Raw genomic sequence first — 57671 nt, 5'->3', positions numbered from 1 at the left:
CACGATCTACACCTCGGGTTCGACCGGCAAGCCCAAGGGCGTCGTCACCGAGTACGCAGGCCTGACCAACATGCTCGTCAACCACCAGCGCCGGATCTTCGAGCCGGTGCTGGCCGAGCACGGGCACCGGACGTTCCGGATCGCGCACACCGTGTCGTTCGCCTTCGACATGTCGTGGGAGGAGCTGCTCTGGCTCGCCGACGGCCACGAGGTGCACATCTGCGACGAGGAGCTGCGCCGCGACGCGACGGGGCTGGTCGAGTACTGCCTCGCGCACGAGATCGACGTCATCAACGTGACGCCGACCTACGCGCAGCAACTGCTGGCCGAAGGGCTGCTGGGCGCCGAGCACAAGCCGGCACTGGTGCTGCTGGGCGGCGAGGCCGTCACGCCGACGCTGTGGCAGCGGCTCGCGGACACCCCGGGCACGATCGGCTACAACCTCTACGGGCCCACGGAGTACACGATCAACACGCTGGGCGTCGGCACGTTCGACTGCGTCGACCCGGTGGTCGGCGTGGCGATCGACAACACCGACGTCTACGTCCTCGACCCGTGGCTGCGGCACGTGCCGGACGGCGTCGCAGGTGAGCTCTACGTGTCGGGCGTGGGCATCGCGCGTGGCTACCTCGGGCAGCCGGGGCAGTCCGCCGAACGGTTCGTGGCGTGCCCGTGGGTGCCCGGCGAGCGGATGTACCGGACCGGTGACCTGGTGATCCGGCGCCCGGACGGCAACCTGCTCTACCTGGGCCGCACTGACAAGCAGGTCAAGATCCGCGGTCACCGCGTCGAGCTGGGCGAGGTCGAGGCGCGGTTCGCGGCACATCCGGGCGTCCGCTTCGTCGCGGCCGTCGCGCAGGCCGACCCGCAGGTCGACGGCGCGTACCGGCTCGCGGCGTACCTGGTGCTGGCCGACGGCAGCGACATCCCGTCGATCGCGGCGGAGGTCGGAGCCGGCCTGCCGGACTACCTGCGGCCGTCGCACTACGCGGCGGTGGACGCGATCCCGCTCACCGTCAACGGCAAGGCGGACACGGCGGCCTTGCCCGAGGCCCGTCCGCTCGGCACCCTGATGACCAAGACCGAGGACCGGGAACTGACCGAGACCGAGACGCTCGTCCGCGAGATGTTCGCGGAGGCGCTCGACCTCGACGAGGACGAGGTGGGCATGGCGAGCGGCTTCACCGACCTGGGCGGGCACTCGATGCTCGCGGTGCGGCTCATCGGACTGCTCCGCCGCGAGTTCGGTCCCGTCGTCACGATCCGCGACCTGCTGTCCCTTTCCACTCCCGAAGCGATTGCGCGGCACGTTGACGAACACTGAAGTCCACACCGGCAAGGAGATCCTGAGGATCGCCTTGCGCCGCAACCGCGGCGCCATGACGTCCGGGACCCTGCTGATGGGGTCCTACCAGGCCGCCGAGACCGCCGTGCCGATCCTGCTCGGCGTGATCGTCGAGTACGCGCTGCGCGGAGGGCAGGTCAGCTCGCTCGGGCTGGCGCTGCTCGCGCTCGGTCTCGTCATGGCCACGGTGTCGTACTCGTGGCGGTTCGGCATGCGGATCCTGCAGAAGGCGAACACGACCGAGGCGCACCGGTGGCGGGTCGAGGTCGCGGACCGCGGCCTGCAGCCGGTGGCGCGCGAGGTCGACCTGAAGTCCGGCGAGGTGCTCACCATCGCCACCGAGGACGCCGACCAGACCGCGGACATCATCGAGGTGGTGCCGCTGCTGATCAGCTCGCTGGTGTCGGTGGTCATCACGGGTGTCGTGCTGGTGGTGATCAGCGTGCCCCTGGGGGTGCTGGTGTTCGCCGGCACGGCGGCGATCCTGAGCGTGCTCAGCGTGATGTCGCGGCGGATCGGCAGCAACACCCAGGTGCAGCAGGCGAAGGTGGCACGGGCCGGGGCGAAGGTGTCCGACCTGATCGCCGGTTTGCGGCCGCTGCACGGGTTCGGCGGCAGCTACGCCGCCTTCCAGGCCTACCGCCGGGTGAGCACCGAGGCGAAGCATCAGTCGATCGTCGTGGCGCGGGTCAACGGCGTCTACGCCGGGCTGGCGCTCGCGCTGAACTCGCTGCTGGCGGCGGCGGTGACGCTGTGGGCGGGCCTGCTGACGTTCCGGGGCGAGATCTCCATCGGCCAGCTGGTGATGGTGGTCGGGCTGGCGCAGTTCCTGATCGAGCCGCTGAAGCTGTTCTCGGAGATGCCGAAGTACGTGATGATCGCGCGGGCCTCCGCCGAACGGATGGCGCTGGTCCTGGCCGCCCCCGCGCGGATGACCCCCGGTGTCGAGGAGGTCATCTCGGAGGCTGGGCTCGAGGTCTCCGGCGTCACGCACGGAACGTTGCGGGAGCTGACGTTCTCGGTGCAGCCAGGTGAGTTCGTGGCGATCGCCGCGTACCAGCCGCAGGCCGCGGCCGAACTGGCCGCCCTGCTGTCCGTCGAGGTGCCCCCGGCTTCGTACTCGGGTGTGGTCCGGGTGGGCAAGCAGGAGGTCGCGGCTCTGACGATCGAGAGCGTGCGCACCCACCTGCTGGTCAACCCGTCGCACCACGAGGTGTTCGCGGGAACGTTGCGGGAGAACGTCGATCCGTCCGGCACCAGCACGCTGGTCCAGGAGGCGGTGTCCGCCGCGATGCTGACCGACGTCGTGGCCCTGCACTCCGACGGCCTCGACTACGCCGTGCGCGACCGGGGCGCGAACCTGTCCGGCGGGCAGCGGCAGCGGCTGTCGCTCGCGCGGGCGTTGGCCGCGAACCCGGAGATCCTGGTGCTGCACGACCCGACCACGGCCGTCGACGCGGTCACCGAACAACTCATCGCCCGCAACCTGACCGAGTTGCGCCGCGGCCGGACGACGATCGTGATCACCAGCAGCCCGGCGTTGCTCGACGTGGCCGACCGGGTGATCGTGCTGGACGGCGGCACGGTCGCGTCCGAGGGCACGCACCGCGAACTGCTCGGTCGCGACTCCTCCTACCAGCTGGCGGTGGCCCGATGACCAGGTTCGAGTGGCGCGGAGGCCCGGCCTCGCTGCGGTTCGAGAGCGTGCTGGACCCGGTCGAGCTGACGCACGAGAAGGACGACCTGTGGTCCGCCGAGGTCGAGATGCCGGCCCGGCTGCGGGTGACCTACCACTTCTTCTCGGACGGCGAGGAGCACGCCGACCCGTCGAATCCGGCCGGTGCGGGCCTGAACCGGTCGATCTTCACCACGCCGGACCTGGAGCCGCAGCCGCACTGGCCGGTCGCCGGCCCGGACGAGGTGCTGGACGTACCGGCGCTCCGCATCCGGTGGAACGGTTCGCTGGGACGCAAGACAGTGCGCGTGCACCAAGGCGGCAAGCCGGTCGTGCTGCTGCTCGACGGCGACGACTGGATGTACGCGCACCCCGCTGTCGCGGCGTTCGAGTCGGCGGTGAAGAACGGCGAGATGCCGCCCGCCACGCTGGTCTTCCTCCCCACGCCTCGTGATCGCGACGCCGAGTACAGCTCTCCCGAGCTGTGGCAGGCGATCCGGGACGAGCTGCTGCCGTTGCTCGCCTCGAACGGCGTGACCGTGGACCTGTCGCGGTTCGTGGTGGCCGGGCAGAGCCTCGGCGGGCTCAGCGCGTTCCAGGCGGCACTGGACCTCCCCGCGCTGGTGTCGAAGGTGGCATGCCAGTCGGGGTCGTTCTGGTACGCCCGCGACCTGCCCCGGTCCGGTCTGTCACTGGACGGCCCGGCGGGCGGTGACACGGCGGAAAGGCTGCGGTCCCGGCCTGATCTCTCCGGTCTGCGCGTCGCGTTCGACGTCGGCGAGCACGAGCCGAGGATGCACCGGCACTGCTCGGTCGTGGAGGAGCTCGCGGCGCAAGCGGGTGCGGCGGTGCGGGTGAACCGCTCCCCCGCTGGCCACGACCGCGTGGGGTGGCGGCATGCGCTGGTGCGTGACGTCGCCTGGTTGCTCGGTTAGGTCTCGCCACCAGATCGTCCGGCGATCACTGAGCCGGACGCCGTCGGGGTCGAGCTGTTCACCGACGGCGTCGTCGCCAGAGCAGTGGCCGCGGGAGCTTCTGGTTCCCCGGTCATGAGTCACGAGATGCCGTGGGGCACGCACCGGCAGGGCGGCTTCACGGATCCGTTCGGCCACAAGTGGTCCGTGGACGACAGGTCACCCCTGGGCTGACTGGAGCGGCCACACCTCGACGACTCCGTGCGCGACCGCGCACGGAGTCCCCGCCACCATGCGCACAGCCTCCTCCACCGAGTCGGCCTCGATGATCGCGAACCCCGCGATCGGCAGGCCGGACCTGAGGAACGCCCCTGCCTTCGTGGTCGTGCCGGTGTTGCCGGGGTTGCGGACCTGCACGGGCTCCCCTGCGACGCCCACCTCCGCTCCCTGCGCGCGCAGGCGTGCATCGTGCGCGTGTGCCTCGTCCCGCACGGCCGCTGCCGTTCGGTCGTAGTCGGCACGCTCTCCGTAGCCGATCGTCACGAACTTCATCGCGGAACCTCCTCCATTCGTACCCTTCACCGGTACCGACTCCCGAGCCGCCCGGAACTCATCGGTGCGTTCATCGACTGTTCACCTCACGGTTGCGACCACTCACCCCGGCACGGCGTCGAAGTGACGAAAGATCTGTTCTCCGGCAGGGCTTTTCGTAGAGGTGGACAGTGAAGAGAACGCTCGGCATCGGTCTTGCGGTCGTCCTGCTCGTGGGTGTCGTGACGGCCGTCGTCCTGGGGCAGGGCTCCGGCGAACAGGCCCGGCTCCAGACCGTCCGCGGTGTGATCGGCTCGGAGAAGCTCGCCTTCTTCGCCGACCAGCGCGTCAAGGACGTGTTCGCGAAGCACGGCCTGGTGGTCGAGGTGGATCCGGCCGGGTCGCGGCAGATCGCGACGGCCACGGACCTGAACTCGTACGACTTCGCGTTCCCGTCCTCGGCGCCCGCCGCCGAGAAGATCCAGCGCGACCGCAAGGCCGCGCGGACGTACGCGCCGTTCTCGTCGCCGATGGTCATCGCCACGTTCGACCCGGTCGTCGGCCTGCTGACGAAGGCCGGTGTGGTGAAGTCCGGGCCGGGCTACCAGACGTTCGACGTGCAGGCGTACCTCGAGCTCGCGGCCAAGGGCACGCGCTGGGACCAGCTGCCGGGCAACACGGCCTATCCCGCGCGCAAGAACCTGCTCGTCACGACGACCGATCCGCGTGACTCGAACTCGGCGGCGATGTACCTGGCGATCACGTCGTTCGTCGCCAACAGCGGGGTGGTGTCGTCGCAGGACGCCGAGGCCAAGGTGCTGCCCGCGGTGTCGAAGCTGTTCCTGGACCAGGGATACACGCAGAGCAGCACCGAGGGCCCGTTCGAGGACTACCTGTCCGCGGGCATGGGCAAGACGCCGCTGGTGCTGGCGTACGAGGCGCAGTTCGTGGACCGGGTGGTGCGGGGCGACTCGTCGGTCCGGCCGGACATGAAGCTGCTCTACCCGGCGCCGACGGTGCTGTCCAAGCACACGCTCGTGCCGTTGCGCGAGGCCGGCGACCGGGTCGGGCAGCTGCTGCAGAGCGATGCCGAACTGGGCAGGCTCGCCGCGACGTTCGGCTTCCGCACAGCGGATCCCAGGCACTTCAACGACGTCGTCGAGGAGAAGGACCTGACCGTGCCGCAGACGATCGTGGACGTGGTCGAACCGCCCGCGCACGAGACCCTGGAGCGGATGCTCGAGGCGATCGCGAAGCAGTACTGACATGACCGATTTCGTTCTGACGCCACCGGATCCCGTCGAACCCGTACCGGTCGGCCGCGCGGCCGGGCTCATCCCCGTCGCCGACAGGACCGAGCTGTCGTCACGGGCCGAGGCCTTCGTGTCGGCCCTGGGCGCCGTCGACCCGCAGTCACCGGACTTCAGCCGGATCGCCGACGAGGCACTGGTGCTCGGCGAGGCGGAGATGCGGCTGGCGGCGCAGATCGCGGGCCGGCTGCTCGACCGCACGCTCGCGTCCGTCTCGTCGCCGCACGGCGCCCAGGTCTCGACCAGCCTGACCGAGCTGCGGCGCTCCGTCCGCGAGCTCGATCCGCAGGACCTGAGCAAGCTGACCGGCCGCAAGATCCTCGGCTTCCTCCCCGGCGGCAACTCGGCCCGCGGCCTGCTGGCACGGCTGCGCGCGGCCGACGAGCCGCTCAACCGCATCGTGCTGAGGCTGCGGTCCGGTCAGGACGCGCTGAAGCGCGACAACGCCGCGATCAAAGGCGAGCGGCAACGGTTGTGGGACCTGATGACCCAGCTGTCGCAGGACGCCGCCCTGGCCGCCGAGATGGACGAGGCGGTGCAGCGCCAGGTGGCCGTCCTCGACTTCGCCGAACCCGCACGCGCCCAGGCGTTGCGCGCCGACGTGCTCTTCGGCCTGCGGCAACGGCATCAGGACCTGCTGACCCAGCTCGCCGTGTGCGCGCAGGGGTACATGGCACTGGACGTGGTGCGCCGCAACAACGACGAGCTGGTCAAGGGCATCGAACGGGCCGTGAGCACGACCGTCACCGCGTTGCGGATCGGCGTGGCGGTCGCGGCGGCGCTGGCCGGGCAGCGCGAGGTGATCGACCAGGTCGACGCGGTGCGCGGCCTGACCGACTCGATCCTGCGCTCGAACGCGACGCTGATGTCCTTGCAGGGCGAGGAGATCCAGCGCATCGCCTCGACCCCCGCCGTCGGCGTCGAGGCGGTGCGGACCTCGTTCGACCAGATCTACGCGGCGATCGACGCGATCGACACGTTCAGGGCCCGCGCCGCCGACTCCATGTCCAGCACGGTCTCCGCGCTGGACACCGAGATCCGGCGCGCCCACGACCGCCTGACCCGCGTGCGGGAGACCGGGGACCAGCCGTGACCGGTCAGCTCGCCGCCGCACCAGTACAGGCACGACTCCGTCCGCCAGCCCCACTCCCGAGCCATCAGCGCGACTCCCAGGAGCCAGCATGATCCGCCGTCTCATCCCCGCGGCCGCCGTCGTGGCGCTGCTGGCGGGATGTTCCGACTCGACAGATCCGGCCAGACCGGTCGGCGACGCCGCCCCCGGCACCCTCCGCGTCCTCGCGGGCAGCGAACTGGCCGACCTCCAGCCGATCCTCGACGAGGCCGCCAAGGCCACCGGCATCAGCGTGAAGTTCAGCTTCACCGGCACTGTCGAGGGTGCCGAGAAGGTCGCGAGCGGTGCGGCCGAGCAGGGCTTCGACGCGGTCTGGTTCTCCTCCAACCGCTACCTCGAACTCGTGCCCGAGGCCCAGAAGCGGCTCAGCACGCCGGCCAAGGTGATGTCGTCACCCGTCGTGCTCGGCCTGCCCGCCGCGAAGGTGCGGGAACTGGGCTGGGACACGAAACGCGTCGGCTGGGCGGAGATCGCCGAGGCCGCGGGCGCGCAGAAGTTCACCTACGGCATGACCGACCCGTCCGCCTCCAACTCCGGGTTCTCCGCGCTGGTCGGTGTCGCGGCCGCGTTGTCCGGGTCGGGTTCGGCACTCGACGCGGCACGGATCGACGCGGTCGCGCCGCAGCTCAAGCAGTTCTTCTCGGCTCAGAAGCTGTCGGCGGGCTCGTCCGGCTGGCTGTCGGAGGCCTACCAGCGGCGCGCGCAGGATCCCGGCGCCAGGGTGGACGGTCTGATCAACTACGAGTCGGTGCTGCTGTCGATGCCCCAGCCGCTGACGCTGGTCTACCCGAGCGACGGCGTGGTGACGGCCGACTACCCGCTCACGCTGCTCACGTCGGCGTCGTCGGAAGCCCGTGAGGCGCACCGGAAGCTGTCCGACCACCTCAGGAGCGCGGACGTCCAGCGCAAGATCATGGAGACCACGCACCGCCGGCCCGCCGTGCCGCAGGTGCAGCTGGACGGCAAGTTCGCCACGAAGGACCTCGTGGAACTGCCGTTCCCCGGCAGCCAGTCCGCTGTGGACGGTCTCATCACCACGTACTTCGACCAGCTGCGCCGCCCGTCCCGCACGCTCTACGTGCTCGACACGTCCGGCTCGATGCAGGGCGACCGGATCGACGGCCTGCGCCAGGCCCTCACCGGGCTGACCGGTGCCGACGAGTCGCTCGCCGGCAGGTTCAGCCGGTTCCACGGCCGCGAGCAGGTGACGTTGCTGCCGTTCAGCAGCAGCGCGCAACCCGCCTTGAAGTACGAGGTGCCGCAGAACGACCCGCGCCCGGTCCTCGACCAGATCCGTGCCACCGCCACGAACCTCGACGCGTCCGGCGGCACGGCGATCTACAGCAGCCTGCGCGGCGGTTACGACGTGCTGCGCCAGCAGATCGACGCCGACCCGAACCGCTTCACGTCGATCGTGCTGATGACCGACGGCGAGAACACCGGCAGCGAGGGCATCACCGACTTCCAGCTGTTCCACCTGAGCCTGCCGCCGGACCTCAAGAGCATCCCGATCTTCCCCGTGCTGTTCGGCGAGAGCGCCGCGGCCGAGATGGAGCAGGTGGCGAAGATGAGCGGCGGCAAGGTGTTCGACGCCCGCAGCCGCTCGCTCTCGGCCGCCTTCAAGGAGATCCGTGGCTATCAGTAGGTACCTGGCCTCCTGGAAGAACCTGGCAGGCTGTGTGGGCGGGCTGATCGGCCTCGCCCTGCACTTCGCCGGACTCGCCGGGTCGTACTGGGTCGTCGTCGTGATCGGCCTCTACGGCGTGGGTGCCCTGGCCGCGCCGCCCGAGCGGATCACCCTGGTGACCGATCCGGAGGAGGAAGCGGGCGCGCTGCGATCCGAGTTGGACGCGCTGGCGCAACGGGTCCGGGGCCTGCGAGTGCCGGACGAGGTAGCGCCGAAGATCGCGGAGATCGCCGAGGTCCTGCGCGGCATGCTCGACCGCCCCCGCGCACTGCGCGCCGACCCGGACGCCCTGCACGCCGTCACCCGGCTCGTCGGCACCGACCTGCCGCTGTCCGTGCAGACCTACCTGAACCTGCCGTGGTGGTACGCAGCCGCACGTGGTTCGGGCACGGAACTGGTGCGGCAGCTGGACTTGCTGCACGCCGACTCGAGGAGGACCGCGGAACGGTTCCACGCGGCCGACGCGCAACGGCAGGCCGACCACACCCGCTACCTCGAGGACCGCGGATAGCTCAGCGATCCGCGTCAGGCGGGATGGCCGGCGTCTTCACACCCCCACCGGCGGGAGCCGGGGTCGCGGCGGGTGCCTCGCTCAGTTCGGCGACGGCCCTGCCGGCGAGCAGGGTGAGCCCGACGACGACCTCGGCCGCTCCGAGCAGGAGCAGCAACGTGGCCGCGGACACCAGGTGGTCGGTCAGCACGCCGCCGAGCAGCACGGCGACCGGGTAGGGACCCTGGCCGAGCAGCCGTCGCGCGCCGAACACGGTCGCCTGCCTCTCCGGCGGGACGCGCTCCTGCCAGATCGCGGTGAGCGGCGCGTTGGTCACCTGCACGGCGATGTTGCGCGCGCAGCCGGACACCGCCCACGCCCACGGCAGCGCGGTCGCCACCAGCGCGACCCTGCCCACCAGACCACCGGCGAGCACCCCGCCGCCGATGAGGAACCGCCGGGGCACCCGGCCTGCGAGCAGGACGACCGCGGACGCACCGAGCAGGAGTCCCGCGGAGCTCGCGATGTTGTAGAGCGCGAGGTTCCACTCCGGGTCGTCCGCGGAGGTGAGCACGAACGCCGTCAGCACGGCCGCGCCCATGCCGTTGAAGAAGTTGTTCCAGGCGAAGGAGAGCTGCAGCCGCCTGAACCTGCGGTCGCGCAGGATGTACCGCACCCCCTCGGCCGCCCCGGCGAACGGGCGCAGCGGCCGTTTCGGTCCGGCCGGGGTGGAGTCCCAGCGGGCCGCCAGTGCCAGGCACGCGGCGACCGTGAAGCTCACGGCGTCGAACAGGAACACGAGCGACGGGCTCGCGAAGCTGTACACGGCGGCGCCGAGCACCGGACCGGCGAACGTCGGCAGGTTCTCGACGAACGACACCATCCCGTTCACCTTGGTGAGGTCCGCCTCGCCGCGCAGTTGCCGCACCGAGGCGGCCAGGCTCACCGAGAGGGCAGCGTCGACGAGGCCGGACAGCGCCACCACCGCGATGATGGCACCGATCACGCCGGGCGTGAGCGACGTGGCGAGCGCCGCGAGCACCAGTGCGCAGCAGGCGAGCGCCACGTCGCAGGTGATGATCACCGCGCGCCGCGGGAAGTGGTCCGCGACCGCCCCCGCCAGCGGCGCGAGGTAGATGCTCGTGACGAACTTCGCGGCGAGCACGAGGGCGAGCGCGGCGGCCTGTCCGGTCGCCGCGTACACCGCCATGCTCAGCGCGAAGGTGGCGGCGCCGGACCCGGTGAGGGACACCACCTGGCCGCCCCACAGCAACGCGAACGCGCGACGACCCATCAGTCGAGCACCGCTCGTCGCAACAGGTGGTGCGCGGAGGACACGAACGTCCGCACACGGTGAACCATGCCCCCCAGCATGAACACAACGTTAGCAAGCACGCGCGCGGAGACGACTCCTAACACCTGCCCCATCGACTGCATCGGTCCGGCGTCCGTGCTTCGAACCCAACCCCCCGCCGCATCACGGCGAGATAACCGAACGGTAACGGCAAGACATACCGACCGAGTACTCGGTCGGTCCTTCTGGTCTGCTCGACGGCATGGACATCGAGAAGGCGATCGCCCGGCTGGACCTGCCGCGGAAGGTCCGGCTGCTCACCGGTTCCGCGCTGTTCGCGCTGCACGCGGAGCCGGAGATCGGCCTGGCGTCGCTGAAGCTGTCCGACGGCCCGACGGGGGTCCGCGGCGCCGAGCTCAGGGGCGGCACGATCGCGTGCGTGCTGCCGAACGCGACTTTGCTCGCCCAGCACTGGGACGTGGCACTGGCGCGCGAGGTCGGTGAGGTGCTCGCGGACGAGGCGGCGGCACAACAGGTCCACGTCGTGCTCGGCCCGACGATCAACCTGCACCGCACGGCGCTCGGCGGCCGGCTCTTCGAGGCCTACAGCGAGGACCCGCTGCTCACCGGCGTCATCGCGGCCGCCTACGTGCGCGGCCTGCAAGGCAAGGGCATCGCGGCGACGCCGAAGCACTACGTGGCCAACGAGTCCGAGACCGAGCGGCGCACGGCGAGCATGGTGCTGGACGAGAAGGCGTTGCGCGAGGTCTACCTCCTGCCGTTCGAGATCGTGGTCGAGGACTCCGCGCCGTGGGCGGTCATGGCGGCCTACAACAACGTCAACGGCATCCCCGCGACCGAGCACACCGAGCTCGTCGAGGGAGTGCTGAAGGGCGAGTGGGGGTTCGACGGACTGGTCATGTCGGACTGGTTCGCCACGAAGTCCACCGCGGCGAGCGCCAACGGCGGTCTCGACCTGGTCATGCCCGGCCCTGGCGGTCCGTGGGAGGACGAACTGGTCGCGGCCGTGCGGGCGGGCGAGGTCGCGGAGCCGGTCGTCGACGACCACCTGACCCGGCTGCTGCTCCTGGCGTCGCGGACCGGGGCGTTCGGCGAGCAGCGCTCGTGGCCCCAGGACCTGCCCGCACCGGACAGCGCGGTGCGCCGGGAGCAGCTGCGCAGGTTCGCGGCAGGTGGCATGACCGTGCTGAAGAACTCCGGCGTGCTGCCGTTGCCGGAGTCCAGTGTCGCACTGATCGGGCGCCACGCGACCGACACCGTCGCGCAGGGCGGTGGTTCCGCCGGTGTCCGGCCACCGCACGTCATCAGCATCGCGGACGGCCTGACCTCGCGGCTCGGCTCCTCGGTGTCCGTTGTGGACGGTGTGGATGTCCGGGTCCGGTACGCCGCTCCCAGCGCCGGGGTGCTGAAGGACATCCGCGCCACGACGTACGACGCCGACGGCCAGGTGCTGGCCACCCGCGAGATGGAGATCGCCGAACTCGCGGCCTATGGCGGCTGGGCGCAGGGCGCCGCGTCGATCGAGGTGTCCGGCGAGGTCGTGCTGGACGAGCCGGCGCGGCTGCTGGTCGGCGTGCGCGGCTTCGGCGACTGGACGATCGACATTGGCGGACGGCAGCACGCCACACTTCTGGCCTGGGCGAACGGCATCGTCGAGGAAGCACTGCTCAAGCCGCCGCACTGGACGGCCGAGGTGCTGCTGTCGCCGGGTGACCGGATCACGGCGCGCGTCCGCGAGGCCAGTGCGCTGGTCGGCCTGATCACCCAGCCGGTCCCCCGCGCTCCCGCCGACGCGATCGGTGCCGCGGTACGGGCCGCACGGGAGGCGGACGTCGCGGTCGTGGTCGTCGGGCTCACCGAGGAGCAGGAGACCGAGGGCTTCGACAAGACCACGCTCGCGTTGCCCGGCGAGCAGGACGCGCTGGTCGCAGCAGTAGCGGCGGCCGCGAAACAAACGGTCGTCGTGGTGAACGCCGCCACGCCGGTGCTCATGCCGTGGCTCGCACAGGTCGACGCCGTGCTGTGGGCCGGACTGCCGGGCCAGGAGGCCGGTGACGCCGTGGCAGCCGCGTTGCTCGGCGACATCGAACCGGCGGGGCGCTTGGTCACGACGTTCCCCCGCTCCGACGCCGACGCCCTGCCGTTGATCCCGTCCGACGGCGAGCTGGTGTACTCCGAAGGCACCGCGATCGGTTACCGGGGCGCATCCGAGCCGTTGTTCTGGTTCGGCCACGGTCTCGGCTACACGACCTGGGAGTACGGGGACGCGCGTACGTCCACTGTGGACGGCGTGCTCGCCTCGGTCTCGGTCGGGCTCACCAACACCGGCGAACGCGCCGGCCGTGAGGTCGTGCAGGTCTACCTCCGCCCGCGAGACGAGACGGTCCGTCTCGTCGGTTTCGCGGTGGCGGACGTCGAGGCAGGGCAGACCGTGCGGGTGGAGGTGCCGTGCGACGCGCGGGCCCAACGGGTCTGGGCGGACGGCTGGCACCCGCTGACCGGCGGTGAGGCGCTGATCGCCCGCGGGCTCGGCGACGTCCGCGTTACCCTGCCCGCTGATCAGGAGTGAGGTGACGCCGTGTCGGTCCCGCCCCGGTACCGGGCCAAGTCGCGGGTGGACGTCTCCGGCGAGGAGTCCAGGGCCAAGGCCGTGGCCGTCGCGACCGAACTGTTCGCGCTGACGGGCTTCAAGGGGACGTCGGTCGCGGCCGTGGCGGCGAGGTCCGGGCTGTCGCAGTCCGGCCTGCTGCACCACTTCCCGAGCAAGGCGGCGCTGCTGACGGCCGTGCTGGAGGAACGCGACCGGCAGGACGGCGATTTCCTGACCGGCGGCGGGGGTCCGCCGCTGGGCTGGGCGGCGTTCGACGCGCTGACCGCCCTGGTGGCGCGCAACTCGGCGCGTCCGCACTTGGTCGGCCTGTTCGTGCGGCTGGCCGCCGAGGCGACCGAACCCGGCCATCCCGCGCACACGTGGGTGCGACGGCATTACAGCGGACTGCGGCGATGGCTGACCGATGCCGTGCGCACCGGTCAGGAACGAGGGGAGATCGCGGCAGCGGCTCCGGTCGACTCGGTGGTGCGCACGACGATCGCCGTGATCGACGGGTTGCAGCAGCAGTGGCTGCTCCAACCGGACGAGGTGTCGATGACGGCGGAGTTCGAGGAGTTCACCCGAACCCTGCGAGCCCGCTGGGCGGGCTGAAGGTCGACCGCAAGGTGGTGGCCCGGTTTCAGTCTGGGGGACCCGTACCGGGCCACCGGTCTTGCGGTAGTTGGCCGACGTGCGCGGTGACTTTTCACACGCCGGCCGGGTTCTGGGGGAACCGGACCCGGCAACTGCGCCGACCCCCACTCCCGGGAGTTCGGGCCCGGCGGCGCAGGTACCGGATCTGGACACAAAGATGACAGGGGGCGTGCACAGATTTCGCCCAGGCCGTGCACAGACCGTCAGGAAGTGCGCGAGGATGGCTGTGCACCCCAAGACCTGGATCATCGAGGAGCGATCGACCTGTGGAGTTCCTGCTGCTCGGCTCGCTGGCGGTACGGCGGGCGGGCACGGTGCTGGAGCTGGGCGGCCCCCGGCAGCGCGCGGTGCTCACCATGCTGCTGCTGCACGCCAACGAGGCCGTCAGCGTCGCACAGCTGACGGACGCGGTCTGGGATTCCCCGCCGGTGTCGCCCGAGTCGAACCTCCGCACCTACGTCGCCGGGTTGCGCAAGGTCCTCGGTGACCGGCTGAAGACCAAGGCCGGCCACGGCTACCAGCTCGTGGTCGAGCCCGGCGAACTGGACCTCGACTCGTTCGACCGGCTGGTGCACGAAGGGGAGGACGCGCTCGCGGACGGCGACACGGAGGCCGCGGCTGGCCTGTTCGGCCAGGCGCTGGCCAGGTGGCACGGCATCCCGACCGCCGAGCTGAACGCGGGCCCGTTGCTTCGCGCGGAGTTCACCCGGATCCAGGAACGCCGGCTCACGGCCGTCGAGCGGTTCGCCAAGGCGTCGCTGGAACTGGGCCGGTTCGACGACGTGATCGACCGGTTGCGGCGGGAGACGGCACTGCACCCGCTGCGCGAGGAGCTCTGGGCGCTGCTGATGCTGGCCCTGGACCGCTCCGGCCGCCGCAACGAGGCACTCGAGGCCTACGCGACGGCCCGCAGGCACATGATCGAGCAGGTCGGCGTCGAGCCCGGAGCGCGGTTGCGCCAGTTGCAGCAGGTGGTCCTCGAAAGCCGGGTGCCCTCTCCCGCGGCCTTGAGCGCGCACCGCCAGCTGCCGATGGACATCGCGGAGTTCACCGGGCGCGAGTCCGAGCTGCGGCGGCTGTGCGAGCCGGGACCGCAGACCACCGTCGTGATCTCCGCGATCGAGGGCATGGCCGGTGTCGGCAAGACGAAACTGGCTGTGCGCGCGGCCCACCGGCTCGTTCAGCATTACCCGGACGTGCAACTGTGGGCCGACTTGCACGGCTTCGACGCCGACGAGCTGCCCGCCGACCCGTCCGCCGTGCTGGAGAGCTTCCTGCGGCTGCTGGGCGTGCCCGGCGGGCAGATCCCGGAGTCGCTGGAGGAACGGGCGGCGCTCTACCGCGACCGGCTGACGGGCAAGCGCACGCTGGTGCTGCTCGACAACGCCGCCGGTGAGGACCAGGTGCGGCCGTTGCTGCCCGGCGGTTCCAGCTGCATGGTCCTGATCACCAGCCGTCGCACGCTGCTGCGGCTGGACGGCGCGCAGTCGGTCCTCCTCGACGTCTTCACGTCCGGCGAGGCACTCGCGCTGCTCTCCCGGATCGCCGGCGAGGACCGGGTGAGGGCCGATCACGAGGCCGCGGAACGGATCGCGGAGCTGTGCGGGCACCTGCCGATCGCCGTCGCGCTCGCCGCGAAACGCCTGGCCCGCCGTCCACAGTGGACGATACAGGACCTGGTGGACCGGCTCGAACGGGGAGGAGGCCTCGGCACCAGGGGCGTGTTCGACCTCTCGTACCAGGCGTTGCCGGAGAACCAGAGGCGCCTGTTTCGCCTCCTCGGACTCCACCCGGGAGAAGACGTCACCGCCGACTCGGCCGCCGCACTCGCCGGGCTGACCGCGTACGAGGCGGGCGACCTGCTGGAGACGCTGCTCGACGAACACCTGCTGCAACAGCACACTCCCGGCCGCTACAGCCTGCACGACCTGTTGCGCGCATACGCCGTCGAACAGGTCATGGCCGCCGACCCGCCGCCCGCCCGTGCGCTGGCGCGGCGCCGGGTGCTCGACTGGTACGTGCACACGTCCTGGCACAGCGCGCAGCAGCTCAACCCGCAGCGCAAGCTGGAGATCGGCCCGCCTGACCCGGCTGTGCACCCGCGCACGTTCGCGGACCGCGACGAGGCCCTGCTGTGGTGCGACACCGAACGCGCGAACCTCGTCGCCGCGATCCGCGACGCCGCCCAGCACGAACTGCCCGAGCAGTGCTGGAGCCTCGCTCAATGCCTGTGGGACTTCTTCAACCTGCGCAAGCACTGGGCGGACTGGATCGACACGCACGGCGTGGCGCTGGCCGCCGCACGGTCGGTCGGCGACCGCGACGCCGAGGGCCGGATGCTGATCACGCTGGGCATCGCGCTGCGCGAGGTCCGGCGGCACGACGAGTCCATCGACTGCAACCAGCAGGCGCTCGCGATCTTCCGCGCGACCGGCGACAGGTCTCGGCAGGTGCCGACGCTCAACAACATCGGCATCGTGCACATGGTGCAGGGCCGCACCGAGGACGCGCTGGCGTGCTACGAGCAGTGCGCCGAGATCGCCCGGGAGCTGGGCGACCTGCACACGGAAGCCGTGACGCTGAACAACATCGCGCTGCTGCACGCCGACGCGGGCCGGTTCGACGTCGCGCTGGCGCGGTACCTGCGGGCGCTGGAGATCCGCGCGGACATCAAGGACCCGTACAGCGAGGCCATCCTGCTCAACAACATCGGCGAGGTGTACCGGGGGCTGCTCGACTTCACCGAAGCCGTGTCGTACGTCGAACGGGCGCTGGAGACGTTCCGGGCGATCGGTGACCTCTACGGGCAGGCCGAGTCGCTGGACAACCTCGGGCTGGCGCTGGACGGCCTCGGTGATCGCCGTGGCGCGGAGAAGTGCTGGCTGGAGTCCGTGACCCTGTTCGAGGAACTGGGCGAGCCCAAGGCCGACGAGGTCCGTTCACGTCTGTGACCGGCCGATCAAGCAAAGTGCGATCCGTGCCGTATCGCGTTTCTCCAGCCTGTTCCGAACAGCCCTCGGGCGAGTTCGCCACAACTGCAGACGTGAGGACACGGCATGAAGGATCTCTCATTCGACCCTGACGACCTGGAGCTCGGCGACCTCGCGGTCACCTCCCTGCGCGACTCGGTCGCGTTGCCGGAGTCCGGTGCGTCCGGTGGCGCGTCGTCGTGCTCGTGCGGCAGCTCGTCGTGCAGCAGCTGTACCCAGCCTCCCGTCCAGAACGCATGAGCGATCGCGTGCAGGGAGAAACAGCGCCATACGCACTCGTGCGCCTGGCGGCCCTGCCGCACCCGGACGGCGCTGCGGCGGCAGCGCCGTTCCGGCGGGCGGTGGAGGCCCTGGCGGCGGTGGAAGCCTCGCTGGTGTCGCTGGCCGGCCCGGTGTCGGACCTGTTGCACGACAGCGCCGGCACGCACCCCGGCTCCTACCACCGCACCGTCGTGCTGCCGTTGCGCCGCGACGTCCACAACGGACGGTCGCCCCGCCCTTCGCTGCGCGCCGAGGCCGACTCGCTGGTGCCGCGCTTCCCGCAGCTCGGCGAGTGGCTGGCCGCGACGGACCAGCGGACCGCGCTGACCGAGGAGGTCGAGCGGCTGCTGCCGGACGCGCTCGCCGCCGAACGCGAGGTGCTCGCGACGTTGTGCGGCAACGAGTCCCTGCGGAAGGCGGCCGTCTTCAGCGGCCGAGACCTGTGGCAGGGGCTCGCGCGGGCGGGCACCGGTGACAAGCGTTCCCGCAAGGCCGAACCGGCGGTGCTGCGCTACGCCCTGCGCGCGACGTCGAAGACCAGTCCCCTGTCCTGGTACGCGTCGGTCGGCTGGGCCACCTGGTCCCCCGACACGCCCACGCCCGACTGGGGCACACCGGTCGCCGTCACACGGGTCAACCAGGTGCTGCTGTCGCGGTTGACCGCGGCCCTGCTCGCCGACCGCGCGCACCTCCTCGACCACCCGCACCGCCTCGCCCCCGACGTGCACCTCGACGGCGGCCGGCTGAAGTTCCGCCGTGACGTTCCCGCTCGGGGCCCGTTGCGGGCGTACGTCGGCATCCAGGAGGACGTGGAACTGGCGTCGAGCGCGCCGCTGCAGTTCCTCATCGGCCTCACCGGCGCAAACCCCAAGGGCATCAGCCCCTCCGAACTCGCCAGCGCGCTCGCCACCCGGCTGCCCGACGGCGAGTCCGACCGCGCGCAGCACTACGTGGCGTTGCTGCTCGACATCAAGCTCCTCGTGCCGGTGCTGCCGATGGACCCGCAGGATCCCGCCGCCTGTCCCGCGCTGGCCTCGTGGCTGCGCGACACCAGGCGTCCCGAACTCGCCGACCGAATCGTGTCGATCTACCGCGACACCCTGGCGTTCGCCGAGATCGGCGCCGCGCAACGGCCTGCCGCGCTCGCCGCACTGTTCGCGGCCTGGGAGGAACTGGGTTCGGTCGCCGGGGTCGACCTGAGCGGCGTGACGCCGTTGAGCGAGGACGTCGTGCTTCCCCAGTCGAATCGGCTCGGCCGTGCGCACGGCTACGACGGCGTGCGGTCGCTGGCCGGCCTGACTCCGCTGCTGATGCTGTTCGACCGGCACCTCGCGATCCGGCGGCACTCGCGCGACCTGTTCGTCACGAACTTCGGCCGCGGCGGATCTGCCCGCCTCGCCGAGTGCGCACCGCTGATGCACGAGGCCATGTCCGGTGCGCCGACCGGTGGTCTCGGAGCGAGCCGCGCGCAGGTCGCCGATCTGGTGCGGGACGGCGTGATCACCGACGAGGTCGTCACCGCCGCCGCGGACCTGCTGCCCTCGTGGATGAAGACCAGGCCGGTCTCGTACTCGTTCTTCGCCCAGCCGTCGCCGGACGGCCTGGTGGTCAACCACGTCTACGACGGGTTCGGCCGTTTCCCGGGCCGGTTCCTCGACCTGCTGCCGCCCGAGGCCTACGCGACCGTCCGGGCCACTTTGGACGGTGTGTTCCCGCGCGGGTTCGCCGAGTACCGGCCGGTGCAGGGCTTCAACCCGAACCTGCACCCGCTGCTCGGGCGCGCCGAGATCGGCGAGGACCCGCACTGGGCCGACCACACACCGGACGCGCTGGACATCTTCCACGACCAGGAGAACGACGAGCTGCGGCTGCGGCGCCGGGACAACGGCGCGGTGCTGGACGTGCTGTACCTCGGTTACCTCATGCCGATCTCGCTGCCCGACCGCGTCGCCGCCCTGCACGCCGACCTGTCGTGCGGTGCGGCCGACCTCTCGCCGTTGCAGCCCGTCGAGGTTCGCGGTGACGTGCGGGTCGCTGATCGGCTGCGCTACCGCGATGTCGTGCTCGGCCGGCGTTACTGGGACTTCCCCTCCGCCGCCTTGGAAGAGGCGTTCTCGTCCGTCGCCGGTGCGACCGCGCTGCGCGCCCGGTACGGCATGCCCGCGCAGCTGTTCGCGGGCATGGGCGGCGTCATCACCTCCCGCGAGGACTTCGAGGCGCGGGTGAACGGCCCGAAACCGCAGTACGCCGACCTCACCAACGCACTGCACCTGCGCTGCCTGCCGCGCCTGACCCCCCGCTACGGCGACCACGTCCGGCTGACCGAGGCACTCCCGGTGCCGTCCGGGCAGGTGCTGGAGGTCGTCGCGGAGACCTACCGGAGGGCTGGATGACCGACGTCGTCTGCTACTACCACGACCCGATCAAGGCACCGCTGCTGCGCGACGGCGTCCTGCCCGCTCTCGCCGCCACCGAAGCCGCCTTCTCCGACGTCACGGGCCACGTGGAACGCCACTGGCTGCACGGCCCGCACGTGCGGGTCGTGCTGTTCGGCCCGTCCTCGCCGACGGCGGCTTCGCTGCTGGCGACCCTGCTGCGCTCCTACCTGGCCGCTCATCCGTCCACTGTGGAACTGTCCGAGGCCTCCCTGCTCGCCCACGCCGAGTCCGCGGCCGTCGCCGAACTGCTCCTGCCGCCGTTCACCCCGTTCCACCCCAACAACTCCGTGCGCATCGAGCCGACCGACGACACGCGTCTGCGTTCACTCCTGTCAGAGGCGCACATCGCCGTGCGCGCCGAAGGCCTCCGGCTGGGCGTTCCGGCCTTGCGCCACTCCCTCTCCGTGCCTCGCGCGACCCTGGCGCTGACCGCGATGGCCGTCCACGCCAGCCGTTACCCAGGCGGCCTGCGGTACGGCTACCACTCGTTCGTCTCACACGTCGAGGACTTCCTGCTGGCGAACGACCCCGATGGCACCATCCGGTCCAAACTGGACTCGATCTGGACCGCGAACGCCTCCGCCGCGTGCGCTTTGGTCGAACAGGTGGCGCTGGGCCACCCGACCACCCACCTGGAAGCGGCCTGGCAGACCTGGACCATCGCCCTGCGCCTGACCGCCCAGGAACGCTACGACGCGGGCCTGCTCACCGCGGATCCCAACCCCCGCCACGGCGAACGCGCCTACGAGATCGGCGACGAGGACGCGATCCGGCGTTACAACTACGGCGAGCGGACGAAGTTCAGCGACTACCACACGGCGATGTGGACCGTGGACCTCTCCGACCCGGCGATCGCGCGCGCGATGGCCGTCTACCGCGTCGGCACCAACGTCCTCTACCAGCTGCTGGCGATCTGCGACGTCACCCCGATGGAGCGCTACGCCGCGGCCCACCTCCTCGCCAACGCCGCACAGCAGGTCCTGGGCACCACCTGGGCCGAGCAGTTCGCCGCACTGCCGAAGGCCGGGTGAAGCGCGTGCTCGTGCGACTGCGCCCGGTCGTCCAGGCCACGCAGACCGCCGACGGCCTGCACCTGCGCGGCTGGGCCTCGAGCTGCACGCTCTCCGGCGGCTCCGGCCTGTGGAAGGTGTGGCAGCGCCTGGCCCCGCAGTTGGAGACGGGACTTCCGCGTGCCTCCCTGGAGGTACCGGAAGGCACTGCTCCGGCCGTGCGGGCCGCGGTCACGCTGATCCTGGAACAGTTGTGGGAGCACGACATGCTGGTCGAGATGCCTTCGTGGGGTCCGGACGCGCCTGCTGCGGAGGTGGCGGCCTGGCTCGAGTCGGCGGCCGCGGAACCGGTGGAGGCCTGGCGCCGGCTTCGCGAGGCCGTGGTGGTCGTGGCGGGCCACGGGGTGCTGGAGGACGTGGCCGTCCGGGCGGCGGAGGCGGTGGGGCTGGCGGTTCAGCGGTCGAAGGCCGGTGACCGCGAACTCGTCGTGTCCGCGGGAGATCTCGTTGTCGTGGCGGGTTGTGGGACCGATGTCGGCTACGTGCTGCCACCGACCGCAGAGGGTTTTTTTTCGGTCAACACTGAAGTCACTATGCGTACCGCCGCACGGCTCGGTGTGACGGGCGAACCGCCCGAGGTCCTGGCCGCACTCATCGGATCCGCCGCCGTGCACCGCCTCGTCTGCGCTCTCGCCGGGCTGCCGGACCCGGCCTCGGAACTCGCCACGGGCACCTACCCGATGGCACTGGTAGCCCACGCCGATCCCCTCAGCGCCACCTACCACCCACTCCTGCAAGGCGCTCCCCCGTCAGACCCGTGGCGAGCCTTCGAAGCCCTCACCGACCACGAACTCGGGCCGGTCGACACCCCGGTGTTCGGCCCCCTCCCCCAGGTCCCGGCGAACCTCGCCACCTCGGGAGACGCACTGGGCATCGGCACCACGGCCGACAGCGCCCGCCTCAACGCCGCCCTCAACGCCCTCAAGTCCGACGGCGTGATCGGCATCGACGAGACCCACGCTCGAGGCGCCGCCCTCCGCCTGGCCGCACGCCACCACCGGGGCGAACCGGCCGACGCCCACGAGTGGACCAGCGACCCGACCGCACACAGGTGGTGGAAGGCGTTGACCGCGAGGTTCGGCATTCCCGCCGTGGTCAGGACCGAACGCCTCGCACCCGGCGTCCACAAGGCGGAGATCAGCAACGGTCAGCGCGTTCTCGCGTGGGCGGTCGAAGCGACGGCCGCGGACGCGGTGGCCTTCGCAGCCCTCGCCGCCACCGGGTACGCCCAGGCGGGCCGCACCGGCACCGCCCACCTCAACGGCGCCGCCCCGCTCACGCCCGCCGACCACCCCGACTGGGTCACCCGGCAATGGCACTGGCCCGCCGACGTGCGGGACCGCGAAGAACGGCTCCAGCAAGCGATCGCGATGCTGCCCGGCGTCAGGATCCGGCCGCTCCGGCTGGACCCGGAACTCCGTGCCGCCGGCCTCAGGGCGTACCGATGACCCGCATGGACGGCGGCCTCACCCTCATCGGCCCGACCGCCGGTGTCTGCGTCGACTGCGCGGAGACCGCGCGGCTCGCAACGGCCAAAGCGCCCCGCGACGTGCGGCTCAAAGGTCTGGTCGCACCGGCGTTCCAGCCCTTGGTGACCGCACTCGAAAACCAGCGCCACGACACCGTGATCGCCATCCGCACCGACCTGGGACTGGTGTCCACCCACCGGATCACGCCTGGGAACTGCTGTTCCCCGGCACCCGCGGCCAACGAGGAGACCAAGACCCCCAACGGCGAACTCCGCACCCCGGACAGGAGCGCCGGGCTGAAGGACGCCGTGGTCGACTTCCGGCACGGCCCGGTCACCGCACTGTTCCGCACGGGAGACCTGCCGCTCGCCACGGTCACCGCCGAACTCGACTCCCACACCGCCGGCTACGGCCGCACCACGTCGTTCGAAGAGGCCGAACGCGTGGCCCTCTTCGAAGCGGTCGAACGCCGCAACGGCATGCGGCCACGCCACCCGGACCCGAGGGAAGCCTCGTTCGCCGAACTGGGACCGGACCAGGCGCTCGACCCGCAACGCCTGGGCCTCAACGACTTCGGCAACACCTACCACCCGGACCTGAAGATGCGCTGGGCGGAAGGCTGGTCGTACACCCGGCGCGGGCCGGTCCGGGTACCGGAACAGGTCGCGTACTGGGCCGCGCACACACCGGCGGAGCAGCGGTTCGTCCACGAGACGTCCAACGGCTGCGGGCTCGGCAACAGCCTGACCGAAGCGGTGCTGCACGGCCTGTTCGAGGTGGCCGAACGCGACGCGTTCCTGATGGCCTGGTACGCCCAGACGTCGCTGACCAGGATCACACTCCCACCGGACCCGTTGCTGCACCACCTCGCCGACCGGCTCGAGGAACTCGGCTACGAGCTGCTGTTCCTCAACGCCACCAACGACCTGGGCATCCCGGCCGTGCTGACCCTGGCCAGGACCACCGGGGAGGGCCTGCCCCAGGCGTTCTTCGCCGCCGGCGCCGGCCCGGACCCGGTGAAGGCCCTGCGGTCGGCCGCCGTCGAGGTGGCCGTGGACGTCGAGGCGTTCGCCGATCGCGCGAGGGCGAATCCGGAGAACTACCGCAGAGAACGCCTGCTGCGCCTTCTCCACGATCCGACACTGGTCCGGAGCATGGACGACCACGTCGCCGTCAACACCCTGCCGGAGGCGAGGGAGCGGTACGCGAACCTGGTCAGCGACGACCCGCCCGAAACCCTCCACGATCAGCGAAACCACACCGACCTGCGTGATCTGCTCGACCGCTACACGGAGGACCTCCGCGGCCAAGGCCTGGAGCTGATCGCGGTCGACCAGTCGGACCCGCACACCACGAACACCCTCGGGCTGCACTGCGCCAAGGTCGTCGTGCCGGGCACGCTGCCCATGACGTTCGGCCACCTGCACCGCCGGACGACAGGCCTGCCCCGCCTCGGCAGCACTGCCGGCCATCCCCACCCGTTCCCCTGAACCACCGTTGGAGCAGCTGTGACCTGGACCGGCCTGCACTGCAGGGTGAACTGGAACCGAGCGGACCTCGACGCCTTCATCGCCGACGCCCTGGCCCCCGTGATGGCCGGCCAGGAGTGGTACTTCCTGCGCTACTGGGAGACCGGCCCACACCTCCGCGTCAGGATCAAGAACGCGCAGAACGCCGACAAACTCGAGGTACAACTGCGGGAACTCATCGCGGCGCAGGACTTCGAGCAGCAGCAGGGAGAACCGGACTGGCTCCCGCACGGTGACGTCCGTGAGGCCGAGTACGTCCCGGAGACCGAACGGTACGGGGGCGCGCGAGCACTGCCGATCGCCGAAGAAGTCTTCTGCCACAGCACAGGCGTGGCGGTCGCCGTGCTCAAGGCGACCCGCACGGACAGCGCCCGCCTCACCGCCGCCATCGACCTCACGATCGCCACGGCGAAAGCGCTCGAGCTGAACCTGCCCCAGGCCGCGAGCTGGTTGCGCAGCCTCGGTTCCGGCTGGCGCAACGTCCGGGAACAGGCGCCCGTGCCCACCATCGGCTCCCAGCACGCCGCGAACCAGCTCCTGGCCAAGCGAGGCCGTGACCTGGCCGCGCGCTGGCACCGCGAGCCGCGAGGCGCGGTGGCCCACTGGCGGACCACGATCAACGAGGCCAAGCAACAGCTCGACGTCTGGCTGCCGTACGTCTGGGCGTCACAGCTGCACATGCTGCTCAACCGCATGGGCATCACCCCCAACGAAGAGCGCATGATCTGCTGGACCACCGCGGCCGCCGCCATGTCCCCCGACGGCCTGACGGACTTCCACGACGACGGCGAGACCGCACCGGACCGCCGCTACCTGGAGGCGAGCAAGTTCCTCCCGGGCTTCCACGACCAGCTCCCCCGCAAGAACGCGGCTCCCCGCCAGTCGTGGCCGTCCACCACCTCACTGCCCTCCACAGTGGACACCGACACGCTCAGAGCCCGCAGGACCAGCCGCGACCTCACCGGCGACCTGAACGCCGAACAGCTCGGCACCCTGCTGTGGAACGCCATGTCGCCGAAGGACGGCAGGTGGCCGTACCCGAGCGCCGGAGCCCAGTACTGCGCCAGGATCAGGCTCATCGCGCTGGACGTCGACGGCCTGGCCCGCGGCCGGTACGAGGTCAACGAGGTCGAGCGCGCCCTGACGTGGTTCGGCGAGGCGCCGTCGATCGACGACCTGGAAGCGACCTCGATGTGGTTCGGCCCCGGCACCACCGAACTGGCTGGAACCCCAGCCGTGCTGGCCCTCTACATCAGACTCGGCGCACTGCGACAGACGTACGGCCTGCGAGCGCTCAGGTTCGCGTTCACCGAGGCCGGGCACCTCGCCCAGAACCTCACCGTCACGGCGGCGAACCTGGGCATCCGCACGGGGCTGGTCGGCGGGTTCTACGACGACATCGCCCACGACGTCATCGGTCTCGACGGCGTGAACGACGCTCTCGTCTACTTCCTGCCGCTGGCCTCAAATCTCGACTGAGTCCAGCAGGACGTCCACCGCCGGCTCGATCGCCGCCGCCGCCCGCGCGTCCCGGAACCGGCGCTCGATGCCGAGATCGCGGCGGAAGGCCGCGTCCCCGCACACCTTCATCGCCAGGTCCGTCACCGCGACGGCGGCCTCGGTCGCGGTGACCGCCAGCAGCCGGACGCGGTCGGCGGACCGTTCCGGATGCCACGTCACCGCGGACAGCGTGTCGTTGTACAGCACCCGGAGCGCGTCGGTGCGCAGCCGCATCCGGGCCAGGTCGGACCGGGTGCGCGGATCACCGCCGCCGAGGTGCCCGACGGCCGCCGCCAGCGAGCCCTCCATCAGCCCCAGCGACACCGCGGCCCCCAGCACCATGAACCACGGGAACGCCAGCTCCTCCGACCACAGCCGGTTCGACGCGGGCACTCGCACGGGATCCGCCTCCACACAGGTGGCGACGGTGCCTCGCAGGCCCATCCCGGCGTGATCGGCCGGGACCAGCAGCCCCGGTGCCTCCGCGGGGACGAGCCACAACGCCGTGCCGCACGACCAGACGTAGCTGTCCGCCTCGCCGGCCGCGATCACCCAGCTCTTGCACGCCCGCACCTGCACGACATCGCCGTGCGTCGACATCTCGCCGGACGGACCGAAAGCCGCCAGCGTCGACAGGTGCCGGCCCGCCGCGATCTCGGTCCGCAACCAGTGCGGGCCCGAGCGGTCGAGCACGGCGGCCGCGGAGTAGTGCGAGCGCAGCACGGAAGCCGTTGCGCCGCAGACCTTGGCGACCTCCTCGACCACCCTGCCGGCCGACCGGGCGTCCTGGCCTCCCCCGCCGGCCGTGCGGGAGATCGTCATGCCCAGCAGGCCCCGCGCGCCCAGGGCGTTCACGGCGGCGCGCGGGAACCTGGAGTGCTGGTCGACGTCCGCGGCGTTCGGTGCCACCACGGTCTGCACGATGCGGAGCAGGTCCGCCCGGTACGTCACGTCGGCGGGTAGAGCGAGTAGGAGGGGAAGTTGCCGTACGGCCGTTCGTCGGGCGGGCCCTCGGTGACGGCGTGGACCAGCAGCGAGCCGCCGACGAACGCGCCGCGCCAGGAGGCGCCGCGACCGCCGAACACCTCGTCCCGGTCACCCCTCGACCGGGGCTTGTTGATGCCGACCTTGAACGCCTGCACGTCCTCGCTCAGCCGCCGCGCGGTGGCCTCGTCGTCGCAGGCCAGAGACGCGACCAGCGCGCCGTTCGAGGCGTTCATCGCGGCCAGCAGCTCGGCCTCGGTGTCGACCAGGACGATCGTGTCGACCGGCCCGAACGGCTCGGCGTGGTGCAGCACCGACGAGCGCGGCGGGTCGAGGATCGCGACCGGCGCCAGGTACGCGGCGGTCTGCTGGCCCGGCAGGAACCGGCCGGAGTCCGCCGTTCCCCGGTACAGCGGCACCCCGCCGGCCCGGATCGCCTCGTCCACGACGTCGCCGAGCTCCTTGGCCTTCGCGTCGTTGATCAACGGTCCGAAGTCGAGCTCCGGCGGCTCGTCATCGGGTGCGGCGACGGCGAGCGGGTGCCCGAACCTCACGTCCCGCACCGCGGGCAGGTAGACGTTGAGGAACTCGTCGAACAGCGACCGCTGCACGACGTACCGCGGGTAGGCGGTGCAGCGCTGCTTGCCGTAGTCGAACGCCTTGCGGATCTGCGTGCCGAGCATCTCCCAGGAGTCGGTCTCCCACACACCCCAGCAGTTCAGGCCCTCCTGCTCCAGCACGTGCCGCCGGTTGGAGTCGACCAGGCGCGTCGCGATGGAGCTGCCGACGTCGCGACCGCCCACAAAGGACACGCAGCCCAGGAATGACGACCCGGCCAGCACCGGCGCGAGCTCGCTCCCGCTGCCGGACACGAGCGTCAGCGGCAGCCCCGACCGGACGGCCAGCGCGGTCGCCAGCGTCAGGCAGCTGACACCGCCGTCCGTCGGTGCCTTGGCGATGACGGCGTTGCCCGCCAGCACCTGCACCAGCATCGCGTGCATCAGCACGCTCATCGGGTAGTTCCACGAGGCGATGTTGCTGACCGGGCCGTTCAGCGGCGAACGGCCGGCCAGCATCGAGTCGATCTCCTCGACGTACCAGCGCACGCCCTCGATGCAGCGGTCGACGTCGGCCGTGGCGAGCCGCCACGGCTTGCCTATCTCCCACACCAGCAACAACGACAGCAGGTCGCGGTGCTCGGTGAGTGCGTCCAACGCCTCCGACACCCGCGCCTTGCGGTCCGCCAGGGACACGTTGCGCCACTCGATGTGCTGGTCGACGGCCGCGACGACCGCCCGTCCCGCGACGTCGAAGTCGAGGAACGGCGGGCCCGCGATGGTGGAACCGTCGACCGGACTGGTGGCGGGCACCGGTTCGCCGGAACGACTCCACTCGCCGCCGAAGTGGTTGAGCAGCCGATCGTCCTGGAAGGCCTCGGGTGCAACGGACACGCATCGCGCGTACACGTCGTTCCACGAGGTTCCTGGCTTGAGGATCAACGACATCGGAGCGCCCTCCCGGATGCTTGATCAGCGGTTTTGCACGTGCTGCCAGCCGAAACGGCCCTTGATGCACAGGTTTCCGTGCGTGACCGTGCTTTCGTGCGGCGACGTGACCTTCACGATCTCGTTGTCCTGCACGTGCAGGGTGAGGTTGCACCCGACCCCGCAGAACGTGCAGATGGTCGTGGTCTGCGTCTGGGCCTCTTCGTCCCAGGTGCCGTCCTCGCGCTTGTCGTGCTCGCGCTTGAAGCTCAGCGCACCCGTCGGGCAGACCTCGATGCAGTTCCCGCAGTAGACGCAAGCGCTTTCGGGTAGCGGGGTGGAGAACTCCGTGGAGATCCGCGAGTCGAAGCCGCGGCCGGCCACCGAGATCGCGAAGGTGTTCTGCCACTGGTCGCCGCACGCGTCGACGCACTTGTAACACAGGATGCACTTGCCCAGGTCGCGGACGTACAGCGGATTGTCCACTTTGATCGGTTGCCGCACGGTGGCGGCGGTCTGGCCGTCGGGTTCGTCGTGCTCACCCGCCCGGCGGTCGTCCCGGTCGTCCGACGGCGGTGCCGGCGGGCCGAAGCGGGAGGGGTCGGCACCGCACGCGGACATCCACTCGTCCACGTGCGGCGTGGTGGAGAGGTCCGACGCGGACCCGAGAAGTTCCAGCACCAGCTTGCGGCTGTGCTTCGTGCGCTCGGACTCCGTGTGCACGACCATGCCCGGCTCGACCTTGCGCGAGCACGACGGCACGAGCGTGCGGGCGCCCTCGACCTCGACCATGCAGACGCGGCAAGCGTTTGCCGGCTTCAGGGTGTCGCCGTAGCAGAGCGTCGGGATCGACTTCCCCTTGGCGGTGCAGGCGTCCAGGATCGTGGCGCCTTCCGGCACGCGCACGGACTCGCCGTCCAGGGTCAGCTCGACCAGGCGCTTCGGCAGGCCGATCTCGACGATGGTCATGACCTGGCCTCCTCTTGCCCGAATGATTCAATACAGCCCAACCGGTCGAGGGCTGACTCGATGGCGTTCCAGGCTGTCTGGCCCAGACCGCAGATGGACGAGTCGCGCATGACCTGCCCGACCTCCCGCAACAACTGGAGATCCTCCGCGCTCGTGCTGAGCGGGCGTTTGCCCACCAGCCGGTGCATCGCCTCCTCCTGGCGCACGGTGCCGATCCGGCACGGCACGCACTGACCGCACGACTCGTCGCGGAAGAACGCGGCGATGCGCAACAGGAAGCTGCCCAGGTCGGCCGTGTCGTCGAGCACCAGCACGACTCCGGAGCCGAGCGTGGTGTTCGCCGCCCGCGCGTCCTCCATGGTGAGCGGCAGGTCGAGCTCGTCCGGGCGGACGAACCCGCCTGCCGCCCCGCCGAGCAGTACCGCTCGCAGCTCCCGGCCTGGCGGCACGCCACCCGCCAGGTCGAGGAGTTCCCCGAGCGTGGTGCCGAACGGCACCTCGTACACGCCCGGACGACTGACGTTGCCCGACAGGCAGAACAGCTTCGGGCCCGCCGAGCCGGAGGTGCCGATGCGGGTGTAGGCCTCGCACCCCTCCGTGAGGATCACCGGCACGTTGACCAGCGTCTCCACGTTGTTGACCACCGTCGGTTTGCCGAAGAGCCCCGACTCCACCGGGAACGGGGGCTTCGACCTCGGTTCACCGCGGAAGCCCTCGATGGAGTTGAAGATCGCCGTTTCCTCGCCGCAGATGTACGCGCCCGCGCCGCGGCGGATCTCGATGTCGAACGAGAAACCCTCGTGGCCCATGATGTTCTCGCCGAGGTAGTTGCGCTCGCGAGCCCTGGCGATGGCGTTGCGCAGCAGGTGCAGCGCCTGCGGGTACTCGCCGCGCAGGTAGAGGTAGCCGCGCGAGCAGCCGGCCGCGAACCCGGCGATCGTCATCGACTCGATCACCGCGTACGGGTCACCCTCCATCAGCAGGCGGTCCTTGAACGTGCCGGGCTCGCTCTCGTCCGCGTTGCACACCAGGTAATGCGGGCGCACGGGCTGGCGGGCGGTCGCGTCCCACTTGCGTCCCGTCGGGAACGCCGCACCGCCGCGGCCCATCAGCTTGGCGTCGGTGACCTCGCGGATCACCCCGGACGGCCCCAAGAGGAGTGCCGTCCGCAACGCCGCATAGCCGCCCGTCGCCCGGTAGTCGTCGAGCGACTCCGGGTCGACGACGCCGACCCGCTCGAGCAGCCGCAGGCCGGGGGAACCGGCCTGCGGTACCTCCGCACGCCCACCGTCCACGTGGGAGGGACCGGCGGCCGCCACCGCGAGCACCTCCTCGGCGGTGGTGGGCGCCAGGAGCTGCTCCGCCGCCACCTCCCCCGCCTCGAACGCGAGCGCGACCGGAGCCTTCTCGCACACCCCGAGACACGGGCTGCGCAACCAGCCGCTCTTCGCCCCCGCCGGACCGAGCTCGCCGGTCAGCCTGTCGCACAACGACTTCGCGCCGTTGACCTGGCAGGCCAGGTCGACGCAGACGTGCACGACCTTCGCCGGCCGTTCGGACAGCGAGAACAGCGAGTAGAAACTCGCCACCCCGTACGCCTCGGCCGGAGGAACGTGCAGGACGCGGCAGATGTGGTTCAGCGCGCCCTGGCTGATCCAGCCGACCCTGTCGTTGACCGCGTGCAAAGCGGGCAACAGCTGGTCCCGGCCCATGCCGGTGAACAGGTCCACGACGACGCGTTCGGCCTCGGACGGCTCGACGTCGAGCAGTTTGAGATCCACTCAGCCCACCTTCACCGGAAGCTTGTCGATGCGGATTGCCGCGGCCTTGTACTCGGCCGTTCCCGCGATCGGGCAGGTCGCCTCGATCGTGAGCACGTTGACGTCGATCTCGTCCGGGAAGTGGAACGTCATGAACACCAGGCCCGGCGTCAGTCCGTCGTCGATCCGCACCGGCGCCTGGATCTGCCCGCGCCGGCTGGTGATCTGCACTTCCTCGCCCGCGGCGACCCCGAGCGTCTCGGCGTCCTGCGGGCACAGGTCGAGCGTCTCGCCCATGCGCAGCGGCGACTCGAACCCGGCCGACTGCACACCGGTGTTGTAGGAGTCGAGCCGCCGCCCGGTGGTGAGCCGGAACGGGAACTCGTCGGTCAGCTCGTCGACGGGCGGGCTGTGCGGCACCGGCGAGAACGTCGCGGGCATGCCGCGCTTCACCGGGTCCTCCTCCCACAACCGGCCGTGCAGGAAGCTGGGTTCGAGGGAGTCCTCGTCCGGGCACGGCCACTGGATGCCGCCGAGCTCCTCGAGCCGGTCGTAGGTCATGCCGGTGTGGATCGGTGACAGGCTGCGCAGCTCGTCCCACACGTCCTGGCCGGTCTTGTGCTGCCAGTCCGCGCCGAGCCGCGTCGCGATCTCGCCCATGATCTCGATGTCGTCGCGCGCACCCTCGGGCGGAGTGAGTGCTTTCCTGACTCGCTGAACCCGGCGCTCGCTGTTCGTGAACGTGCCGTCGGTCTCGCACCAGGCCGCGGCGGCGGGCAGCACGACGTGCGCGAGCTGCGCGGTCTTGGTGAGGAAGATGTCCTGCACCACGACGTGGTCCAGGTTGGACAGTCGCTTGATCGTGTGCTCGCAGTCGGCCTCGGACTGCACGGGGTTCTCGCCGACGATGTACACGGTGGTCATGTCACCGCGTTCCATCGCCTCCAGCATCTGGGTGAGGTTCCAGCCCTTGGAGGCCTTGAAGTTCGAGCCCCACGCGTCGTTGAACTTCTTGGCGACGCCGGGATCGGTGATGTCCTGGAAGCCGGGCAGCCGGTCGGGGATGGCGCCCATGTCGCCGCCGCCCTGCACGTTGTTCTGCCCGCGCAACGGGTTCAGCCCGGCGCCGTACCGCCCGACCTGCCCGGTCAGCAGCGCCAGGTTGATGAGGCTCAGCACGTTGTTCGTGCCGTTGTGGTGCTCGGTGATGCCGAGCGTCCAGCTGAGCTGACCGCGATCCGCCTTGGCGTAGGCGTGCGCGAGTTCGCGGATGAGCGCGGCCGGCACCCCGGTCTCGAGTTCGGCGACCGGCAACGTCCACGGCTCGACGGCCTTCACGAACTCCTGGAAGCCCTCGGTGGCCCGCTCGACGAACGACATGTTGGTGAGGTTCGACGCGATGATCTCCCGCGCGATGGCGTGCGCCAGCGGGATGTCCGTGCCGACCTTGAGCCGCAACCACCCGTGCGCCCACTTGCCGGTGCTGGTCAGCCGCGGGTCGACCACGTACAGCCTCGCGCCCTTGTTGACCGCCTTCAGCACGTGCTGGAAGAAGATCGGGTGCGCGTCCCGTGCGTTCGACCCCCAGAGCACGATCAGGTCGGCGTCCTCGATCTCCTGGTAGGAGGAGGTTCCGCCACCGCTGCCGAACACCTTGGCCAGCCCGGCCACGCTCGGGGCGTGACAGGTGCGGTTGCAGCTGTCGACGTTGTTGGTCCCGATCACGGCCCTGGTGAACTTCTGGGCCATGTAGTTCATCTCGTTGGTGGCCCTCGCACAGGAGAACATGCCGAACGCGTCCGGGCCGCCGCTGGCCACGTTCCTGCGGAAGCCCTCTGCTGCCTTGTCCAGCGCCTCGTCCCAGGTGGCCGGCCGCAGGACTCCCGCGTCGCGCACCAGTGGCTGGGTCAGCCGCACGTAGGGCTCGGTCTTCTTCCGCCTGCTCATCGTCTGCACCTCCTGCGTCCATACTGTATGCAATCTTCGGTATGCGCTAGTCCCAGTTGCGGTTTCGTGCCCTGGGACGGCCCCTGGCTCCACGCGGACCGTGGAGATCGCGAAGTCGTCACCGGCTGGAATTCCCGACGATCTCCGCAGCCCACAGGCTTCGCGGGTGTTCTGCGCCTCCGGGCGGTGAAACGTTGCGGGAGCGCGCTCCGATTCGCTTCTCTGACGACTGGCCTGGTCTGGAGATCTCAGCGCCGTCTTCGACTCACGTGGACCATCCCCGGCGAGTGATCCATTCAGCAACGAACGAGGACGGGACATGACCGGACCGGAGATCCGCAACGAGGCGCACGCGCAGGGTTCTGGGACCGTCTTCCAGGCGGGCGAGATCCACGGGGACGCGCGGCTGGGCAACGTCATCGACAGATCGCGGTCCACGACGGTCAGCCTGGGGGCTTTCGGTGTGATCGCCGGCGTGGTGATGACCCTGCTCGCCGGGTTCGCCGTGTGGAAGCTGGTCCAGACGGACGGGTCGCCGGTGACCGCGCCGGACGGCACCGTGACGACCACGTCGAGCCGGGCGACCACGCCGGTGAGCGGTTCGCGGGCGAAAGAGGTTCGCCTGACCCGCGGAACCGGCGTGGACGTCGACGGGGACGATCCGAAGGCCACCGGCGGCGACGGCGCCAACGGTGAGGCCGACCTCTACTTGGACAGGACCAACCTCCTGTACGCCAACGGAAGTGGCTTCTTCACCGACCGCGGTCACGAGCAGAAGGCCCAGGAGCGGTGCACCGAGGCCGTCGCCGGCGGGGAGAACACCGACCCCTCGATCTTTCCCGCGGTTCCGGGCACGCAGTACTGCTTCGAGACCTCCACCGGCCAGGTCGGCTGGATCCGCGTCAAGAACTCCACGCTGTCGTCCTTCGACTCCGACGCCTCGGCGGTCCTCGCCGTGCAGGTGTGGCAGCGCTAGACGCACACGCAGTTCAGCCGCGGGTACCGGCGGATGTTCGCCACACCACCGGGACAGGACGCGCTACGCCCGCAGAACGCGTCCATCGTCCAAGCGTGAGAACGCGTCCGACACCTCGCACAGGAACACCGTGTCGCCGTCCAGATCCGGTGCCCCCGCACCGGGTTCGACCCTGGCAGGCGACACTCCCCGCGCCCTGATTGCGGCGGCGACCACCGCGGCCTCGACCTGTGCCGGGCTCGCCGCCGCGGCCCGTGCGGCGGTGGCGACATCCGCGTCGCGGTACGGCTGGAGGTCGAGCAGGCCGTCACGGATCTCGATCACGCGGCGGTACAGGCGCATCCGCATGTTCCACCAGCCGACGCGCGGGTTGAGCGCGATCCGCGGGTCCGCGTCGGCCAGCGCCCGCCAGAGCGGTTCGAGCCGGGTGTACCGGCGGTGACGCCGGCGCCAGGCCGCCACGGCCGGTACGGCGGCGCCCACCAGCACGACCAGGTGGGCGGCGTTGGGCAGCACCGCGCTCATCCAGAAGCTCCACCCCAGCGGGTAGGCGAACTCGAAGCGGCTCGACGCGACGCGCACGACCCTGTTCACCAGGTACACCAACGCCATCGCCGCACCGGCCACGACCAGGTGCAACCCGGACCGCAACGCGCGGCCGGTCGTGGTGCGGGCGTACCGCAGGCCGAGCCGGATCACGTTGCCGAACGCGGGTGTCAGCGCGAGCAGGTACGCCACCCAGTACTCGAGGACCCACGGCGCCTGGGGAAGGAGGCTCGGCTGCAGCGCGAAGCACAGGCACATCACCCCGAACATGCCCGCGGTCCACCAGGTGCTCCACCGGCTGCGCCGCAAGCCGTTGAGGTGCGCCAGGAGATCATGCGCCGACCACGCGACGAGCACCATTCCCGCGTGCCCGGCCAGCCGTGCGAGCGTGGCCGTTCCGGTCAAGTGTCCTACCGCGAGCTGAACCGCCGGGGTGAGCGCGGTCAGCGACACGGCGAGCCCGAGGAACAACCGGCGGATCGCGTCCTGGCCGTCGCGCCAGCTGAACACCATCAGCCACGCGACGGCGGGCGGCCCGTACCGCAGCAGGACCTCACCCATGGAAACCGTCGAACGCGGCGCGAAGCCGGTCGGCCAGCGTGGTGGCGGTGTGCACGCGCTGGCGGATCATCGTGGCGAGCAGCTCCGCCTCGCGTTCCTCCTCGGAGGAGTAGCCGGTGCGGCCGAGCACGCGCCGCACCAGCGCGGGATCCAGGCTGGGCAGCAGGAGCTCCGCCATCTCGGTGAGGCTCGCCGACGCCGGGTAGTGGTCGCACAGCACGTGGCTCAACTCGTGCAGCACGATGTGTTCCTGGTGGAACGGTGCGGTTTCCTCCTCGAAGAAGATGACGTCCGCGTCGTCGGTGGCGATCCAGAGACCGCACACGCCGGTGAGCCCCGCGACGGGCATCAGGTGGATCGGCTTGCCTCGGCGTGCGGCGATGCGGTCCGCGAACGACCTCACGTCGAACGGGATCGGGACGTCCAGGCCGCGCAGGAGCTTTCGCAGCCTCCGGGCGCTCACTTCGAGCCGTCCTCCTGAGGCAGGCCTTCGAGCTCGCGCACCCGCTCGACCATGTCGGCGATGGTGGCGAGGCTCTTGTCCGACAGTCCTCTGGCGCGCAGGGCGAGCTGCCGCACGGGCGCGTCACGCAACGCGTTGAGCAGCGTCAGCTCGGCGTCGATGCGGGCAGCCTCGGCGGCGTCGAAGAAGTACGCGGGCGGCACGCCGAAGAAGCCGGCCAGCGCCTCGACGTGGCGCTTGGTCGGGTTGTCCCGCACGCCCTTGCGCAGCTGCCACAGGTAGGTGGCGGAGATCGTCGGGCCGCCCTTGGCCCTGATCGCCTCGGCGACCTCCTCGAAGGTGTACTCGCCACCGTCGTCCGACCGCACCGTGCGGAACAGGTGGTCGACCCGCGCGGCCAGCACCCCTTCGTCCTCAGACATGGCGACATCCTACCGATTGGCCCATGAACTCACGTGGCACGGAATAGAGCTTTCGTCTACACGCCAGTTGACAGCTCTCGGCCATCTCAGTTTACTGCTTGCGGCGCCTCATCAACTGAGGCAAATGGAGGGGGATTCCATGCTGACCAGAACGCTTGCTGCCCTGGGGACGGCAGCACTGCTCGTGGCCACGCTCTTCAGCGGGTCCGCGGGGGCGGCCGACACTCCGGAGGTGGCCGAAGCCCTGCCTGTCACGGGCGCGCAGGTGCCGGGAACCACCGACGACGCGTTCAGCGCGGCCGCCGCGGCGCTGCCGTTCAACTTCGACTTCGAGATGTGCTGCTCGCTGGACTCGCGCCAGTTCACGCCGCCCGGCCGCCAGAACAGGGGCAAGGCCTGCGTGACCCTGCGCGGCACCAAGAGCGACGATCCGAAGTGGAAGGGCAAGATCGTCAAGGTGATCATGTGGGACGAGGACGGCATCGACGGCAAGAAGGGGCCCACGGTCGACTTCAAGCTCGACGGCACGTACTACAAGTACTGCTGGACCGGCCTCACCGTCGCGCATCCGCACCACTTCGAGATCCAGAAGCCGTGGGGACCGGCCCAGCTGTGGGGAGACGGCAAGGCCACCGGCAGCTGATCTTGGGGGAAAGGGGGGCGGGGGCCGGTGAGGTGACGCACCGGCCCCCGTTTTTTCGTCCCGTCACAGGTCCCGGCGGTCGAGGTGCTCGTGCAGCAGCCGGTCCAGTTCCCCGCGCACGTCCAGCCCGCGGGTCAGCCCGAGCACCGCCCGCGCCGGCATCGACGCCTGCTCCCCCACGACCAGCCCGATCCGCGGCACCCGCTGGGATCCTCGATGCGCACCACCCGCATCCCTTCCGGCGTGCCGAACATCTGCAACCACGCGTGGGCGATGACGCTCGACCACTTGCGGGTGGCCACATGGGCCCACAACGTCGCCACGGCGTCGGCCTCGATCACCGGCACGGGCTGCACGCCGGCGTCGGCGAAGACCGAGTCGAGGATCCGGCGGTTGCGCATCTTCGACGTCAGCAGGCACAACGGCAGCGCGGCCACGTCGGCCCACCGCGCCACCGGACGGGAGGCGATCTCCTCGTCCGCGGGCGTCAGCAGGACGTAGCGCTCCTCGTACAACGGCATCGCGCGCACCGAGTCGTCGACGTACGTCATCGCGATGTCGAGCTCGAACTCGTCGAGCCCGCGCGTGATCTCCTGCGAGGACAACGACTCCAGCGTCACGCGCACGTGCGGGTGGCGCTCGCAGAACGGCGCGGTCAGCAGGGGCGCGACCGGGAGCGCTGTCGGGATGGCTCCGATCCGGAGCACCCCCGACAGCGACGCCCTCATGCGGGACAGGTCCTGCCGCAGCGCGTCGCGGTCGGCGAGCATGCGGTGCGCCCACAGCAGGACCCGTTCGCCCTCCGGCGTCAGCGCCTCGAAACGGCGGCCGCGGGACACGATCGGCACCCCGAGTTCGCGTTCGAGCTTGCTGATCGCCGCCGACAGCGACGGCTGGGACACGTGGCAGGCCTGCGCGGCGCGCGCGAAGTGGCGTTCGCGGGCCAGGGCGACCAGGTACTCCAGCTGTCGCAGCAGCAACTCAGGACACCAGCGACGTGCGCGACAGCAGGTCGATCGCCGCGTAGACGTGCCGCAGCGTCGGCGCCGGCACGCGGGTGAGCTCGGCGATCTCCACCACGGCGGCGATGATCGCGTCGATCTCCAGCCGCTTCCCGGCTTCCAGGTCCTGCAGCATCGACGTCTTGTGGTGCCCGACGCGGCGGGCGCCGTCGATGCGCTTGTCGATGGAGATCTGCGGGTCGCAGCCCGCGGCCCGCGCGATGGTCAGGGTCTCCGCCATCATCTGCGCCACCAGGTCGCGGCTGTCCGAGTGGTCGCAGATCTCCACCATCGTCGCGCGGGTCAGCGCACTCAGCGGGTTGAACGCCACGTTGCCCATGAGTTTGATCCAGATGTCCTCGCGGACGTCCTTCTCCACCGGGCACTTCAACCCGCCCGCGATCATCGCCTCGCTCAGCGCGACGCACCGCGGGGAGATGCTGCGGTCCGGCTCGCCGATGGAGAACCGCGTGCCCTCCAAGTGCCGGATCACACCGGGCGACTCGATCTCGGTCGAGCAGTAGACGACGCAGCCGATCGCCCGTTCCATGGGCAGCACGGCGGTGACCGACCCTCCGGGGTCCACGGACTCGATCCGTTGTCCCTCGAGGGGATGTCCGGTCATGCCGTGGAAGTACCACCACGGGATCCCGTTCTGCGCCGCGATCACGGCCGTGTCCGGGCCCATCAGCGGTGCCAGCAGATCGGCTGACGACGCGTACGAGTACGCCTTCAGACCGAGGAAGACGTAGTCGACCTCGCCCACCTCCGCGGAATCCGAGGTCGCGTGTGGACGCGCGGTGAAATCACCGCGCGGGCTCAGCACCCGCACGCCGTGCTCACGCATTGCGGCGAGATGGGCTCCACGCGCGATCAGGTGGACTTCCACGCCCGCACGATGCAAAGCCGCACCGACGTAGGCACCGATCGCTCCGGCTCCGAGAACAGCGATCTTCATAGCACGCCCCGCTCGCTAATATTGCATACAGTATACGGACAACACGCCCACATCACCAGAACTGCTTTTTGTATGCGAAAAGCTGTACTCTGCCCGGCATGACCTCTTTGCCCAGTGGCCGCCGGGCGCCCCGCGGTTCACTCAGTGCCGCGGCGACCCGCCGGGTCGAACGTCCCGCACCGCTGCGACAGGCCGTCTACGACGCCTTGCTCGAGCTGATCGTCAACCGCACCCTCGAGCCCGGCCAGCACCTGGTCGAGGCCGAACTCGCCGAGTACCTCGGCGTGAGCAGGCAACCGGTGCGCGAGGCCCTGCAGCGGCTCCAGACCGACGGCTGGGTCGACCTGCGTCCCGCCCAGGGCGCCTTCGTGCACACGCCGACCGAGGAGGAGGCCGACCAGTTGCTCGCCGTGCGCAGCGTGCTGGAGACCTACTCGGCCAAGCTCGCCGCCGAGCACGCCACCGCCGCCGACGTGAAGCTTCTCAGGAAGCTGCAGAAGGCCGGCGAGGAGGCCCTGGGCACCGAGAACGTCGAGCGCCTGGTCAAGGCGAACGCCGACCTGCACGCGGCCGTCGCGGCGATCAGCCGCAACAAGGTCCTGTCCGAGATGATCGGCCTGGTCGACCGCCGGGTGCGCTGGTACTACACGCCGATCGCGCGCCCGCGCAGCCGCGACTCCTGGAACGAGCACGCCGAGCTGGTCACGGCCATCGCCGACGGTGACGCGGAACGGGCCGGCGAGGTCATGCACCGCCATGCGGAGCAGACCCGCCAGACCTACCACGACCGCAAGGCGCCCGAAGGCTCCACCGACAGCGACTGACTCGTCACTCGCGGATCACCCAAAACGGTCATTTGGTACCGTACGGGTGATCCACGACACGATGCCGGACGATTGCATACAAAACGCAGTATCCTGAATGGCGACAGGGACGGGGCCAACGGCGACCCGCGAGAGGTTTCCCACCGGGTACCCGCACGACGGACATCCGGCGGAACAGACCCCGGCCGCAGCCCTGTTCCTCCCGCGCCGCAGCACCTGTCAGGTCTCTGCGCGCCCCGGGAGCCACCATCGACAGGAGGAAGACCATGTCCCGCTTGAAGAACTTCGCTCGTTCCCTCACCGAGCCGCGCAACGGTGCCTCCGCTGACGGCCGCGCGCTGGGCCTCGGACTGTCCACCGCGCTGGCGGAACAGCGCAAGGACGCCGAGGCCCAGGCGGCCGTGGCCAAGACGCTCCGCCCCGGTTTCGAGGGCAAGGACAGCGAAGGTCACACGATTCACGGCTGAGAGTCCCTGACCGGAGCGTCTTCTTCGCTCCTTCGCGCACTCTCGGCATCCTCCACGGCGGAGCGGGCAGCCCGTCGTGAGGTGTGCAGGCTCCAGACCGTCGTGACGGCGAGCGTCGCCACGATGACCCCGAGAGACACCACGATCGGGATCTCCGGAGCCCACGAGACACCGTGGTGGTGCATCGCTTCGAAGATGAGCTTGAACCCGATGAACGCGAGCACCACCGCGAGGCCCTTGCTCAGATGCACCAGGCGGTCCAGGAGACCTCCCACCAGGAAGAAGAGCTGGCGCAGGCCCATCAACGCGAACGCGTTGGCGGTCAGCACCAGGTACGGCTCCTTGGTGAGCCCGAAGATCGCCGGGATCGAGTCCACCGCGAACAGCAGGTCCGTGGTGCCCACGGCGACCATGACGACCAGCATCGGCGTCACCACGCGCTTGCCGTCGATGCGCGTCGTCAGCGCGGCGCCGTGGTACACCGTGGTCGCCGGCAGGAACTTCTTCACCGCGCGCAGGGCGGCGTTCTCCGGGACGTCGGCCTCGTCGGCCTCGTCCTGCTTCAGCAGCTTCCACGCGGTGAAGATCAGGAAGGCGCCGAAGAAGTAGAACAGCCAGTCGAACCGCGAGATCGCCTGTGCTCCCAGGGCGATGAACACAGTGCGCAGCAACAGGGCCAGGACGATGCCGACGATGAGCACCTTCTGCCGGTACTCCCGCGGCACCGCGAACCGGGCCATGATGATCACGAACACGAACAGGTTGTCGACGCTCAGCGAGTACTCGGTGATCCAGCCGGCGAAGAACTCACCGCCGTGACCGGGCCCGGCGAACACCGTGACGCCGAGTCCGAACAGGACGGCCAGGCCGACGTAGAAGAGCACCCAGTACAACGACTCGCGGAACGACGGTTCGTGCGGTTTGCGTGCCACCAGGTAGAAGTCGAACGCGATGACGGCGGCGATGCCGCCCATCGTCGCGATCCAGACCCAGACGGGAAGATCCAACATCCTTGGCTCCTTCGGCGGAAGGTCAGCGGGAGGCGGTGGCTCGCAGGCGCATGGCGATGCGCTCGTGCAGCCACAGGAAACCGATGGCCCAGCCGAGGCTCACGATGCCTTGGTAGGCGAGGAAACCGGCCAGATCCGGGGGCAGCCGGACCTGACCGGCGAGCACGAGGCCCACGGTGGTCTCGTGGACGAGCCTGGCCAGCGGGAACGCCACGAGCCAGTAGAGGGCGACGGGAGCGAACCGGCCGGCCGGGAGCCGGCCCGCCGCCACCAGCAGGCTGAAGCCGCCGCCGAACGCGCCCAGCGGCAGGCCGAGCGCGACCGTGGTGACGAGCGCCCACCCGAGCGGCTGGCCGACGAGCGCGGCCAGCCCTCCCGCGATGAGCCCCGCGGCGAGACCGACGAACGCGCCGGGCACCGCTTCTCCGAGAAAGCCTTCGCGGATAGCCATCTCAGCCGACCACCACTCCGAACTTGACGAGACTGAAGAACAGCATGCCCAGGTAGAACACCGCGCCGAAGCCGATGATGATGTTGGTGACCAGCTTGGGGCGGATGGGTTTCGGCAGCATCCGGTTGTTCACCAGCAGCAGCACCACGCAGTAGGCGCCCATGGCGAACGTCGACAGAAAAGCGAGCACGTCGAGGATCGCGCCCGGTCCGTCGGCCGGTCCGAACAGCAGGACCAGGATGCCGAACGTGATGACACCCCAGAGGAATCCCGCGTAGAGGTGCGACATCCGGAACTTCTTCGCGCCCTTGACGAAGTGGTACGTCATGTCCGCCTGGCCGCGCGAGAACGAGTCGAACAGACCCAGCGTGGCGTTCAGGCCGATCAACGCGATGAACCCGAGGAACACCGAGCCGAGCACCGGCCCGCCCGCGGACGCGAAGGCGTCGGACATGGCGTTCAAAGCGGCTTCACGCTCACCGTTCTCGATGAGGTTCTTGACGTCCGGCGAGGTTCGTGAAGCCGACTGCGCGAGGACCGTGAAAGAAACCGTGACGAGCATCGTGATGCCCCAGAAGAGCAACAGCGCGTCGAACGTGACCCAGCGCCGCCAGCCCTTCCACTTCGCGAGCTCCGCCTTGTCGTCGGTGTCGAACATGAAGCCGCGGGCGGGCATCTTCTCCTCCTCGCCCGCGTGCCGCAGTCCCCGGACCTTCGGGATGTGCGCGCCCATGCCGGCACCGCTGTCGCGCAGGTGCAGCGTGTACCACATCTGCTGCATGCCGGACGGGCCGGCGAACGCGATCGAGCCGACGATGATCGGGAACCACTCCGGTGACATGGCCTGTGCCGGGAAGTACCCGAACTGGAACATGCCGGACACCGTGCTGGTCAGGTCTCCCCAGGTGCCGACCATCGCCGCCACCACCGCGGTGCTGACGACGAGCAGTCCGATGAGGATGGACAGCAGGTTCTCGAGCAGGTTGTAGATGACCTTGGCGAGGCTGAACAGCACCCCGACCAGGATCAGGCCCACGCAGGCCGACACCGTCCAGGGTATGCCGGTGATCTTCTCCAGAGCCGCCGCTCCGGCCGACAGGTGACCTGGCCAGACGTAGACGAGCATCGCGACCACGAAGAAGAACCACATGATCGGTTTGAACACGCGTGCGGCGCCGAAGAAGATGCTCTCCCCCGTCGCCATCGCGTACCGCGCCATCTCGAGCATGACGACGGCCTGCAGCGTCACGCCGATGAGGAAGAGCCACCTGATGTCCGGTCCGAAGACCAGCACCAGGCGTGGCCACATGTAGGACTCGCCCATGCCCACGCCTAGGGCCACCAGGAACACCGTGGGACCGAGCAGGTGGATCGACGGTGGTGCGTCGGGAAGTTTCCTGATGGGCATCGCTTCCAGCTTGCCCGCGGCCCAGACTCGCTCCTTCTCGGGCGGAGTACTGGTTTCCGTGCGAGCGGCCAGATTTGGATCATCCACGGTTAACAACCTCCAGAGGACCGGCTGTCTTCGTTGACCTCCCTGGCGGGTTCGCGACCGTGGGCGTGTTCACGGTCGCGGACGGGCCATCTCTCCGTGCATGCCGCAAGCGGTTTCCGCCACTACAGCAACGGAAACCGCCAACGACCTAACTACAGCAAGCCGGCGGCACGGGCCCACCGGTACTTGGCGCCCAGTACCGCGACAGGCTTCTCCGTTGTGTAGGGATGCGCAACCACTCCGTGCCGGTACAGGTACTCGCTGGCTTCCTCGACCTCGACGTCACCTGCGAGGGAAGCGACGACGGGTTTGTGGATCCCGTTCGCCCGGTACTCCTCCACGACGTCGACCACGAGCTTCGCGAACACCATCGGGGGCGTGACGATGGTGTGCCAGTAGCCGAGGATCAACGAGTGGATGCGGTCGTCGGCGAGGCCGAGCGCGATCGTGTTCCGGTACGTGGAGGGCGGTTCCCCGCCGGTGATGTCGACGGGGTTGCCCGCCGCGCCGAACGGCGGGATGAACTTCCGGAACGCCGCGTCCAGGTCGTCCGGGATGCTCATGAGGCTGAGACCGTTGTCCACACAGGCGTCCGAGAGCAGCACGCCCGAGCCGCCCGCACCGGTGATGATGACGACGTTCTCGCCCTTCGGCGTGGCCAGCAGCGGGATTCCGCGCGCGTACTCCAGCAGGTCGTTCAGGCCGGGTGCGCGGATCACGCCGCTCTGCCTGAGGATGTCGTCGTAGACCCGGTCGTTGCCGGCGAGTGCGCCGGTGTGCGAGCTCGCGGCCTTGGCGCCCTGGTCGGTCCGTCCCGCCTTGAGCACGACGACCGGTTTCTTCTGCGAGACGCGTTTCGCGGTCTCGGCGAAGTACCGGCCGTCCTTGAGGTCTTCCAGGTGCATCGCGATGAGCTGGGTGTTCGGGTCGGACTCGAAGAACGTCAGCAGGTCGTCCTCGTCGATGTCGGCCTTGTTGCCCACACCCACGATCGACGAGACGCCCATGCCCGCGGAACGGCTGAAACCGAGGATCGCCATGCCGATTCCGCCACTTTGCGACGTGAGGGCGACGCCGCCCTTGACGTCGTACGGCGTGCAGAACGTCGCCGAGAGGTTCTCCGGGGTGTAGTAGTAGCCGTAGATGTTCGGACCGAGGATGCGCACGCCGTACTTGCGCGCGATCGCGACGATCTCGTTCTGCAGCTCGATGTTGCCCGTCTCGCCGAAGCCGGACGGGATCATGATCGCGCCGCCGACGCCCTTCTTGCCGACCTCTTCGAGCGCGGCCGGCACGAACTTCGCCGGGATGGCGAACACCGCGACGTCGATGTCTCCCGGCACGTCGGCGATGCTCGCGAACGCCTTGCGGTCGAGGATCTCGTCCGCCTTGGGGTTGATCGGGTGGATCTCACCCCGGTAGCCGCCGTTGACGAGGTTCTTCATCACCGAGTTGCCGATCTTGCCCTCTTCGTTCGAGGCACCGATCACGGCGACGGCGTTCGGCTTCATGATCCGGTTCATCGAGGCGAGGATCTCGTCCTGGGTGAACCTGTACGGCTTCTTGGCGGCGTTCTCGTCCACCAGGATGCGGACGTCGACCGCGGTGGCCCCGGAAGGCGTCGCCAGCACGGGGTTGAGGTCGACCTCCGCGAGCTGCGGGAAGTCCGTGACCAGGTCCGAAACGCGGTGGATCAGGTCGGCGAGCTCGTCCGCGTCGACGCCCTCCGCGCCGCGGACACCGCGCAGGATCTCCGCGGCCGCGATGCCGTTGACCATCGACAGGGCCTCGGCCGGACTGGTCGGCGCCAGCCGGAACGTGACGTCCTTGAGCACCTCGACCAGGATGCCGCCGAGGCCGAACGCGACGACCTTGCCGAACGTCTCGTCGGTGGTGGCGCCCACGATGACCTCGTGGACCTCTTTCCCGGTCGGCAGCTGCTGCTGGACCTGGACGCCGGTGACGTCCGCGTCCGCCTTGTAGTTCCTGGCGTTGTGGATGATCGTGCGGTAGCCCTCGGCGACCTCACCGGCGTTGCGCAGGCCGACCAGCACGCCGCCCGCCTCGGTCTTGTGCAGGATGTCCGATGAGACGATCTTGAGCACGACCGGGTAGCCGATCTCCTCGGCGAACGCGACGGCGCCCTCCGACGACTTCGCCAGCGCCTCGGCAGGGGTCGCGATCCCGTAGGCGTCGCAGACCCGCTTGCCCTCCGGCGCGGTGAGCGACGACCGTCCCTCCGCCCGCACCTTCGCGAGCACGTTCTCGACCGCGGCGCGGTCGTAGCCGTTGTCCGGCATGAGACTCCGTCTCCTCGAGGTTAGATGACGCCGGCGGCGCGCAGCCCGGCCAGCCGGTCCGCGCTGTAGCCCAGGGCTCCGAGAACCTCGTCGTTGTGCTCACCGAGCAGCGGCGGGCGCTGGATCTCGACGACCGAGTCGGAGAGCTTGAGCGGGTTGCCGACCGTCTTGAACGAGCCGCGCTCGGGGTGTTCGACCTCGACCACGGTGCCCAGTTCGGCCAGCGTCTCGTCCTCGATGATCTCCTTGGTGGACAGGATGGGTCCGCACGGGATGTTGTGGGCGTTGAGCTTGTCCATCACCTCCCACTTGGTGTGCTTCTCCGTCCACTCCTCGATCAGCGCGAACGCCTTGTCCAGCTTGGAGAGCCTGACCTCGGGTGTGGCCCACGCCGGGTCCTCGGCGAGTTCGGGCCTGCCGATCAGCTCGGTCAGCGGGGCCCAGCCGACGGGCTGGATGATCACGTAGATGTAGTCGTTCGGGCCGCCGGGGGCACAGCGCACCGCCCAGCCGGGCTGGCCACCACCGGATGCGTTGCCGGAGCGGGGCACCTCGTCCCCGAACTGCTCGTTCGGGTACTCCCCCAGCGGCCCGTGGGTGAGCCGCTGCTGGTCGCGCAGCTTCACCCGGCACAGGTTGAGCACGGCGTCCTGCATCGCGACCTGGACGCGCTGCCCGCGTCCGGTGTTGGTCCGTTGGTACAGCGCGGCCAGGATCGCGGCCACGAGGTGGATGCCGGTGCCCGAGTCGCCGATCTGCGCGCCCGTGGCGAGCGGCGGTCCCTCCTCGAACCCGGTGGTGCTCATCGAGCCGCCCATCGCCTGCGCGATCACCTCGTACGCCTTGAAGTCGGCGTAGCGGCCGGGCCCGAAGCCCTTGATCGACGCGTAGACGAGCTTCTCGTTGAGCGCGTGCAGCTTCTCCCACGGGTAGCCGAACCGCTCGACCACGCCGGGGCCGAAGTTCTCGACGAGGACGTCGGCGTCGCCGACGAGCTTCTCGAAGACCTCCCTGCCCTCGGCGGACTTCATGTTGAGGGTGATGCTCCGCTTGTTGCAGTTGAGCATCGTGAAGTAGAGGCTGTCCACTTCGGGCAGATCGCGCAGCTGGCCGCGGGTGATGTCGCCCCGTCCCGGCGTTTCCAGCTTGATGACGTCGGCACCGAGCCAGGCGAGCAGCTGGGTCGACGAGGGTCCGGACTGCACGTGCGTCATGTCGAGGACTTTGACGCCCTCCAAGGCCTTGGCCTGAGTTTTACCCATTTTGGTCAGCTCACCTACTTGTACATCGTCTGGTTCATGGTTCCGGGCGCGTACACGTCGGGGTCGATCCACACGTTGATCAGCGAGGGCTTGCCGGACTCCCGCGCGCGACGCAACGCCGGCGCGATGTCCTTGGGGTCGCGCACTTCCTCGCCGTAACCGCCGAGCATCTTGGCGAACTGGTCGTACTTCACGTCGCCGAGCGTGTTGCCGACGCGCTCGCGTTCCAGCCCGTACTTGGCCGCCTGGCCGTAGCGGATCTGGTTCATCGACGAGTTGTTGCCGACGATGCCGACGAACGGCAGGTCGTAGCGGACCAGAGTCTCGAAGTCCCAGCCGGTGAGGCTGAACGCGCCGTCGCCGAAGAGGGCCACGACCTCCTTGTCCGGCCTGGCCAGTTTCGCGGCCAGCACGAACGGGATGCCGACTCCGAGCGTCCCGAGGGGACCGGGGTCCATCCAGTGGCCGGGGGACTTCGGTTGCACGACCTGGCCGGAGAACGTGACGACGTCGCCACCGTCGCCGATGTAGATGGAGTCCTCGGTGAGGAAGTCGTTGATCTCGCTCACCAGGCGGTACGGGTGGATCGGCATGTCCTCGGACAGCAGGTGCTCGGCGCGCTTCTGCCGGGCCTTCTCCTCGACCGCCTGCAGTTCCTCCAGCCACACCTTGCGGCCCATCGCGCCGTTGTCCTCGCGACCCGAGGCGGCCTGCGCGACGCTCGACAGGACGAGGTCGGCGTCACCGACGATGCCGAGGTCGATGTCGCGGTTCTTGCCGACGGTGCGGTAGTCGAGGTCGATCTGGACGACGGTCGCGTTCGCGGAAAGCCTTCGGCCGTAGCCCATCCGGAAGTCGAACGGGGTTCCGACGATCACGATGACGTCGGCGTTGTCGAAGGCGTAACGGCGCGACAGCTGGAAGTGGTGCGGGTCGCCGGGCGGCAGCGTGCCGCGGCCCGCGCCGTTCATGTAGGCGGGGATGTTGAGCGTGCGGACGAGGTCGATCGCGGAGTCGGTGGCCCGCGTCGTCCACACCTGGGAACCCAGCAGGATCGCGGGCTTCTTGGCGTGCACCAGCAGGTCCGCGAGCTTCTCGATGTCCGCCGGGTCACCGACGCTGCGCGTGGACGCGCGGTAGTGGCCCGCCTCCGGTACTCGGGCGGTGCTCAGCGGCACCTTGGCGTCCAGGACGTCACGCGGGATCTCCAGGAACGACGGGCCCGGCGCGCCGGCGTTGGCCTCGCGGAACGCCATCGACACCATGTCCGCGATGCGGGCGGTGTGCGGGACGTTCGCCGCGAACTTCGTGATCGGCGTCATCATGTCGACGTGCGGGAGGTCCTGCAGCGAGCCCATCTTGTGCTGGCTCAACGCACCCTGGCCGCCGATCAGCAGCATCGGGCTCTCCGCGCGGAACGCGTTCGCGACGCCCGTGACGGCGTCGGTGGTGCCCGGCCCCGCGGTCACGACGGCGCAACCGGGTTTGCCGGTGATCCGCGCGTACCCGTCGGCCGCGTGCGCCGCGACCTGCTCGTGCCGGACGTCGATGACGGCGATGCCCTCGTCCACGCAGCCGTCGTAGATGTCGATGATGTGCCCGCCGCACAGCGTGAAGATGGTGTCGACGCCCTCGGCTTTGAGGGCCTTCGCCACCAGGTGGCCACCAGAGATGGACTCAGGAATCGACTCCGGCTCCGCGGAACTCGTCATCGGCGATCAGCTCCCCTTGGCGCTTCGACTGTAGATTGCATACCGTATGAGGTAGGCATATCGTTACTCCGCTACCAACCGGATGTCCATAGATGGCCGCAAGTTTTCGGCGAGAGGACGTAGACGGTGGATCTTTTCGAACACGAGGCGCGGGACCTCTTCGAGCGGTACGGGGTGCCCGTTCCGCGTGGTTTCGTGGCGGACACTCCTGAATCCGCGCGCGAGGCAGCCGCGGAACTCGGCGGCACTGTCGTCGTGAAGGCCCAGGTGAAGACCGGCGGGCGCGGCAAGGCCGGCGGCATCAAACTCGCTTCGACGCCCGACGAAGCTTTCGTCGCAGCAGCGGCCATCCTGGGGATGGACATCAAGGGCCACACCGTGCACGAGGTCCTGATCACGGAGGCGAGCGAGATCGCCGAGGAATACTACCTGTCGTTCCTGCTCGACCGTGCCAACAGGACGTTCATCGGGATGGCGTCGGCCACCGGCGGCATGGAGATCGAGGAGATGGCGGACTCCATCACCCGGATGCCAGCTTCGGCCTTCGACGCATCGGCGGTGTTCTCAACGGAGATCGCCGCAGAGGTGAACGCCGTCGCTTCCGCCCTGTGGAAGGTCTTCGTCGCTGAGGACGCCACCCTGGTCGAGGTGAACCCGTTGGCGCGCACCAAGGACGGCCGGATCATCGCGCTGGACGGCAAAGTGACACTGGACGACAACGCGGCGTTCCGGCACTCTCGACCAACGGATGCCGCGTCCGGTGACCCGCTGGAGGTGCGGGCCGCCGAGAAGGGCCTGAACTACGTCAAGCTCGACGGCACCGTCGGTGTCATCGGCAACGGCGCGGGACTCGTGATGTCCACATTGGACGTCGTGGCGCTGGCCGGCGCCGCACCGGCGAACTTCCTCGACATCGGCGGCGGCGCCTCGGCCCAGGTGATGGCCGACGGCCTCGACGTCGTCCTCTCGGACCCGTCGGTCCGCAGCGTGTTCGTGAACGTGTTCGGCGGCATCACCGCGTGCGACGCGGTGGCCGGCGGAATCGTGCAGGCCCTCGGCATGCTCGGCGACCGCGCCGACAAACCCCTGGTGGTCCGCCTCGACGGCAACAACGCCGAAGCGGGCCACCGCATCCTCGACGAGGCGCGGCACCCGCTGATCACCGTGGCGCACACGATGGACGACGCGGCGGGCCGTGCCGCCGCCCTCGCCGGCAAGGAGTCCTGATGGCGATCTTCCTCGACGAGAACAGCCGCGTGGTCGTGCAGGGCATGACGGGTTCGGAGGGTGCCAAGCACACCCGCCGGATGCTCGCGGCCGGTACGAAGGTCGTCGGCGGCGTCAATGCCCGCAAGGCCGGCACGTCCGTGGGCTTCGACGACGTGACTCTGCCGGTGTACGGCACGGTCGCCCAGGCGATGGCGGAGACGGGCGCGACCGTATCGGTGCTCTTCGTCCCGCCCGCCTTCACCGGTGACGCGGTGATCGAGGCGATAGACGCCGGCATCGGCCTGGCCGTGGTGATCACCGAGGGCGTCCCGGTCCACGACACGGCACGGTTCTGGGCACACGCGCAGGGCCGTTCGACGCGGATCATCGGCCCCAACTGCCCCGGCATCATCAGTCCCGGCAGGTCCAACGCGGGCATCATCCCCGCGGACATCACCAAACCGGGGTCGATCGGCCTGGTGTCGAAGTCGGGAACGCTGACGTACCAGCTGATGCACGAGCTGAAGGACTTCGGCTTCACCACGTGCGTCGGCATCGGCGGCGACCCGATCGTCGGCACCACGCACATCGACGCGATCGAGGCGTTCGAGGCGGACCCGGAGACCGAGCTGATCGTGATGATCGGCGAGATCGGCGGCGACGCGGAGGAACGGGCGGCGGAGTTCGTGCGGGACAACGTGTCCAAGCCCGTGGTCGGCTACGTCGCCGGCTTCACCGCGCCCGAGGGCAGGACGATGGGCCACGCGGGCGCCATCGTCTCGGGCTCCTCGGGCACGGCGGAGGCGAAGAAGCTGGCCATGGAGGCGGCCGGGATCAAGGTCGGCAGGACGCCGTCCGAGACCGCCGCCCTCGCACGGGCGATCCTGACTAGCTAGTGCAGATCGCCCTGTCGGCCACGTCGACGGCCGAGGGCTTGCCGGAGCCCTGCCAGTTCGTGTTGGTCACGACCGACGCGAACCGGCCATCGTCGGTGGTCAGGGTGAACGAGTAGTGCCCGGTGGTCAGGGCACCGTTGTGACCCCACGCGACCACGCCGCACGACAGCGGCATCTTCACCAGGGCCAGGCCGTAGACGTCGGCCGGGCCGAAGGTGCGTTTCATCTCGGCCAGCGCCGCGGGTGAGACGAGTCTGCCGCCGACCACCGCGCGGTAGAACCGCTGGAGGTCGTCCAAAGTGGACTCCATGGCACCGGCGGTGCTCCAGAACGACAGCTCGACGGCGGTGGCCGCCTCGGTCCAGAAGAACAGCTGGCCGAGGCGGCCGCCCAGATAACCGTTCAGGAAAGGCGTCTTCAACGCACGGTCACCGGGTGCCGGGAAGCGCGTCTCGGTCAGGCCAAGGGGGTGGATGATCCGCTCGGTGATCGCGTCGCCGGCCAGCCTGCCGGTGAGGCGTTCGATCAGCAGGCCCAGCACCAGGAAGCCGACGTTCGAGTAGTTCTGAGCGGCACCGGGGGCGTTCTGCGCGGGCTCGTCCATCGCCGAGCGGACGAGCTCGGCCAGCGCGTAGGTACCGCCCGCGCCCGCCTTCGCGTCGCGGACGTCGCGGACGAGCCCACTGGTGTGCTGCAGCAACTGGCGCACGGTGATCACGTCGCCGTTGTAGTTGCCGGTGACGACGCCGGGTAGGTACCGCGAGATCGGGGCGTCCAGTTCGGCGCGGCCCTCGTCGACGAGTTGCAGCACCACCACAGCGGTGAACGTCTTGGTCTGACTGCCGATCCGGAAGTGGTCGGCCGCGGTGATCGGGCGCCGCTCGTGGAGCTTCCCGGTGCCGGTCGACCGCGTACCGGACCCGGTGTGCACGGCGGCGCCCGGTCCCGCCTGCATCAGGTACTGGTCGAGCACCGGCTGCACGGCGTCGTCGGCCTTCGCCGGTGTGACGCCGAAGAGCAGGAGCGCGCAGACGAGCACGGCGAGGCGCTTCACGCGGTCACCTCCTTGACGGTCGGCAGCTCGGCCGAGCCAGAGGCCTTGTCGCCGATCACCGACATCGCCTGCTTCACGACCTTCAGCACCGCCTGCGCGCCCTCGACCAGCTTGATCAGGTTCTCCCCGCTGGTCAGCAGCTCGCCGAGCTTGACCGCGATCTGCCCACCGCACTCGACGGCGATCTGCACGCACTGCGGGATCGCCACGGCGATGCTCTGCCCGAACGTGACGGCCGCCGAGGCGATCGCCTGGGTCATGATCGGCACGATCCTGCCGACCGCCTCGGCGATCAGCCGCGTCACCTCGGCGACCACCTGCGCGACCACCTCGCCCGCCTTGATCAGCGCGGTCGCGTTGGTCAGCGCCGTCTCGGCCACGGACAGCACGCCGTCGACGAGCTCCTTGCCCGTCTTGGCGTACTCGGCCGCGCTGTCGCCGGTCCAGCCGTCGGTCTCGCTGCCCGCCTTGGCGCCGTACTCGCCGGCGAGGCCGGTCGCGGCCTTGCTCGCGTTCTGGAACTCGCCCGCGCCCTGCTGGACGCCGTCGGGGTCGCCGCGCAGCTCGTTCAGCGGCTCCTCCAGGAACGAGATCATCGGCGTGAGGAAGCCGGCGCCCGCACTGTCCAGGGCCTGCAACGGTTTCCCGTTCGACCCCAGCTCACTCATCGGGGCCTTCGGGGTCTGAGCCAGACCGGACGACAGCCACTCGTCGCCGGAGATGGCGTTCGTGGTGGTGCGGAGCTCGTTCAGCAGCGCGGCGATCGTGCCCGCGTCCGTCGTGGTGGCGGTCATCGGCCCGCTCCCGTGATGGCCGCGGCGTTGCGCTCGTCGGTGCGCTGGTAGTTCTCGGCGGTCCGCCGCACGCCCTCGCCCACCTTGTCCATCGTGGACGCGAGGTGCGCGAACGCACCCGTCGTCTCCGCCATCGAGCCGCTCAGGCCGGTGCTGAGGAACTGGGCGAACGAGCCGAGCGAGGTCTGACCGACCTGGCCGGGCAACCGGCTTCCGGTGCCGGACAGCTGGTCGGCGTACCCGGTCAGGGTCCTGGCGTGGCGGCGCAACTGCTCGTGGTCGGCGGTGAAGCTCATCGCACGGCCTCCGGCAGGTGCCTGGTGATCTGGTGCAGCGCGTCGCTTTCGCCGAGGTAGTCCGCCATGACCTCGGTCATCCGCGTGCTCGCCAGCCGTTGCGCCTCCCGCGCGGTGCTGACGATCAGCATCGCGAGCGTGTCCACGTCGAGCCTGCGCGCCGCCGGCGTCAGCGCGACGTCGCCGAGCACCCCGCCCGCGTTCACCGTCACGGTGACCTCGCCGCGTGGCGAGGTCGCCTTCGCCCCCACCTCGGCCAGGCTCGCGCTCGCCGACCGTGCGCTGTACGCGACTCGTTCCAGGCGTTCCTGGTAGTCCGCCAGCCACTGTGCTGGATCCACTTCTCCCCCTCCGTCAGGCTCGCGCGATCGCGGCGAGCTCACCGATCAGGCGAACCAGGTCGTGATGTCGCAACGGGTTGACGCTCACCCAGCCGTCGTCACCGGCGTCGACCCTGACCCGTCCGCTCGCACTGTCCAACCAGGACACTTCTTGCCGCTGCCCGCCCCTGACCACACCCGCCTGGCCCTGCCCGGTGACCTCGAGGTCGAGTCCGGCGCCGGGCGGCAGGGTGATCGGCATGAGCTGCGCGGGCCGGGCGTATGGAACCAGCGCCACGAGCTCGTCGCCGAGCGTCTCCGCCTCGACGTGCACCACCCGGACCGTGCTCTCGGACTGCGTGCACACCACGGCTTCGTCGCCGTGGACCATCGCCACCGCACCCGTGCCGGGCACGACGAGATCGACCACAGCGGTGTGCTCGTGCAGTGCGGTGACCAGAGACGCGGCCATGCCGACAGGTCCGTGCGCTTCGGCGAGTCCGCGTGCCTGCAACCCGTGGCCCGCCTCGGCGAGGAGCCGCGCGCGTTCGTCCGCGAGCTTGCCGAACGACGGCACCCGCAGCGGGAACGGCCAGCGCACACCCGCGTGCGTGGCGAGCAAATCCATCTCCACCAGGCCGAAGGCGATCACCGGGCTGCCTTCCGCGCCTGGTCGGCGTCGGTCTCGGTGTAGGTGGACCTGATGTCGGCGAGCATCTGCCGGAACTCGCGCACCTCGCGTTCGGCGGCGCCCACCTCGCCCGCGAGGCCCGACCCCGCGTCCTTGAGCCGGCGCGACAGGTCCTGGGCCGGCGGCGCTGTCCCGAGCAACGGCTGCCGCTCGGCCAGCCTGCTCGACGTCGCCACGAGGCCGGCGGTCAGCTCGGCCAGCCTGCCCAGGGTCCTCACCCGGTCCTGCAGCTGGTCGGGCGCGACCTCGAAGCCGGTCACCGTTCCTCCCCGATCACGGCCGGGGACACCCGCTCGGTCACCGCGAACAGGTCGTGGTCGAGTGTCGGCATCTGGTTCTCGTGCTCCTGGTCCTCGTCCTTGCGCGCCGCTCCCGCCGGAGGTGCGCCCATCGCGTTGTTCTGACCGGCTGTGCGCGGGTCGGCGGTGAGGGTGCCGGTCGCGGCGATTCCGCCGTGCTGACCGAACATGACGCCGGCCCGCATGCCCGGTGTGAGCTGCTGGCTGACCGGGGCGGTGCCACCGATCACCGGACCCCGCGTGGCCGTCGCCCCCGAACCGCCCACCAGCCGCTGCCACGGCACGCCGCCCGAGCTGGGCGTCCTCACCTGGGCCACGGCCGCGGCACGAGGTGTGGCGGCGGCCTGCGGGACGTTGCTCCTGGCGTCCTCGATCAGGCGGCCGCTGCCGTTCAGGCTGGACTCGTAGGTCTGCATCGCCCGGACCGCCTGGGCCTTCTGCTGGTCGGCGGAGGCGGCGCCGAAGTAGAAGTAGAAGCCCGATGTCCCCGCCGGCATCGTGGGAGCGCTCGGCAGAGCCATCGGCGCGGGAGCGCCCGGCAACGCGAACGGCGCGGGCGCGGCGGGCAGTCCGAACGGCGTGCCGGGCAACGCCAACGGCGCCGGTGCGCCGGGCAACGCGAAAGGCGCACTGGGCAGACCGGCGAACGCGGGCATCGTCGTTCCCGGCCCTGGCGGTGGCGGCATCGCGGCCCGAGCCGCGGCCAGCGCGTCGGCTGAGTCCTGCGCGGCCCTCTGCCCCGCCGCGGCCAGTTCGCTGATCTTCCCGATCCGCTCGGCCAGCGCACCGAGCCGCGTGGAGGCCTCCTCCGCCGCGGCCCCGGTCCACCCGTCGAGCAACGCCGCCCGCTGCTCCCGCAGCACCTCGGCGTGCGCGTCCAGCGCGGCGCGGTGACGCGTCCACTCGTCGGCGACCGTGCTCACGTCCGCGACGTCGGCGTCCTGCCACAGCATCCGGTGCAACTCTTCGTGGCTGTACGCCTCCCAGTTGATCTCACCAGGCGACACCCCTCGACCCCCTTCGTCCGTCCCGCCGAAACGATCACAGCGGGGCCGAACGACGGACAGGCCAGACGACCGGCCACTTGTGGCCGGTCTGCCTGATCAGCGCAAACGCGCGAAATGGTCCTGCAGGCGGGCGTGGCGGAACTGGTAGACCGCACCCGCCCGGCGCAGCACGCCACGCCGGTAGGCGTCGTCGAGGAACGCCGGCAACCCCCACGGCAGCTTCCCGGTCAGCGGCAGCCACACGCGCGCGAACACCACCCACTGCCCCCACGCGGTCAGGCTCAGCACGTACGCCAGCCCGCCGCCGATCCCGCCGACGAGCCCGAGCGACAGGGCCGTCGCCGGGCTCCACACCACCTCGAACCGCAACGCCGTCAGCCCGCTCGCGACGACCCCGGTGGCCCCCGCGACGAACACCGCGAACACCGGCACCATCATCGCGACGAGCCAGAGCACCGCACGCCGGTTCGCCGCCAGCAGGCCGTCCGGACTGCCCGCCGACCGCACGTCGAGCGGCGCCTCCGTCGCGGCGACCACGGCGAACACCATCCCGGCGCCGAACCCGAACACCAGGCCGAACACGCCGACGTCGACCAGCACCCCGGTCGTCATCTCGAAACCAGGTGTGACCAGCCAGTACGCCATCGCGCGCACCAGCCCGTAGGCGGCACCGACCGCGCCGCCGAACGCCAGCCCGAGCAGTCCGCGCGACCACACCCGCCTGCCGGCGCGGCCACGCAGCCGCAGCCGGGTCCGCATGGGTTCGATCGGCGTCCTGCTCACCACGAACCGGTGCGCCACCCCGAACAGCACGCCGGTGACCAGCCCGATCATCACCGCGAACGCCACGCCCCTGGCGGCCAGCCCGCCCAGCAGCACGGCCTCCAGCGCCAGGTCCGCGAGCCCGACCGCCACGCCGACGGTCACGCCGGTCACCACCGACGACGTGCCGAACCGCCACCAGGCCACGTCGTGCGTGCCGAGCCGGGTCAGGTGGTCGGCGAGGTAACCGAGCCACGGCTGCACACGTTCGGCATGCACGCCGTACACAGCCGGTATGAAGCTGCTGAGCAGGTGACGTTCGATCTGGTCCGGCTCGGGGAAGTCCAGCAGCGCGATCGGATCGTGGTCCGGGGTGTCGCTGTAGATCCGCCTCGCCAGCGCCACCATCAACGGCGTCGTCAGCACCTCCGCCAGGGGACCGCCGTTGCGCACCTCGTCCAGCACGGGCTTCCAGGCGTTGCCGCCCGGCCCGGTCTTGCGGGTGGTGCGCGGCAGGTAGTCCGCGAGGTCGTCGCACGTCAGGTCGGCCAGCACGACCGTGGCGGCCGACGTCAGCACGTCCGTGCCCTCCACGGCGTCGCGGTACTCGTCCACCCGGCTGGTCAGCAGCAACGGCAGAGTGGTGGTGTTCAACGCGTTGAGCGCCGGCCGGTGCAGCCCGGTCGCGATCTCGTCGAAGCCGTCCAGCACGGGCAGCACCCGTTGCGCGTCGACCAGCGCCGCCGCCAGCGTGCCGCCACCGGGTCCCGGCGCCGCGAGGAACGGGTGGTCGCGCGTCAGCTGACCGGCGAGCCAGTCGCGCAGTCCCAGGCGTCCGGGATGCCACGCCCCGAGGTGGAAGATCACCGGCACCGGGTCGGCCGGGTTGCGCGCGCCGAGCAGGTCCAGCACGAACCGCGTGGTCAGCACCGTCTTGCCGGCCCCGGCCCGCCCCAGCACGACCAGCCGCCGCGACCCCACCCCGCGGTAGACCTCGACGACCTGGTCGAGCCGTCCGCTGAGCGCGCCCTCGGCGCCGATGTTGAGCCGGCTGTCCATCCACGTCGCGGGCGCCTCGTCCCAGCGCACCGGCAGCGGCACCGGGTCGTGGACCTGCCGCTGCTCCTCCTCGCGCCGCCACCGGGCCTCGATCGCGACCTTCAACGTCTCGGCGGCCTCGTGCAGCGGGTCGAACCGGACCGGCTCGACGACCAGCGGTTCGTCCCGCCCGGCGGCGGAGAACAGCTCGACCCGTTCGGCGCCGGTGAGCTCCAGGGCGTCCGCCAACGCGCGCACGGTGCCCATGCGGGGATCGGTCCGTTCACCGGTCTCCAGCCCACGCACCGTGCGAATGCCCACGGCAGCGCGACCGGCGAGCGCTTCCTGGCTCAATCCCGCCCGCTGCCGCCATTGACGCAGCAGTAAGCCGAACTGGCTCGCCACAACCGCCCCCTCGTCCAGATGATCAGCAGACTACCGAGACGGCCGCGTCTCGTGGCCGATCCCATCCGGTTGGAGGAAGATCGCGCTGTGCTGACCGAGTGGCTCGACGCCGTTCCACCGTTGCTGGTCTACGTCGTCGTGGGCCTGGTCGTCGGGGTCGAGAGCATGGGGATCCCGCTGCCGGGCGAGGTCGTGCTCGTCGCGGCGGCGCTCATGGCCTCGCACCACGACGGCGTCTCGCCGCTGTGGGTCGGTGTCGCCGCGTCCGCCGGGGCGATCATCGGAGACAGCGCGGGGTACGCGCTCGGTAAGCGGTTCGGGCCGCGGATCTTCGGCTGGGCAGGTGAGAAGTTCCCCCGCCACTTCAGTAATGAGAAGGTCGGACGCGCCCAGGCGCTGTTCGAACGGTTCGGCGCCTGGGCGGTCTTCTTCGGCCGGTTCGTGGCGTTGCTGCGGATCCTGTCCGGGCCGCTCGCCGCCACGATGGGCATGCACTACGGGAAGTTCCTGCTGGCCAACGCGGCTGGCGGCATCGCGTGGGCCGGCGGCACGACAGCGGCCGTCTATCTCGTGGGAGAGGCCGCCGAGCACTACCTCGCGGAGTTCTCGTGGATCGCGCTCGTCGTCGTGCTGCTCGCGGTCATCGGGTTCAGCGTCCGAGCCCGGCTCCGCCGTTCACCCCGATGACCTGGGCGGTGATGTGCCCGGCCTCCGGCGAGGTCAGGAACGTGATCGCCGCGGCGACGTCGGCCGGGGTGCCCGCACGGCCGTTCGCCGGGTTGCCGACGAGCTTCTTGCGCCGTTCCTCGCTCAGGGTGCCGCCGAAGAACTCGGTGTCCTCGACGACACCCGGCGACACGACGTTGACCGTGATCCCCCTCGCCCCCAGGGCGAACGCAAGGTCCGCCGTCCACGCCTCGACCGCGGACTTGGCCGCGCCGTAGGCACCCGAACCCCGCCGGCCCGCGATCGAGCCGAGCGTCACCACCCGAGCGTTGTCCGCCAGTCGCGGTTCGAGCGCGGTCGTCACCAGGACGGCGCTGATCACGTTGGACTCGTAGTTCGCGAGCCACAGGTTCCGCACGTCGGTCAGGTTCTCCGGCGCGGGCAGGCGGCGGGTCATGTTGCCGCCCGCGTTGTTGACCAGAACGTCCACAGAGGACGGCAGGTCGCTCAGCGCCGCCTCCACCGACTCCGGGTCGGCCGCGTCGAACACCACCGCCCGTGCGCCGATCTCCTCGGCCGCCGCCTTGAGCACGTCCTCCCGCCTGCCCGTGATCACCACGTCCAAGCCCTGCTCGGCGAGCCGGGCCGCCACCGCCTTGCCGATGCCGGTACCGCCGCCGGTCACCACTGCTGTGCGTGTCATGCGGACCTTGATAACAGTCGAATACATGCAGGTCGATCGGCCTGTTAGCCCATCGGGGTTCACGTCTGTGACTAGATGAGTAAGTCCAAGGGGTAGGCGTCTAGAGACGCGAAGCGAGGGTGTCGATGTACGGGTTGTGACGACCGACATTGACACCCTCGCGACCGCACTTTACGTCAGAACCGACGACTTGCTCAGGGCGCAACCTCGATTAGCGCCGTGGCGGCCGAAGGTCGGCATCGTGCCCAGCCTGACCGATGCCGAACTGGTCACCCTCGCGGTGATGCAGGCACTGCTGGGCCACACCTCCGAAGCCCGCTGGCTGCGCTACGCCCACGCTCATCTGGGGCACCTGTTTCGGTACCTGCCTCAGCAGTCGGGTTACAACAAGCGGCT

Annotated in this window: 50 protein-coding genes and 1 pseudogene (1 of these 51 running past the window's edge); 24 read left to right on the top strand and 27 right to left on the bottom strand. The window is 70.1% G+C overall.

All coding sequences use genetic code 11. From position 1 onward, the window contains the following. The 3 genes in view from LX88_RS29300 to LX88_RS29290 are tightly spaced (each overlapping or abutting the next) and all read left to right on the top strand, a layout consistent with a single transcriptional unit that may run on beyond the window. Positions 1-1324 carry the 3' portion of a non-ribosomal peptide synthetase gene (locus tag LX88_RS29300; protein WP_258950996.1) on the top strand. Its footprint begins 9539 nt before the window's first position, so 1324 of the gene's 10863 nt are visible here — the last part of the coding sequence; its start codon lies off the left edge, out of view; its stop codon occupies positions 1322-1324. After that, positions 1311-3002 carry an ABC transporter ATP-binding protein gene (locus LX88_RS29295; RefSeq protein WP_258950995.1) on the top strand — a complete coding sequence of 564 codons (1692 nt, stop codon included), beginning with the start codon at positions 1311-1313 and terminating at the stop codon, positions 3000-3002. Before LX88_RS29300 ends, LX88_RS29295 begins: the two co-directional genes overlap by 14 nt. Further along, positions 2999-3955, top strand: a complete 957-nt coding sequence (locus tag LX88_RS29290) for an alpha/beta hydrolase-fold protein (RefSeq protein WP_258950994.1) — start codon at positions 2999-3001, stop codon at positions 3953-3955. The genes LX88_RS29295 and LX88_RS29290 overlap by 4 nt, the downstream gene beginning before the upstream one ends. Before the next feature lie 198 nt (positions 3956-4153). Here LX88_RS29290 and LX88_RS29285 read toward each other — a convergent pair whose 3' ends face one another. Then, positions 4154-4486 (bottom strand): YciI family protein, encoded by a 333-nt coding sequence (locus tag LX88_RS29285; protein ID WP_258950993.1) that lies wholly within the window; start codon positions 4484-4486, stop codon positions 4154-4156. Positions 4487-4656: 170 nt separating this feature from the next. Here LX88_RS29285 and LX88_RS29280 point away from each other — a divergent pair, with 170 nt between their 5' ends. The 4 genes from LX88_RS29280 (at position 4657) to LX88_RS29265 (ending at position 9105) form a co-directional block, all read left to right on the top strand. Further along, positions 4657-5730, top strand: coding sequence for a hypothetical protein (locus LX88_RS29280; protein ID WP_258950992.1), 1074 nt, complete (start codon positions 4657-4659; stop codon positions 5728-5730). A 1-nt stretch (position 5731) separates the two neighbouring features. Next, entirely contained in the window at positions 5732-6868 is a 1137-nt protein-coding gene (locus LX88_RS29275; RefSeq protein WP_258950991.1) for a toxic anion resistance protein, read from the top strand. Between the two features lie 88 nt (positions 6869-6956). Continuing rightward, entirely contained in the window at positions 6957-8552 is a 1596-nt protein-coding gene (locus tag LX88_RS29270; RefSeq protein WP_258950990.1) for a VWA domain-containing protein, read from the top strand. After that, positions 8539-9105, top strand: coding sequence for a hypothetical protein (locus LX88_RS29265; protein WP_308203469.1), 567 nt, complete (start codon positions 8539-8541; stop codon positions 9103-9105). The genes LX88_RS29270 and LX88_RS29265 overlap by 14 nt, the downstream gene beginning before the upstream one ends. A gap of 1 nt (position 9106) precedes the next feature. Here LX88_RS29265 and LX88_RS29260 read toward each other — a convergent pair whose 3' ends face one another. Next, positions 9107-10378, bottom strand: a complete 1272-nt coding sequence (locus LX88_RS29260; RefSeq protein ID WP_258950989.1) for an MFS transporter — start codon at positions 10376-10378, stop codon at positions 9107-9109. Between the two features lie 262 nt (positions 10379-10640). Here LX88_RS29260 and LX88_RS29255 point away from each other — a divergent pair, with 262 nt between their 5' ends. The 9 genes from LX88_RS29255 (at position 10641) to LX88_RS29215 (ending at position 24879) form a co-directional block, all read left to right on the top strand. Continuing rightward, positions 10641-12968 (top strand): glycoside hydrolase family 3 protein, encoded by a 2328-nt coding sequence (locus tag LX88_RS29255; protein ID WP_258950988.1) that lies wholly within the window; start codon positions 10641-10643, stop codon positions 12966-12968. A gap of 9 nt (positions 12969-12977) precedes the next feature. Further along, on the top strand, positions 12978-13601 hold the full coding sequence (locus LX88_RS29250; RefSeq protein ID WP_258950987.1) for a TetR/AcrR family transcriptional regulator: 624 nt from the start codon (positions 12978-12980) through the stop codon (positions 13599-13601). Positions 13602-13909: 308 nt separating this feature from the next. Then, the gene (locus tag LX88_RS29245) at positions 13910-16594 is read left to right on the top strand and encodes an AfsR/SARP family transcriptional regulator (RefSeq protein WP_258950986.1); all 2685 of its coding nucleotides are present in this window, start codon (positions 13910-13912) and stop codon (positions 16592-16594) included. Between the two features lie 105 nt (positions 16595-16699). Then, positions 16700-16873, top strand: coding sequence for a thiazolylpeptide-type bacteriocin (locus LX88_RS29240; protein WP_094030699.1), 174 nt, complete (start codon positions 16700-16702; stop codon positions 16871-16873). Then, complete coding sequence (locus LX88_RS29235; protein ID WP_258950985.1) at positions 16870-19287, top strand: lantibiotic dehydratase; 2418 nt, start codon at positions 16870-16872, stop codon at positions 19285-19287. The genes LX88_RS29240 and LX88_RS29235 overlap by 4 nt, the downstream gene beginning before the upstream one ends. Beyond that, positions 19284-20363, top strand: a complete 1080-nt coding sequence (locus LX88_RS29230) for a hypothetical protein (RefSeq protein ID WP_258950984.1) — start codon at positions 19284-19286, stop codon at positions 20361-20363. The genes LX88_RS29235 and LX88_RS29230 overlap by 4 nt, the downstream gene beginning before the upstream one ends. A gap of 5 nt (positions 20364-20368) precedes the next feature. Next, entirely contained in the window at positions 20369-21850 is a 1482-nt protein-coding gene (locus tag LX88_RS29225) for a hypothetical protein (protein WP_258950983.1), read from the top strand. Next, the gene (locus tag LX88_RS29220; protein ID WP_258950982.1) at positions 21847-23361 is read left to right on the top strand and encodes a YcaO-like family protein; all 1515 of its coding nucleotides are present in this window, start codon (positions 21847-21849) and stop codon (positions 23359-23361) included. Before LX88_RS29225 ends, LX88_RS29220 begins: the two co-directional genes overlap by 4 nt. A gap of 18 nt (positions 23362-23379) precedes the next feature. Next, positions 23380-24879 carry a thiopeptide-type bacteriocin biosynthesis protein gene (locus LX88_RS29215; RefSeq protein ID WP_258950981.1) on the top strand — a complete coding sequence of 500 codons (1500 nt, stop codon included), beginning with the start codon at positions 23380-23382 and terminating at the stop codon, positions 24877-24879. Here LX88_RS29215 and LX88_RS29210 read toward each other — a convergent pair. Genes LX88_RS29210 through LX88_RS29190 form a run of 5 tightly spaced genes read right to left on the bottom strand, consistent with a single transcriptional unit; the run spans position 24865 to position 32044 of the window. Continuing rightward, a complete protein-coding gene (locus tag LX88_RS29210) occupies positions 24865-25851 on the bottom strand; it encodes an acyl-CoA dehydrogenase family protein (protein ID WP_258950980.1) in 987 nt (328 codons plus the stop codon). The two genes, LX88_RS29215 and LX88_RS29210, sit on opposite strands and share 15 nt — an antisense overlap. Then, a complete protein-coding gene (locus tag LX88_RS29205) occupies positions 25848-27389 on the bottom strand; it encodes an aldehyde dehydrogenase family protein (RefSeq protein WP_258950979.1) in 1542 nt (513 codons plus the stop codon). Before LX88_RS29205 ends, LX88_RS29210 begins: the two co-directional genes overlap by 4 nt. Positions 27390-27413: 24 nt before the next feature. Next, positions 27414-28337 (bottom strand): 2Fe-2S iron-sulfur cluster-binding protein, encoded by a 924-nt coding sequence (locus tag LX88_RS29200; RefSeq protein ID WP_258950978.1) that lies wholly within the window; start codon positions 28335-28337, stop codon positions 27414-27416. After that, positions 28334-30118, bottom strand: coding sequence for an NAD(P)H-dependent oxidoreductase subunit E (locus LX88_RS29195; protein ID WP_258950977.1), 1785 nt, complete (start codon positions 30116-30118; stop codon positions 28334-28336). Before LX88_RS29195 ends, LX88_RS29200 begins: the two co-directional genes overlap by 4 nt. Further along, on the bottom strand, positions 30119-32044 hold the full coding sequence (locus LX88_RS29190) for a molybdopterin oxidoreductase family protein (RefSeq protein ID WP_258950976.1): 1926 nt from the start codon (positions 32042-32044) through the stop codon (positions 30119-30121). A gap of 319 nt (positions 32045-32363) precedes the next feature. Between LX88_RS29190 and LX88_RS29185 the strand changes: the two genes are divergently transcribed. Continuing rightward, positions 32364-33020 carry a hypothetical protein gene (locus LX88_RS29185; RefSeq protein ID WP_258950975.1) on the top strand — a complete coding sequence of 219 codons (657 nt, stop codon included), beginning with the start codon at positions 32364-32366 and terminating at the stop codon, positions 33018-33020. A 63-nt stretch (positions 33021-33083) separates the two neighbouring features. Here the strand turns inward: LX88_RS29185 and LX88_RS29180 are convergent, their stop codons facing one another. The 3 genes from LX88_RS29180 to LX88_RS29170 are packed head-to-tail and all read right to left on the bottom strand — an operon-like array spanning position 33084 to position 35012. Further along, positions 33084-34127, bottom strand: coding sequence for an MAB_1171c family putative transporter (locus LX88_RS29180; protein WP_258950974.1), 1044 nt, complete (start codon positions 34125-34127; stop codon positions 33084-33086). Further along, positions 34120-34590 (bottom strand): hypothetical protein, encoded by a 471-nt coding sequence (locus LX88_RS29175; protein WP_258950973.1) that lies wholly within the window; start codon positions 34588-34590, stop codon positions 34120-34122. Before LX88_RS29175 ends, LX88_RS29180 begins: the two co-directional genes overlap by 8 nt. Continuing rightward, positions 34587-35012, bottom strand: coding sequence for a helix-turn-helix domain-containing protein (locus LX88_RS29170; protein ID WP_258950972.1), 426 nt, complete (start codon positions 35010-35012; stop codon positions 34587-34589). The genes LX88_RS29175 and LX88_RS29170 overlap by 4 nt, the downstream gene beginning before the upstream one ends. A 139-nt stretch (positions 35013-35151) precedes the next feature. On the opposite strand from LX88_RS29170, the gene LX88_RS29165 reads away from it, so the two are divergent. Then, positions 35152-35655, top strand: coding sequence for a hypothetical protein (locus tag LX88_RS29165; RefSeq protein WP_258950971.1), 504 nt, complete (start codon positions 35152-35154; stop codon positions 35653-35655). A 134-nt stretch (positions 35656-35789) separates the two neighbouring features. On the opposite strand, the gene LX88_RS29160 is transcribed toward LX88_RS29165, so the two are convergent. After that, on the bottom strand, positions 35790-36635 hold the full coding sequence (locus LX88_RS29160) for a LysR family transcriptional regulator (protein ID WP_258950970.1): 846 nt from the start codon (positions 36633-36635) through the stop codon (positions 35790-35792). 1 nt (position 36636) lies between these two features. Next, positions 36637-37614 carry a 2-dehydropantoate 2-reductase gene (locus tag LX88_RS29155; RefSeq protein WP_258950969.1) on the bottom strand — a complete coding sequence of 326 codons (978 nt, stop codon included), beginning with the start codon at positions 37612-37614 and terminating at the stop codon, positions 36637-36639. A gap of 98 nt (positions 37615-37712) precedes the next feature. Between LX88_RS29155 and LX88_RS29150 the strand changes: the two genes are divergently transcribed. Continuing rightward, entirely contained in the window at positions 37713-38438 is a 726-nt protein-coding gene (locus LX88_RS29150; protein WP_258950968.1) for a GntR family transcriptional regulator, read from the top strand. A gap of 266 nt (positions 38439-38704) precedes the next feature. Further along, positions 38705-38905, top strand: a complete 201-nt coding sequence (locus LX88_RS29145) for a hypothetical protein (protein WP_090064791.1) — start codon at positions 38705-38707, stop codon at positions 38903-38905. Here LX88_RS29145 and LX88_RS29140 read toward each other — a convergent pair. From LX88_RS29140 to LX88_RS29115, 6 genes are all read right to left on the bottom strand, one after another. Beyond that, positions 38896-39912, bottom strand: a complete 1017-nt coding sequence (locus LX88_RS29140; RefSeq protein WP_258951213.1) for a TerC family protein — start codon at positions 39910-39912, stop codon at positions 38896-38898. The two genes, LX88_RS29145 and LX88_RS29140, sit on opposite strands and share 10 nt — an antisense overlap. A 25-nt stretch (positions 39913-39937) precedes the next feature. Further along, a complete protein-coding gene (locus LX88_RS29135) occupies positions 39938-40366 on the bottom strand; it encodes a hypothetical protein (RefSeq protein ID WP_258950967.1) in 429 nt (142 codons plus the stop codon). Position 40367: 1 nt separating this feature from the next. Then, the gene (locus LX88_RS29130) at positions 40368-41861 is read right to left on the bottom strand and encodes an Nramp family divalent metal transporter (protein ID WP_258950966.1); all 1494 of its coding nucleotides are present in this window, start codon (positions 41859-41861) and stop codon (positions 40368-40370) included. Positions 41862-42013: 152 nt separating this feature from the next. Next, the gene (locus tag LX88_RS29125; RefSeq protein ID WP_258950965.1) at positions 42014-44161 is read right to left on the bottom strand and encodes an acetate--CoA ligase family protein; all 2148 of its coding nucleotides are present in this window, start codon (positions 44159-44161) and stop codon (positions 42014-42016) included. A gap of 20 nt (positions 44162-44181) precedes the next feature. Beyond that, entirely contained in the window at positions 44182-45423 is a 1242-nt protein-coding gene (frc, locus tag LX88_RS29120; protein ID WP_258950964.1) for a formyl-CoA transferase, read from the bottom strand. Positions 45424-45437: 14 nt separating this feature from the next. Then, positions 45438-47135, bottom strand: a complete 1698-nt coding sequence (locus LX88_RS29115) for a thiamine pyrophosphate-binding protein (RefSeq protein ID WP_258950963.1) — start codon at positions 47133-47135, stop codon at positions 45438-45440. Positions 47136-47261: 126 nt separating this feature from the next. Here LX88_RS29115 and sucC point away from each other — a divergent pair, with 126 nt between their 5' ends. Then, the gene (gene sucC / locus LX88_RS29110) at positions 47262-48362 is read left to right on the top strand and encodes an ADP-forming succinate--CoA ligase subunit beta (RefSeq protein WP_258950962.1); all 1101 of its coding nucleotides are present in this window, start codon (positions 47262-47264) and stop codon (positions 48360-48362) included. Beyond that, positions 48362-49240: a succinate--CoA ligase subunit alpha gene (sucD, locus tag LX88_RS29105; RefSeq protein ID WP_258950961.1), complete on the top strand. Its 879-nt coding sequence runs from the start codon at positions 48362-48364 to the stop codon at positions 49238-49240. The genes sucC and sucD overlap by 1 nt, the downstream gene beginning before the upstream one ends. Here the strand turns inward: sucD and LX88_RS29100 are convergent. The 8 genes from LX88_RS29100 to LX88_RS29065 form a co-directional block, all read right to left on the bottom strand. Next, the gene (locus LX88_RS29100; protein ID WP_258950960.1) at positions 49233-50294 is read right to left on the bottom strand and encodes a serine hydrolase domain-containing protein; all 1062 of its coding nucleotides are present in this window, start codon (positions 50292-50294) and stop codon (positions 49233-49235) included. The two genes, sucD and LX88_RS29100, sit on opposite strands and share 8 nt — an antisense overlap. Continuing rightward, positions 50291-51088 (bottom strand): hypothetical protein, encoded by a 798-nt coding sequence (locus tag LX88_RS29095; protein ID WP_258950959.1) that lies wholly within the window; start codon positions 51086-51088, stop codon positions 50291-50293. The genes LX88_RS29100 and LX88_RS29095 overlap by 4 nt, the downstream gene beginning before the upstream one ends. Then, positions 51085-51384, bottom strand: a complete 300-nt coding sequence (locus LX88_RS29090; protein WP_258950958.1) for a type VII secretion target — start codon at positions 51382-51384, stop codon at positions 51085-51087. The genes LX88_RS29095 and LX88_RS29090 overlap by 4 nt, the downstream gene beginning before the upstream one ends. Then, entirely contained in the window at positions 51381-51725 is a 345-nt protein-coding gene (locus LX88_RS29085) for a YbaB/EbfC family nucleoid-associated protein (protein WP_258950957.1), read from the bottom strand. The genes LX88_RS29090 and LX88_RS29085 overlap by 4 nt, the downstream gene beginning before the upstream one ends. A 13-nt stretch (positions 51726-51738) precedes the next feature. Next, entirely contained in the window at positions 51739-52356 is a 618-nt protein-coding gene (locus LX88_RS29080) for an ESX secretion-associated protein EspG (RefSeq protein ID WP_308203468.1), read from the bottom strand. After that, positions 52353-52655 (bottom strand): hypothetical protein, encoded by a 303-nt coding sequence (locus LX88_RS29075; RefSeq protein WP_258950956.1) that lies wholly within the window; start codon positions 52653-52655, stop codon positions 52353-52355. Before LX88_RS29075 ends, LX88_RS29080 begins: the two co-directional genes overlap by 4 nt. Then, entirely contained in the window at positions 52652-53701 is a 1050-nt protein-coding gene (locus LX88_RS29070) for a hypothetical protein (RefSeq protein WP_258950955.1), read from the bottom strand. The genes LX88_RS29075 and LX88_RS29070 overlap by 4 nt, the downstream gene beginning before the upstream one ends. 96 nt (positions 53702-53797) lie before the next feature. Further along, positions 53798-55906, bottom strand: coding sequence for an XRE family transcriptional regulator (locus LX88_RS29065; protein WP_258950954.1), 2109 nt, complete (start codon positions 55904-55906; stop codon positions 53798-53800). Between the two features lie 87 nt (positions 55907-55993). On the opposite strand from LX88_RS29065, the gene LX88_RS29060 reads away from it, so the two are divergent. Then, entirely contained in the window at positions 55994-56593 is a 600-nt protein-coding gene (locus tag LX88_RS29060; protein ID WP_258950953.1) for a DedA family protein, read from the top strand. Here LX88_RS29060 and LX88_RS29055 read toward each other — a convergent pair. Beyond that, positions 56556-57275, bottom strand: a complete 720-nt coding sequence (locus LX88_RS29055) for an SDR family NAD(P)-dependent oxidoreductase (protein WP_258950952.1) — start codon at positions 57273-57275, stop codon at positions 56556-56558. The genes LX88_RS29060 and LX88_RS29055 overlap by 38 nt on opposite strands. A gap of 136 nt (positions 57276-57411) precedes the next feature. Between LX88_RS29055 and LX88_RS44775 the strand changes: the two are divergent. Beyond that, a pseudogene (locus LX88_RS44775) lies at positions 57412-57671 on the top strand (IS982 family transposase); the annotation flags it as partial.

Origin of the sequence: Lentzea californiensis (assembly GCF_024648825.1) — a bacterium.
In the GTDB taxonomy this organism is placed as follows: Bacteria; Actinomycetota; Actinomycetes; order Mycobacteriales; family Pseudonocardiaceae; genus Lentzea; species Lentzea californiensis.
The sequence above is the reverse complement of the archived record's forward strand: the minus strand, read 5'-3'. Positions and strand labels throughout refer to the sequence as shown.

Coding starts and splice junctions, on each gene's coding strand:
- LX88_RS29190 (WP_258950976.1), bottom strand. CDS start 32,044: ATGAGCAGGCGGAAGAAGACCGAGCCCTACGTGCGGCTGACCCAGCCA.
- LX88_RS29135 (WP_258950967.1), bottom strand. CDS start 40,366: ATGGCTATCCGCGAAGGCTTTCTCGGAGAAGCGGTGCCCGGCGCGTTC.
- LX88_RS29145 (WP_090064791.1), top strand. CDS start 38,705: ATGTCCCGCTTGAAGAACTTCGCTCGTTCCCTCACCGAGCCGCGCAAC.
- LX88_RS29240 (WP_094030699.1), top strand. CDS start 16,700: ATGAAGGATCTCTCATTCGACCCTGACGACCTGGAGCTCGGCGACCTC.
- LX88_RS29275 (WP_258950991.1), top strand. CDS start 5,732: ATGACCGATTTCGTTCTGACGCCACCGGATCCCGTCGAACCCGTACCG.
- LX88_RS29055 (WP_258950952.1), bottom strand. CDS start 57,275: ATGACACGCACAGCAGTGGTGACCGGCGGCGGTACCGGCATCGGCAAG.
- LX88_RS29235 (WP_258950985.1), top strand. CDS start 16,870: ATGAGCGATCGCGTGCAGGGAGAAACAGCGCCATACGCACTCGTGCGC.
- LX88_RS29170 (WP_258950972.1), bottom strand. CDS start 35,012: ATGTCTGAGGACGAAGGGGTGCTGGCCGCGCGGGTCGACCACCTGTTC.
- LX88_RS29115 (WP_258950963.1), bottom strand. CDS start 47,135: ATGACGAGTTCCGCGGAGCCGGAGTCGATTCCTGAGTCCATCTCTGGT.
- LX88_RS29230 (WP_258950984.1), top strand. CDS start 19,284: ATGACCGACGTCGTCTGCTACTACCACGACCCGATCAAGGCACCGCTG.
- LX88_RS29200 (WP_258950978.1), bottom strand. CDS start 28,337: ATGACCATCGTCGAGATCGGCCTGCCGAAGCGCCTGGTCGAGCTGACC.
- LX88_RS29090 (WP_258950958.1), bottom strand. CDS start 51,384: ATGAGCTTCACCGCCGACCACGAGCAGTTGCGCCGCCACGCCAGGACC.
- LX88_RS29125 (WP_258950965.1), bottom strand. CDS start 44,161: ATGCCGGACAACGGCTACGACCGCGCCGCGGTCGAGAACGTGCTCGCG.
- LX88_RS29095 (WP_258950959.1), bottom strand. CDS start 51,088: ATGACCGCCACCACGACGGACGCGGGCACGATCGCCGCGCTGCTGAAC.
- LX88_RS29205 (WP_258950979.1), bottom strand. CDS start 27,389: ATGTCGTTGATCCTCAAGCCAGGAACCTCGTGGAACGACGTGTACGCG.
- LX88_RS29285 (WP_258950993.1), bottom strand. CDS start 4,486: ATGAAGTTCGTGACGATCGGCTACGGAGAGCGTGCCGACTACGACCGA.
- LX88_RS29180 (WP_258950974.1), bottom strand. CDS start 34,127: ATGGGTGAGGTCCTGCTGCGGTACGGGCCGCCCGCCGTCGCGTGGCTG.
- LX88_RS29290 (WP_258950994.1), top strand. CDS start 2,999: ATGACCAGGTTCGAGTGGCGCGGAGGCCCGGCCTCGCTGCGGTTCGAG.
- LX88_RS29155 (WP_258950969.1), bottom strand. CDS start 37,614: ATGAAGATCGCTGTTCTCGGAGCCGGAGCGATCGGTGCCTACGTCGGT.
- LX88_RS29185 (WP_258950975.1), top strand. CDS start 32,364: ATGACCGGACCGGAGATCCGCAACGAGGCGCACGCGCAGGGTTCTGGG.
- LX88_RS29165 (WP_258950971.1), top strand. CDS start 35,152: ATGCTGACCAGAACGCTTGCTGCCCTGGGGACGGCAGCACTGCTCGTG.
- LX88_RS29150 (WP_258950968.1), top strand. CDS start 37,713: ATGACCTCTTTGCCCAGTGGCCGCCGGGCGCCCCGCGGTTCACTCAGT.
- LX88_RS29255 (WP_258950988.1), top strand. CDS start 10,641: ATGGACATCGAGAAGGCGATCGCCCGGCTGGACCTGCCGCGGAAGGTC.
- frc (WP_258950964.1), bottom strand. CDS start 45,423: ATGGGTAAAACTCAGGCCAAGGCCTTGGAGGGCGTCAAAGTCCTCGAC.
- LX88_RS29220 (WP_258950982.1), top strand. CDS start 21,847: ATGACCCGCATGGACGGCGGCCTCACCCTCATCGGCCCGACCGCCGGT.
- LX88_RS29270 (WP_258950990.1), top strand. CDS start 6,957: ATGATCCGCCGTCTCATCCCCGCGGCCGCCGTCGTGGCGCTGCTGGCG.
- sucD (WP_258950961.1), top strand. CDS start 48,362: ATGGCGATCTTCCTCGACGAGAACAGCCGCGTGGTCGTGCAGGGCATG.
- LX88_RS29260 (WP_258950989.1), bottom strand. CDS start 10,378: ATGGGTCGTCGCGCGTTCGCGTTGCTGTGGGGCGGCCAGGTGGTGTCC.